Below are 57,671 nucleotides of genomic sequence, written 5' to 3' on the forward strand. Positions count from 1 at the left end.
CCACTACCAATAGCTTGTAGTGTACTTCCCTCAAGAGGAATAGTCGTTGAAGTTTCTCCTATTAGGAGCTTACCTGCTGATTGCCCATTTTAAAGTACTTAGGGTTTAACCTTATACCATCTAACCAATTTTTTCTACTTTCGTAACTTTCACACTTAGGTTTATTTCATCCTTATGTTTTAGTTTGGTTAGCTTTAGGGGTTTCCAGCAATTCAAGTAGTATTGGATAGGTTCTATCCTATCTCTACATATAAGTTTCCCTATATGCTGACTATTTTGGCTACTAACTCACGACTAAAGTCACAAGTGTGCGTAGCTATTTTTTAATCAATATCAAAACGAATTGTATAAGTAAAATATTTAAAAATACAGTTATAATTAGAATGGAGCCTGATTACTTTGATATTATAAATGCGGTTAATTCTGCAAAGATATATGGTGATAATATAGGCATTATAATGCATTCAGAAACAATAGAATTGATAACAGACAAAGTTGACATAATTAAAAATATCCTTAATCTACATAAACTTAAAATATATGCTTTTGAAACTATAGATGACATTCATAACCAAGTAATTTGTGGAAAATTCGATGGTATGGATGCAATGGTGGGCGGAGGAATAGCTGCATTAGAAAGTGGTACATCAAATAAAATGCCTGTAGTATTTGTTAAATCAAGTAAAACTTCTGTAATTGAAGTAAGAAAAAAAGAAAGAAAACAATTAGAAAGTCTAAAATTAATTGTAAACTATATATCAGAAGGTGTCATGGCAATTAATGGTGATAAAGTGGTACTGATTAACTCAACCTTAGAAGATATCTTAGGTATTAAAAATGTTCTGGTGTTTAATAAAAAAATTGTTGACATAAACAACACAATAGCTGATTTTTTAAATAAAGAAGGTAAGGACAAAGAAATAATCAAAATTGATAAGTCAAATTTTCTGATAGAAAAATCCAATCTTAATGAAAGTGGTTTTGCAGAAAAGATATTACGTTTCCATAACGTTGAAAAAATTCAAGAGCAAGAACAGAAAATTAGGTCAAAATTGAATGCTAAAGGATTTGTAGCAAAGTATAATTTTGATGATATAATAGGAAAAAGTAATGCTATTAAAAATGTTATTAGTTCTGCACGCATCTATGCTTCAACAGATGCAAGCATTCTAATATCTGGAAATAGTGGTACTGGAAAAGAATTATTAGCACAAAGTATACATAATGAAAGTAACAGAAAAAATGGACCTTTTGTACCTATAAATTGTGGAGCAATTCCTGAAAATCTTCTTGAAAGTGAATTTTTTGGTTATGAAGAAGGAGCATTCTCAGGTGCAAAAAAAAATGGAAAAAAAGGCTTATTTGAACTAGCTCATACAGGAACAATTTTTTTAGATGAAATTAATTCTCTACCAATTTCTCTCCAGAGTAAATTGTTAAGGGTAATATAAGAAAAAGAATTTAATGGAATAGGTTCAGATTCTATAATTTCAGTTGATGTTAGAATAATAGCAGCTACAAATCAAGATATGAATAAATTAACTCGCAATAATAAATTCAGAACTGACTTGTATTATCGTTTAAATCTATTAAATTTGAACTTACCTACTCTCTCTGACAGAAAGGGAGATATTGAGATTTTATCTATTCATTTTTTAAATTACTATTCAAAAAAATACAAAGTAAACATTCCATATTTAGAAAAACATGAATTGGATATATTAACAAATTATAATTGGCCAGGTAATGTTAGAGAATTAGAGAATACTATTCATAGATTTGTACTTCTTTATGGCAAAGAAAATAATAATAATAATAATTTGATTTATAATTGTTTAGAAAATACAACTGATGTTATGGAAAATAATGTTATAGAAGACAAAAAAGAAAGTAAGGAGATTATTAAGATACACAGAGATACCCTTGAAGTAATGGAAAGAGAAATTATTTTATCTTATTTAAATGAATGTAAATGGAATAAACAAATAGTGGCTGATAAGCTTGGGATATGCATAAGTACTTTATGGAGAAAATTAAAAGAATCTAAGTAAATCTTCTAATAATTATTAAACTTATTTGATAAGAAAAGGTTGTATGTAAATGTATTTTTATACAAATCTACTTACAACCTTTTCATAAATAAATATTATTTTTAATTTATTATTATAATTTATTTAACTAAAAAGATAAATGTTTATCTATAGTTAACCATTAATATCTTCTTTCTATAAAACCAACTTTTTTATAAACTTTTCTAAGAGTCTTTCTAGCTTGTTTTTCAGCTTTTTCTGCTCCCATACTATATATTTTTTCTAAATAATCTTTATTATTAAGAAGGTCCGCATATCTTTCTCTTATAGGTCTTAAACTTTCTGCTACTACTTCAGCCACATCTTCTTTAAATACTCCATAACCTTTACCTTCATACATGTTTACAATCTCTTCCACACTCTTTTTGCTTAAATTAGAGTATATATCAAGTAGATTTTTAATACCAGGTTGCTCATCAGTATATTTTACAACACCTAAAGAATCAGTAACACTTCTCTTTATCTTTCTCTTTATAGTATCTGAATCATCTGCTAATAATATAAAGGCATTTTCATTTGAATCAGATTTACTCATTTTCTTAGTTGGCTCTTGTAAACTCATTACTCTTGCTCCGCCTTTTGGATAGTATCCTTCTGGAACCACAAATGTAGGTGAGAATCTATTATTAAATCTATTTGCTAAATCACGAGATAACTCTAAATGTTGTTTTTGGTCATCTCCAACTGGAACCAAATCAGTTTGATATAATAATATGTCAGCAGCCATAAGGACTGGATAAGTAAACAAACCTGCATTTAGATTTGCTTCACTTTTTTGTGATTTATCCTTAAACTGAGTCATTCTGCTTAATTCTCCCATATAAGTCATTGTACTTAATACCCACATAAGTTCAACATGCTCTTTAACATGAGATTGAATAAATATAGTATTTTTTTCTGGGTCTAATCCACAAGCTATATATTGAGCAAGCAATTCTATAGCATTAGCTCTCAAAACTTTAGGGTCCTGAGGTACTGTTATTGCATGTAAATCAACTATACTATAATAGCAATCATAATTATCTTGAAGTTCAGTCCAGTTTTTTATAGCTCCTATATAATTTCCTAAAGTCATTTTCCCTGATGGTTGTGCACCACTAAATATAACTTTTTTTTCACTCATTTTACTTGTACCTCCTTATATTTATATTGATTTTAACATATTTAAAACTATATCCTTAGAATTGTTGGCAGCATCGTGTACAAATACATCATACGTAACATCAGCACTTCCATCTGCCTTATCAGACATTGCTCTTATTATTACGAATGGAGTATTATTTAGATAACATACATGAGCTATAGCTCCACCTTCCATTTCTCCACAATACCCACCAAAATCATTTACTAATTCATCTTTTAATTCTTTAGAATTTATAAATTTATCTCCTGTAACGACTCTTCCTTTCAGTACTTTGTGAGTCTTTACTTCCTCTACAGAAGATTTGTAAGCAGCATCTATAAGTCTTTCATCTGCTTTAAATACAGAAGTCTTCATTCTTGGTATAACTCCCTTAGGGTCTCCAAATGCTGTAGTATCTATATCATATTGTATAGCATCAGTCGATATCACTATGTCATTAACATCAAGATTTTCGTTCAAAGCACCTGCTACACCTGTATTAACAATAGCATCAACTTTAAATTCACTTATTAGTATCTGTGCACAAAGAGCAGAATTAACTTTACCTATACCACATTTTACTAATACTACATTTTTTCCTTCTAATGTTCCTTGATGAAACTCTAAACTAGCTTTTTTTACAGTTTCTTTAATATCCATTAGATTAACTAAAATACTTACTTCTTCATCCATTGCACCTATAATTCCTATTATGTTCATTTTTCCTCCTAAATTTTCTATATTAAAAAATCCGTCCTAAATCAATAGGACGGATATATTTTCCGTGGTACCACCTAAATTTATATATACTCAAAGTTGAATATATATATCTCAATATATGCTGTAACGTGCACACACGATATCAGATACTCTGTAGCCTTAAACTACATTTCACCTTACTCCTTAAAGACCCATTCAATAAACACTTTTTATTAAGTTCTCAGCACCCTTAACTCTCTGTACAAAAGTATATTTATTTACTATTTCTTATCACAGGATTAAATTTATTAATTTCTTTATTTTATAATATTCCTTACACTATAAATTGTCAACTATATATTATAATATCCAAAAGAAATTACTAAAATACATTTTTATTTAGCTATTTTCTTTTCATATCTATTCCACAACCATATACCAGATAGTATAACTAGAAGACCTCCACCAATCATCTCTATCTCATATATGATATTTTCAGCAAATGTAGGCATAACTGGTGCTGCAGATAATAGTATACCAACTACAGTTACTACTAGAACCATTTTCGCTAAACCTATACAAGTACTTGTTGATTTTGCCATAGTATAAGGTCTAATTTCATCTGGTCTCTCTTTTCTTAATTTAATATAAGAAGCATATAATAACACATATGGGAATAAAGCAGTTAATGCTGTCATAGTTACAAGAACATTATATATAGCATCAACAGAAGGCATTAATGTAGTCACTAATAATATTATAGTAACTATTATTGCTTGAAGTATAACAGCTTTAGAAGGTATTTTATGTTCATTTACTTCTACTAAGCTATCTGGGAATACTCCTTTTTTGACACTACCAAATAACATTTTTATTGGTGATGCTATGTAAAGAACTATTGCTCCTAGTATTGAGAAAGCTATACCAAAAGCTATTAATTGAACCAACCAAGAGCCTATTCCTAAAGATTGACAAACAGCTGCAAGTGCATCCAATACACCTTTAGAAGCAGTAATTTGGTCTGGTGGTATTATCATTGTTATTGCAATTGAACCTAATACATATAATGAAGCTACTATCCCAGCTGATATTAATATAGCTTTAGGGAAGTTCTTTTCAGGCTTATCTATCTCTGTTATAAAGTTAGCTGCAGTTTCTGCTCCTGCTAAACCAAACATTATAGCTGATATAGCGACAAATGCATCCATGTTAAGCTTTGGAGTCATTGAAGCTATTGTATATGTTGAAGCTATATCATGTTTTTTCAATACAAATACTGCTACAAATGAAAATATTATAAGTATAGCACTTGGTATTGTTGAACCTAATGCACCTGTATTAGTAAATATCTTTGTAAAACTTATTCCTTTAGTTGCTATAAGAGATAATGCCCAGAATATTACTAAAGATAATATAAGTACAAACATCTTATTATCTGCAAGTGCTGGATTTCCTATTGTATAAGAAACATTTACTGCTAAAAAAGTTAAGAATGAAGAATACCAAAATATTTTAGCTGTCCAATTTAGCCAAGAAACTAAAAATCCATATTTTTCTCCAAAGGCTTCCTTAACCCAATCATATAAACCTCCATCACCTTTTTGATATGTAGAAGCTAATTCAGCACAAATTAAAGCTCCTGGTACAAAATATATAAATGAGAATAATAACCACATAGGTATTGCACCTAATCCTAAACCAAAGCTTGATGCTGTAGATTTAGCTATCCATCTGATACCATATAAAGCTGATACATTCATAAATACCAAACTCCACAGGCCTATTTTTTTCTTTTCCATCCTAATTTAAATTCTCCTCTCTATTAATTAGTTAAAAGTTGATTTCAAAATTGATAAAACAGATTCACTGTCATTAAATCAATAGCATTCAGAGTTTTTAAATTATTAAGGTCTTTTATTAAAAAAATCTAAATACTTTGAAATCAAATTTTATTAAAAGTGGTAAATCTCAAAAGCTCTGCCACTTTAATTCTAATCATACTAAATTTTTAAAATTGTTTCAATATTATTTTAATATAAAATTTTATTTGTTATTTTTCATGATGATATAAAAAACTTAAAATCACAAATTTATATCTTTTATTTATTATTTTTATAAATTTTTCACAATAAAAAATAATTTACCTCTATATTTAATGTAAAAGTGACGATTAAATTTAATATAAAAAATATATAACAAAAATTTTTTATATTTCTAAAAGAAAAGTATACTCTTTTTTGTTTAATAATGCTAAAATTGATTTGTATTAAATTTTGATTAGGAGGAAATTATTATGAAGACTCAAAGATTGAATGCTGTACTTGAACAAATGAAAAAAGATGATATTTCTCAAATGTTGGTAAGTGACCCTACTTCGATATTTTATCTAACAGGAGCACTAATCCACCCAGGCGAAAGATTATTAGCATTATACCTAAATTTAAATGGAAATAATAAATTATTTATAAATGAATTATTCCCTGTTACAGAAGATTTAGGTGTTGAAATGGTTTGGTTTAATGATACTCAAAATCCAGTAGAAATAATAACTGAACATATAGACAAAAATGCTACTATGGGTGTTGATAAAAACTGGCCAGCTAGATTCTTATTAAGCTTAATGGAATTAGGTGGAGGAAGCAAATTTGTAAATTCATCTTATATAATAGATACTTTAAGAATGTGTAAAGATGAAGAAGAAAAAGAATTAATGAGAATAGCTTCAAGATTAAATGACAAGGGTATGGAGCAACTTAAAGCTACTGTTTCTGGTGAACTTACAGAGAAACAACTTGTTGGTAAATTATCTAAAATATATGAAGATTTAGGTGCTGATGGATTTTCATTTGACCCTATTATAGGATTTGGACCTAACGGAGCTAACCCACATGGTGAACCTGGAAACGCACTTGTAAAACCAGGAGATGCAATAATATTAGACATAGGTTGTATAAAAGACAATTATTGTGCTGATATGACAAGAACTGTATTCTATAAAGAAATACCTGAAAAAGGTAGAGAGATATTTGAAATAGTTCTTGAAGCTAATAAGAGAGCTGAAGCTATTGTAAAACCAGGAGTTAGATTCTGTGATATAGATGCTGCTGCTCGTGATTACATAACTGAAAAAGGATATGGACAATACTTCACTCATAGAACAGGTCACTCTATCGGACTTGAAGTTCATGATAAGGGAGATGTATCTTCTATAAATACAGATACTGTACAACCAGGAATGATATTCTCTATAGAACCAGGTATATATTTACCAGGTGAATTCGGAGTTAGAATAGAAGATTTAGTACTTGTTACTGAAGATGGTTGTGAGATATTAAATAAATATGATAAAGAAATATGTGTAGTTGGTTAATTATAAAATTAACTTACTAAAATTAAAACAAGCCATATAAGAATGCTTTAAGCATTTTTATATGGCTTCAATTTTTCACATCATGATTTATATAGCAGTAATTAAAATTGCACCTTTTGAAGTATATGTACCCATAACTGAGCCAACTTCACAGATTACAACATCTTTATATTTTACATCTTTCTCCATAACTTCCCTTACTTTTTGAGCCTTCTCAGGACAGTTTGCATGTCCTATAAATAAGACCTTTTCTTCTCTATCTTTAATCTTGGATTCTACTAAATTAATCAACTTTTTCAAGCTATTCCCTTCACCTCTTGCCTTATCTATTGGAGTTACAATACCATCTGCAACTTGTATTATAGCCTTAAAATTCAATGTATTTATAATTTTTCCTGCTATAGGGTTTATTCTTCCACCCTTGATAGCATTTTCTAATGTCTCTAAAGTCCCCAAAAATGGTGGATTATCTTTGTATTTATCTATTATTGAAACAACTTCTTCGATTTCTTTTCCTTCTTTGATTAATATTGCTGCTTTTAACACAAGTTGTCCTATTCCAATTGACCCACTAAGTGAGTCTATAACCTCAATTTTTTTATTGTTCCCTTCCTTTTCAAACATATCTTTTGCCAAAAGTGCACTATTATAAGTACCAGATAGTCTTGAACTTATATTAATCACCAATATACTTTCTTCCTGACAATGATATGCTTCTAAAAATTTATCAGGTGAAGGACATGATGTTTTTGGTAGTACTTTGCTTTCACTCATTTTTCTATAGAAAGTTTCATTATCTATTTCCTTTCCAGATATATAACTTTCTTCTCCAAAAGATACATTTAAACCAACAACTTCAATGTTGTATTTTTCTATTATATCATTAGGTAAGTCACATGCACTATCCACTATCAATTTTATTTTATCCATATTAACCTCACTATAAGATATTGTTTTTATTTATTCAGTCGGTCGTACGACCGATTTAATTACTATTTTATATTTTGAATGAAAAAAAGTCAATAGATATAGATTCTTGCTTTATTGACAATAAATATCCATAAGCTTATAATGTTATTAATTTGTTATAAATATACATAGAAAGGTAGGTTTTATGAAAACAAACAATATGAAACAGGCTATTTTATCATCTGCAACCAATTTAATAGCCAAAAATGGAGTTCAAAATACTAGTCTTGCTGATATTGCAAAAGATGTAAATATAAGTAAAGGTACTTTGTATTATCACTACGCATCTAAAAATGATATTATATATGATATTGCAGACACTCATTTAGAAGTTATAACCAGTGCTATATTAAACTGTGTAAAAAACGTCAAATCAAAAAATTCTCAAATAGAAATGGTTAATTTAATCTTAGAGAAAATATCTACTATAGAAAGTCGTGGTAGAGTACATATGTATCTTATTTGTGAAGCAATTACTTCAAATGATGATTTGAAAGAAAGAATGAGATTAAAATATATTGAATGGAGAACTACTCTTAAATCTGAAATTGTTGAGTCCTTAGAAAAATACAGTAGAAGTGAAAATGAACAAGATGCTGAATCATTTTCCTTCTTACTTATGTCTATAGTAGATGGTTTAGTTGTCCAAAGCTTATTAAGGACAGAAAAAATACCTTATGAAAATATAGCTTCTTTTTTAGTTAACCATTGGATTTAAATTTAATGCTTAATATGTAACAAAAGTGAACTATTAAATTCTTTGAATTTAACAGTTCACTTTCTTATTTATTATTAATAATTTTATTTAAAACATTTAATTTTTATTTAAACCTTCATGGAATCACAAAATAAAAATCTTTTATAAATTTTAAATATCTCTATTTATGTTCATGCGTATGTCCATCTGAGTGTTCATGCCCATGTGTATGTGCATGCTCATGACTATGCTCATGAGTCCCTGAGAAACCATCCTCATGATTATGGTCGTGACCTACACCATTTACGTGTTCATGTCCATGCCCATGACTATGAGAATGTTGATGTGAATGCTCATGATTATCTCCTCCACAACAGCCTTCTCCCCCAGTTCCACAACATCCACTTGTGTGTGGATTATGGTGATTTCTTACTACAAATCTCTCTCTTAACATATTCTTATACCTCCTAGTATATTATTGAGTACTTCATGTACCCCATTAATTATAGTATACATCTAACTAGGTGCAATCACAATACATATGGTATTTTTTAACATTGCCATTTTAAAGAAACTTATCTTTAAAACCTCCTCCTTTTACTTCTTCCACATTATTAACAGAAATAAAGGCTTCACTATCCATATCATAAATCAAATCTTTAAATTTACCTATCTCATTTGCAGATATTATACAATAAATCATTTTTTTCTTATTTTGTGTATATGCTCCTTCTGCCTCTAGAAAAGTTACTCCTCTTCCCATCTTATTCATTATTACTTTGGATATTTCATCATATTTATTAGATATTAGAAGTATAGATTTTTTTCTATCAAAACAATCCTTTGCTATGTCCATTGTAAAAGAAATTATATACATAGCAATTAAAGTATACATTACCAACTTAGCTCCAAATAAAAATGCACCTGCACATACTACAAAGAAATTTATAAATAAAAATGTATTTTTCATAGGTATATCGTACTTTCTTTTCATTATAGCTGCTATTATGTCAAGACCTCCAGCAGTAGCTCTTGCTTTAAAAGTCAACCCCATACCTATTCCAGTTAAGGCGCCACCATAAATACACTGTAGCATAGTGTCATCTATTGGAAAATATTTAGCAATATCCTGTGTTAATCCAAGAGCAACAGAAAATAACAGCATATTAACAAAGCTTATTAACAAAAATTTATTGTCAAAATACTTTTTAGCTATAATAAATATTGGTATATTCATCAAAAAACTGGATATTCCTTGATTTATACCAAATAACTTATATAATATAACACAAATCCCAGCTACTCCTCCACTTAATAACTTGGCTGGTGCTAGATATAAATTTATTCCTATGGTTGATAGAATCATACCCAATATAATAAGACCATATTGTAAAAATATGTTATTATCAATACTTAGCTTTTTACTTTCACCATACATCAAAACGCACCCCTTTGCATAATAAATAAACCACCCTGCATTATACACAATAAATTTATAAATAAATTTATCAGAAGTAGTTTACTCTAAAATATTATTCATCCTCACTTAAACGTTTATTCACTAATATTCTATCACATACTATAAATAATTTATATGATTTATATAGATTTATTTACTGTAAATTTTGGAATATTTCAACATTTTATCGAATAGATAATTATACTGTATTAAAAAATCCCTATAGAAATTTATAAACTAATTTCTATAGGGATTTTAATTAACTAACTATTATTTTTATTTTTTTGTAACTTTTATACCTGTCATATGGTCATTTAAGTTTTGTTCTTCTAAAGATTTATCATCCACTCTGTTTATTTCTAAAGCTAAAGTCTCAGACTTGATATATTCATCGAAATGGTCAACAGCCTTAGCAATTTCATCATCACCACAGTAATCTATCACTATATTATCTAATACTTCAAAGTTATTAGATTTTCTTAATTGCTGTACTTTAGATATAAATTCTCTAGCATAACCTTCATCAACCAATTCTTCAGTTAACTTAGTATCTAGTATAACGAAAAGATTGTTTTCAACAGATACATTAAATCCTTCTTTAGCAGTTATACCTATTAACACTAAATCCTTATTAAACTCAAAAGCTTCACCATCTAAATCAACTGTTAAACTTTCACCATTTTCAAGTTTATTAACAGCTTCATGTGCATTTAATTTATTTAATGCTCCTACAAATAAATTCATCTTAGCACCTAGTAATGGCCCTGCTGCCTTAAAGTTTGGTTTTAGACTAAAGTTCATGTACTCATCTAAGTCCTTAGCAAATACTACCTCTTTAACATTAAGTTCTTCTTTTATTAAATCAACTACATCACTTATTGTATCTTCAAACTTACCATCTACTAATACTTTTTGTAATGGTTGACGAACTTTTATTCTTTCAACCTCTCTTGAAGCTCTACCTAAAGTAACTAGATTTTTAGCTAAATCCATTTTTTCTTCTAATTTAGCATCCATTAATTCTTCATTAGGCTTAGGATATTCAGCTAAGTGAACAGATACTTCTCCTGTTAGATTTCTGTACATTTCTTCTGACATATATGGTGCAAATGGAGCTATAGCTCTGCAAAGACCATGTAATAATTCATAAGTTGTATTATATACTGCTTTTTTATCTTCTGTTAACTCAGTTGCCCAGAATCTTCTTCTTGAACGTCTGATATACCAGTTAGATAAATCATCGTTTATGAAATCTTGTATCATTCTTAAAGTCTTATTTAATTCAAATATAGCTAAATTTTCTTCTACATCTTTCATTAAGTTATTAAACTTAGATAGTATCCATCTATCAAGTTCTGGTCTATCTTTATATTCTACAAAGAATTCAGTTGGATTTATATCATCTGTATTTGCATATAAAGTGAAGAAGTTATATACATTCTTCATAGTTCCTATAAATTTACTTTGTATTTCTTTTAATCCATCCATATCAAATTTAGTTGGAGTCCATGGTGGAGAAACATATAGTAGATACCATCTTAATGCATCTGCTCCATATTGGTCAAATAACTCCATTGGATTTACTGTATTTCCTCTTGATTTACTCATTTTCTTTCCTTCTTTATCAAGTACAAGGTCTGGAACTAACACACTCTTATATGGTGCTTTACCTAATACAAATGTTGATACTGCAAGTAATGAGTAGAACCAACCTCTAGTCTGGTCTATACCTTCTGATATATAATCAGCTGGGAATAATTGGTCAAAGTTCTCTTTATTTTCAAATGGATAGTGGTGTTGAGCAAATGGCATAGCCCCACTATCAAACCAACAGTCTATAACTTCTGTTACTCTTGTCATTGGTTTTCCACATTTTTCACATTTTAAATGTATATCATCTACATATGGTCTATGAAGTTCAACTGTCTCTGGATTTACATCTTCTATAGCTTTTTCAGCTAATTCAGCTCTTGAACCTACTGAATCTGTATGACCACATTCACATCTCCATATAGGAAGCGGAGTTCCCCAATATCTAGTTCTTGATATTGCCCAGTCATTTAGATTTTCTAACCAGTTTCCAAATCTCTTTTCACCTACAAAGCTTGGGAACCATTTTACACCATTGTTATTTTCTATTAATTTATCTTTAAGTTTAGTCATCTCTATATACCAACTTGGTTTTGCATAGTATACTAGTGGAGTTTGACATCTCCAACAATGCGGATAGTTATGAACTACTTTTTCTTTACTATATAATTTATTTTCAGAAGCCAGCCATTTTATTATTTCAACATCTAGCCCATCTTCCATTACAAATTTACCTTCCCAAGGAGTAGCTGTAAATTTACCAGTTTCATCTACTGGTTGTACAACTGGTAAATCATATCTTTTACCTGTATTATAGTCATCTTCACCAAATGCTGGTGCTGTATGAACTATTCCAGTACCATCTTCAGTAGTTACATAATCTCCTACTGTAATGAAAAATGCTTTTTTGTCAACTTCTACAAAAGGCATTAATTGTTCATATTCTAATCCTTCTAGGTCTTTACCCTTCATTTCTTCTAAAACTTCATAATCTTCACCTAGTACTTTATTAGCTAAAGGTTTAGATACATAATATACCTCGTCACCTTTCTTAACTTTTAAGTAATCAACATCAGCATTTACTGTTAATGAAACATTTGATGGTAAAGTCCATGGAGTTGTTGTCCATGCTAGGAAATATTCATCAGCATCTTTTTTCTTAAATTTAGCTATAACTGTATTAGTTTTTACTTCTTTATATCCTTGTGCAACCTCATGACTAGCAAGACCAGTTCCACATCTTGGGCAATAAGGAAGTATTTTATGACCTTCATAGATATATCCTTCTTTGTTGAATTTATTAAGTATCCACCATACAGACTCTATATAGTTATTGTCTAAAGTTATATATGGATTATCTAAATCAACTTCATAAGCCATTCTCTCAGTCATTATTCTCCATTGTTTTTCAAATGAGAAAACTGATTCTCTACATTTTTGGTTGAACTCAGCTATTCCATACTCTTCTATTTGTTGCTTACTAGTAAGACCTAATTCTTTCTCTACTTGTATTTCAACTGGTAATCCGTGTGTATCCCAACCAGCTTTTCTCTTTACTTGATAACCAGACATTGTTTTATATCTACAAACTGAATCTTTAAGTGTTCTAGATAAAACATGGTGTACTCCAGGATTTCCATTGGCTGTAGGAGGCCCCTCATAGAATACAAAACTTGGGTCATTTTCCCCTTTTTCTAAAGTTTTTTCAAGTATATTTATATCTTTCCAATAATCAAAAACTTGTGCTTCTGCTTGTTTTACTGAACTGTCTACTAATGGCTTAAATTTCGCCATATAAATCACCCTTTCCTATAAATATTATAATTCCAAAATTTTTTATTCTTTCACATAAATTTAAATACTAAAAAACTCGCCCCCTTTAAACAAAGGGACGAGTTATAAATCGCGTTACCACCCTAATTCTATATGTGAATTTAATTCTATCCACATATAACACTCTAATAGTATAACGGTACTAACCGGCACAGCTTAATAGAATTTAATCGTTCAGCCTGCAGCTCAAGAGTGATTTTTACCTTTATAAATTCATTGGTTCTCAGCATACCCAATTCTCTGTAAAATTATCTAAAGATAATTGTCTCTATCAACGCTTTTAAAAATTTATCTGTGTTTATATGAAATTCTATAACAAATAATTTGAATAGTCAATATATTTTTGAAAAATATAATAATTTCTATTTTTCTTACATTTTTATCCTATTTTAAATTTTTGTTATAGATTTCTCAAACTTCTACAATAATTTCACCTAAAAATCCAATAAATCATAGCTTTATTCTAGAGTTGTAGCAGCTTCATCATTACTATAATTATACACTGTTGTTCCTTCAAATGCATTTACACATTTTTCATCTACATCATAAAAAATTTCATCAACACTTCTTATCTCATCTTCTAATAGTGATTTAAATTTATTTCTAAATATCTTAAATTCTTTAACTAAAGCATCATACTCTTTTCTTATCTCTATAACACGATTATTGGCTTGTTCTATAATTTGTCTAGCTTTTAAGTCTGCCTCTTCAACAATTATTTTAGCTTTTTTATTAGCCGCGCTACAAGTGTCTTCTGCTGCACTTTGAGCAGTTATTAGAGTAGCTTTTAATGTCTCTTCAATATTTTCATACTTGTTTACTTGGTCTTGATATAATCCTAATTTTTCTTTAAGAGCTGTATTTTCTCTACATAGAGATTCATAATCTTCTTTAATGATGTCTAAAAATTCATCAACCTCTTCATCTCTATACCCTCTTAAACCTTTTTTAAACTCTTTATTTTCTATCTCAATTGGAGTTAGCATTACATTTCCTCCCAGCTATAATTTAAATTAGTCCTTATACAATTAATCTTGCTTGAACTTTTATTTTACCTTTTTTAGTAATATCTCCTATTTGTGTTACATTAGCTCTTCCTTTGCCTCTAACAGAAATCAAATCATCATTTTTAACTATTTTAGAGGTTGAAGTTATCTTTTCATAATTGACATGGACTTTTTCTCCATTTATGTATTTTGCACTATCTTGTCTAGATATATTGTAAAGACCACTTATGACACAATCTAACCTATCTGAAGATACTGTAAATGATACTTCCTTATATTTTGAAGAACTATTAACAATGTTTTCTCTGGAAATTTCCTTTACAATTACATTATTTCTCGAAACTTTCTCCAAATTCACGATTATAAAATCGCAAATATCACTACTTACAATTACTTGACAAAAGCTATCATGTATAATTATATCTCCAATTTTTTCTCTTTTTATACCTAGACTCATAATTGCACCTAAATAATCTTTATGAGATATATTCTTAAATTTGAAATTCCCTTCTATCTGTAAAAATCTAAGAGTATCTTCTATATCCTCATATTCCATGTAAAATGGATAAATAAATACAGTGCTTCTTTCAGCTTGTTCATAACCTCCATCCACACTGTATTTTATTTCATTTGTAGAATTTAATATCGCTACAGCATTTTTCACTTCATATGGATTAAGAAACTCAGTAAACTTAACATCATAGTTTTTTATACAACTATTAGCCTTGTCTATTACTTTAAACATTTTATTTTTCAAGTCTATATCCTTTATGTGATTTGTTAATTTTAATTTATCCATTCTATCACCTTAGAATATAACCAATACTAATTGTCTTAGGAACATCAATAATACTATTGCAATTAAAGGAGAAAAATCTATAGGTCCGTTTGTGTATCTGTACATTATTGACCTTATTGATCCTTCTATTGGCTCTGTAAGATTTTCTAAAATCTCGAAAATTTTGCTTTGTCTTCCATTTGGAAACCAAGTCATCAAGCTTTTTATAACTATCATCCATGCTATTATATCCAAAAGATAATAAAGTGCAATTCTTATTGTTCCCATATATTAACCGCCTTTTTACTATTTATTTTGCCAAGGGAAGAATGCTTTACTTTCTAATTCTTTTTTCATATTTGCATCTATATCCACATTATTAGGAGCTAGTATAAATATTGATTTAGAAACCTTTTGTATACTTCCATCTAAAACATAAACTGCTCCATTCATAAAGTTAAATATAGATTTACGAACTTCAGAATTAGTCAACCCTTCCAAATTCACTATAACTGCCCTTCTTTGTTTTAGATGGTCTGCTATAGTTGCAGCTTCATCATAAACTTTAGGTTCAACTATTACAACTTTCATTTGACTTGTTGTATGTAAATTTACAATTTTATTTGCTTTTGCAGTACTAAATCCACTATTTATTTCTTCTTCTTGAACTATATCGTCCATACCACCTTCATATTCTTCTTCAATGTAATCTTCTTCTTCATCAACTATCCAGTTCTTAAATTTAGATATTATTCCATTTGACATTATTAACTTCCTCCTTAGAATTTATTCAGATTTGAGTAATTATTTTTTATTGTAGTTTCTTTCTCCAAAGATTGATGTTCCAACCCTAACAATGGTAGCCCCTTCCTCTATAGCAATCTCATAATCATGACTCATTCCCATTGACAAAGCATCCATTTCTACATTAGGTATATTTAGCTCTTTTATTTGTGTTGATAAATCTTTAAGACCTTTGAATACACCTCTTATTTCATTTTCATCTTCTATAAAAGGTGCCATTGTCATTAGACCTTTTATCTTTATATTTTTATATTTTTCTGACACTTCTTTGACAAAATCTATAACTTCATCTTTATCAAGTCCATGCTTAGATTCTTCTTTAGATATATTCACTTGTATTAAGCAATCTATCTCTCTATTTATTTGCTCTGCACGTTTCTGAATCTCTTCACATAATGCAATTCTATCTAAAGAATGTATCATACAAACTTTATCTATTATGTACTTAACTTTATTCGTTTGCAAAGTTCCTATCAAGTGCCAGTTTAATTTGTCACCTATAATATCATACTTTCTAGCCAATTCTTGAGGTTTATTTTCACCAACAGAAGTAATTCCTTCATTCATTGCCTCATTAACTAAATCCACATCCACAGTTTTTGTGACTGCTAAAAGGGTTATTTCTTCGCTATCTCGATTTACCTTTTTTGCAGCCTTTTCAATTTTACTTCTTATCTCAGATAAATTATCTTTAATAGAACCCATTACTATCACCTACTTTATCCTTATATTTGTGTTTATACAATTAGGTCTTAAAATTATTTTGTCATATAGATTAACACTTGTCACCCCATTTATGTCATTTTTATAATAATCCACAAATACAGAAGATTCATTTTCATAAGTTATTCCTTCTAATATGACAAATTTTACACTTTGTGATTGTTCATCAATTACATATACACCACGTCTATTGTCTTTTGTTTTTATAGAAGTTTTAGGTATTTTTAAACACTCCATCTGATTATATATTATATCAAATTCTTCGACACTTGTATCCTGATTTGAAACAATTTGGTTACTTATTTTTAATTTTAGCATTATTTTATTATTATTTTTATATATTTTGTAAACTTTTGCATCTATTTTTTTCTTACGATATTCAATTGCTACATTTTGATTTTTTTCAAAGTTCTTAGAATCTTCTTTACTTATGTATGCTGATAGATAATTACTTTGGTCATTAGCATCTTTTTCTATATTTCCTTCCACATGAATCTTTGCATCAAATTTTTCTACTTTTAATACCAATGTATCTACATTTTTGCTAATAATCATTACTAAAACATTAAATACTAAATATATAAGAATACCAAGTATCATCAATCTGGTATATTTAATCTTTTTCAAAAACTCTCCCCCTATAAAATTTCTATCATTATAAGTACTTCTTCTAAAAAATGTTTATTCCTTTTTTATAGGCTAATATTTTATGTATTAATAATTGTTTTTTTCATATTAAATTTATTTTTTATCAATCTTCCTATACAAGACTGTATTATTTATATATAATTATATTATAAAGTATAAGTTTAATTTACATTTTACATCTCAAACTTACTTTATATTCTTTTATAGTTATTTTTATTTTTAGATGCAATATAAAACCAATTAAAATTTAAAATGACTTTTGTTTTGTTGATATTAATTTATTTAGGCATTCATGCATTAGGATAACGTTATCACAACAAAGGTTTATGTCCTAAAAAAAATACAAGGAGGATTTTCTTATGTCAGAAATTTTATTAGGAACAGGTTTACTTTTATTGGTTCTATGTTGTTTCACAATTTTTAGTTACAAAGCTCCATATGGTATGAAAGCTATGGGAGCCTTAGCAAATGCTGCATGCGCTACTTTTTTAGTAGAGGCATTCAACCTTTCTTTACTTGGTGATGTTCTAGGTATGGAATTTTTTAGAAGTGTTGGTGCTGCTAATGGTAGCCTTGGTGGAGTTGCTGCTGCTATACTTGTACCTTTAGCTTTAGGAGTATCCCCAGTTTATGCAGTTTTAATAGGACTATCATGTTTAGATTTCTCTATATTATCTGGATTCGTTGCTGGATACTTTGTTTCTTTCTTAATTAAGTTTATAGAGAAAAAAGTACCACCTGGAGTAGATTTAGTAGTTGTAATACTTTTATGTGCTCCACTATCTCGTTTTATAGCATCAAATGTAGACCCATTAGTTAATAGTACACTATTACAAATTGGACAAGTTCTAATAGAGGCTACTAATATTAGCCCTATAATAATGGGAATTATATTAGGAGGTCTGATAACAGTGGTTGGAACATCCCCACTTAGTTCAATGGCTCTTACATCTATAATCGGTCTTACTGGTCTTCCTATGGCAATAGGAGCATTAGGAGCTTTTGGTTCAGCTTTTATGAACTCAACACTATTCGCAAGATTAAAGTTAGGTTCTAAAAAAGATATTATATCTGTTGCTATTGAACCCCTGACTCAATCAGACATAATTTCAGCTAATCCAATACCAATATATTCTACTAATTTCTTTGGAGGAGCTTTTTCTGGTATCATTGTAGCTTTGATGGGTCTTGTAAACATGACACCAGGTACAGCTACACCTGTGGCTGGATTTGCTATAATGTTTGCCTATAATCCAGTTAATCAGGTTCTTATAACAGCTGGGCTATGTGCTTTATTTAATGTAATTGCAGGATTTGTAGGCTCAAAAATATTCAGTACCTTTAAAGTTCTTACTGCTGACAAAATACGTGGTACTGATGTAGAAGAAGAAATTGCTTAAATTTATAAGATTTATAAATTTATATTTTAAGTCAATATTTTAAATAGTAGAGTTTTATATTGTAGCAATTTTATTTATTGCAAGCGTTTTATTTTTTATTTATATTTATAATTATTATGTGTGTTGAATATTTAGATAAATTTTTATTTTTTAACTTTTTTATTTTTTAATTTAGTTTTTTATTTAGTTGATATACCAAACATCAAAAATTAGTATAATTACTATTAGATAGCATAACTTTTAAAATACATAAAAAATTTTATATTAATTAGATAGTATTAAAATAAAGCGATATATGACCATTTTACTAGGTTATATATCGCTTTATTATCATAATTTTAATAAATAATTTTTAGAATTATTGTTTTAATTATAATTTTTTAATATATGAATATCTTTAATTCAGTTTTATAAATATTACTATATGTAAACATACTTAGTTTTTAAATGAATGTATAGGAGCTGGAATTCTTCCTCCTCTTTGAGTAAATAACTCAGACGAATTTGTATTTATAGGCATTACTGGTGCTCGCCCTAAAAGACCTCCAAATTCCACCATATCACCTACGTCACATCCTGGAGCTGGTATAATTCTAACTGCTGTAGTTTTATTATTAATCATACCTATTGCTGCCTCATCAGCTATCATAGCTCCCAGTGTACCTGCTGTAGTACTTCCTGGAACAGCTATCATATCAAGACCTACAGAACAAATAGCAGTCATTGCTTCAAGCTTATCTATACTCAAAGCACCTTTGATAACAGCATCAATCATACCCGCATCTTCTGATACTGGTATAAATGCACCACTTAGACCTCCAACATGTGAGCAAGCCATGACTCCACCTTTTTTAACAGCATCATTTAAAAGAGCCAACGCTGCTGTAGTACCATGAGTACCAACAACTTCAAGACCCATTTCTTCTAATATATTTGCCACTGAGTCTCCAATAGCTGGTGTAGGTGCTAATGATAGGTCTATTATTCCAAATGGTACATCCAGTCTACTAGAAGCTTCTTTTGCTACCAATTGTCCAACTCTTGTAATTTTAAAGGCAGTCTTCTTAACTGTCTCTGCTACAACATCAAATGGCTCTCCTTTTACCTTTTCTAAGGCTCTTTTAACAACCCCAGGACCACTTACACCGACATTTATTATCCTATCAGCTTCACCAACACCATGGAAAGCTCCTGCCATAAATGGATTATCTTCAACTGCGTTACAGAATACTACTAGTTTTGCACAACCAAATCCCTTTGCATCTTTCGTTAATTCTGCAGTTTCTTTTATAATTTCTCCCATTTCTTTTACTGCATCCATATTTATACCACATCTTGTAGAACCTACATTTACTGAAGCACATACCTTATTTGTACTTGCCAAGGCTTTTGGAATTGATTTAATTAATATCTTATCACCCTTTGTATACCCTTTTTGAACCAATGCTGAGAATCCACCTATAAAATCTATACCTAAATCCTCTGCAGCTTTATCTAATGTCTGTGCAAACTTTACATAGTCACTTTCATCTGTTGCACCTGCAATAATAGATATTGGAGTTACTGATACTCTCTTATTTACAATTGGAATACCATATTCACGCTCTATTTCTTTTCCAACTTTTACTAAGTCTTTAGCAGAATTCATAATCTTGTTATATATTTTCTCTCTAGCCTTATCTCCATCAGGGTCTATACAATCTAATAAAGAAATCCCCATAGTTATAGTTCTTATATCTAATTGTTCTTCATCTATCATTTTGATTGTCTCAAGTATATTTCCTACATTCACTATTATCACCTCCCTATTACTGTTTTTTACAGATTATGCATTGAGTTAAATATTTCTTCTCTTTGAATTTTTACATCTACTGATAATTCTTTTCCTCTTTTTATTAAGTCTTCAACCGTTTGCTCAAAAGAATTTAATGCTTTCTCTAAATCAACTATCATAATCATTGTAAAATACTCTTGTAATATCTTTTGTGAAATATCTACTATATTAATATTTTGCTTGAATAACTCATCACTGATTCCTGCTACTATACCTGGTTTGTCCTTTCCAATTACTGTTAAAATTGCTCTCATGATAATATCCTCCCTTATTTTTTTATAAATCTTACATTTTTACAAATTGAACTTTTTATTAGCATATATTTCATTTATTTGTTAGTAAATCACTTTTTATGTATATATTTAATATATTTTAATACCTATACCTTCATTTGTCAATTTTTTTTCAATATTCTATTATTTTTATACTATTTAGTCAAATTATATGTATTGTACATTTTATTGATAACAATATATAGTTTTCATAATAATGAAAGGTATCACTTAACAAACTCATAATTTGATAAGCAATACCTTTCTAAAAATTATTTTTTTATTTTTATGAATCTAATTATATTTTTTCTTGTGCCAGGATTTACAATCAATATAGAGCAAAACATAGTTAAACTTAACACTCCAATTAAAATGAAACTCTCTTTCCCAATGCTATATTTTTTAGGTGATAATTTAGTATTAGTTTCATCTTTATTTTCATTATTGTGATTTACTTGATTATTTATTTTTGATTGATTATTATTCATATCTAAATTGTCATTATAAAAATCTTCATTATAAAAATATGATTGATTATTAGTGCTAAATACAGTTTTTTGTTTTAGGCCTTTATTATCATTTTCTAAGATAAAACTTTTATTAGATTTATCCTCATTTTTTAAAATCTCATCTTTTTCTTTATCATTAGTTATATTATTATCATCGTTATCTTTTGGAGGATTCTTACTTGTAGTACTGCTAGAATCAGATTCTATATTGTTGTCATTTGGAGTATTAGGAGTTTTTTCATCATTACTACTATTATTATCTTTATTGTCATTATTTAGATTACCATTATTATCTTCTTCTCTATCTGGGTCATCTCTTCCTCCTCCTCCACGGTCACCACCAGCATCTTCATTTTCTTGTTCATCATCTGGTGTAATCTGATTATTCCCCCCTCCTAATACAAATCCAGGTTTTAAAAATATATTTGAATACCCATCTCTTAATCCACCTTCTACTTTTACTCTAAAACATCTCAACTTAAAATCTTTAAAATCAATTGTGACTTGATTTGTAATATACTCTAGTTCACTGCTTATCCAACTTATACCATCATCAGAATATTCCACAAATACCTTTTTTGCATTATATGGCATGTCATAATCTAAGACAGCTGTATAACCATATTCTCGGTTTCTAAAATACACAACTAAATTATTTATAGGCTCCTTATTTCTAATAGAGATATTTATAACTGGAAAAACATCTTGATTTAATACTATATTTTTTTCATTTAGAATATTTTCATCAAATTTACCTCTTATAATAAACTCTAGATTTTTATTTAAATCAGTATAGTAATTTGATAAATCCCACTCTACATTTATATTTGCAATTTTTCCACTTGAAGTTTTTAGACTTACTTCTTTTGGGAGCTCTACATCCTCAATTTTATCATCTTTTGTTAATATCAATTCCTCTTCAAATACACTAATGCCTCTAAGATTACATCTTATAATATTATAATCTTCATCTTGTGGTATGTCTGGCATTATTACATTCCCATCACCGATGATATAAACAATCTTAGTTTTTGATATAATTGATTCGCCTTTTGTATTATTTGCGATTGTGTTTTGTTGGTTATTCTTATTAACAATTACTGATGTACTCTCTATTTCCACTTCTCCATTACAGTAAATACCTACAGCATCTTTTCCATTAACCTCAATTATTCTAGATTCTACCTTAATATCATTTTCTGAATAAATTCCTATTGCGTTATCTCCACTTGCACGTATATTACCAGTTTTTCCATAATATGTAGCTAGAACTAATTTAGCTTCTTTCTCTACATATAAAGCAGTTCCATTCAGTGCAACTATATTATCTATTCCTATATTTAATTTGCCTCCCCGTTCTACGTGTATTACACCTTCATTCCCTCCTTCTCCAATTATATTTAACTTATTACCACTAATATTAAAATTACCTTTATCTTTTATAAGTATTTTATATTGGTTTGTATCTATTGTGATATTAGTCCCATAGGGAATACTAAATCCAAAATAATTATCTATTACCATATCACATGTAAGAGAATAAACTATGTCTCCCTCATTATCTTCATTTTTTACAATCCAATTTTTAAAATCATCCAAACAATTGTCTTCTTGCGAAAAGCTCTTCTTTGGTAAAATTATAAAAATACTTACTAATAAAGTTATAAGAAGAAATATCTTATTTTTTTTATTCATTTTTTTCTCCTATTTGATTATTCTATCAAGTAAAATTATGTCTCTTTAATGTATTTTATTTATTAATTCTTAATCTTATAATTTTATCTATATATTTTATAATATCCCTATTTATTACTACTACTGAAAATAACATGGTTAAAACTATGATTTCAACTCCAATTATAAGCTCACTTTTAGAACTCTGAGTCTTATCATATTGCTTTGAAATAGATTTTAGTTTATCATTAGAATTATTTACTTCAATACCATCTGTCTTACTTAAAATCACTTTATCTTTATATGTATTTTTAGAAGGTTCATTATTTTCCTTATAACCTTCTTTTAGGTCTTGTTCTAAATTATTTTCAATTTTATTTTTTTCAATCAAGTTATTATTTTTAACTTTATTATTGATATTCTCTTCACTCTTTTCTTTGTGTACTTCTTTATCTATTTCAGTATGTTTTTCATGTGACTTATTATTTTCTTCATCTTGTCGATTGTTATTTTTTTCTTCTCCATTATCTTCTATAACCTTACTTGAATCTAATGGTCTTTGCTCATCAGTATTATTGTTATTTTTATTATCTACACCTGAATTAACCTTATTGTCTTCTCTATCTGGGTCATCTCTACCTCCACCTCCACGGTCTCCACTATCATCATCGACTTCTTGTTCATCATCTGGTGTAATTTGATTACCTCCTCCTCCCATTACAAATCCAGGCTTTAAAAACACATTTGAATAACCTTCTTTCAATCCACCTTCTACCTTTATCCTAAAACATCGTAACTTGAAATCTTCAAAATCAAGCATAACCTGATTACTAATATTCTCTAATTCTTCACTTACCCAATTTACACCATCCTCTGAATATTCCACAAATACTTTTTTAGCACTATATGGCATACTATAATCTAATATAGCTAGATAACCATTTTTAAAATTTAAGAAAGATACTTCTAAATCATCTATAGGTTCTTTATTAACAATATAGACATGTAAAACAGGAATAACATCATTGTTTACAATTATGTTCTTCTCATTTAAATCTTCTTCTTTAAATTTACCTATTATAATAAACTCTGTATTATTATTTAAATCATTATAATAGTTTGATAAATCCCACTCAACATCTAAATCTATAGAGTTCATACTAGAAGTTCTTAAACGTACTTTATCTGGTAATATTATATCTTCTACTTTATCCTCTTTTGATATGTTCATTTCTTTTTCAAAAGCTCTAATCCCTCTATAGTTACAATTTACTATCTCGTAATTCTTATTCTGAGGTATATCTGGAGTAATTGTATTTTGTTCTCCAATAATATAAATCTTATTTGCTTCTGATACAATCGACTTAACTTTTTTATTTTCCAATAATACATTTTGCTTCTTATTACCACTATGTATAATTATTGAGGTATCTTCTATTTCGACTTCTCCTTTACAATAAATTCCTATTGCATTTTCTCCATCAGCTTCAATTGTTTTAGAATCTACTCTAATATCATTTTCCGAATAAATTCCTATTGCATTTTCTCCATTTGCTTTTATATTTCCAATCTCCTCATAATATTTATCTATACTCAAATTTGCATCTTTTTCAACATATAACGCAGTTCCATTTAATGCAACTATATTATCTATTCCTATATTTAATTTTCCTCCCTTTTCTACATGTATTACTCCTTCACTTCCACCCTCTCCAATTATATTTAGCTTGTTTCCATTAATATTAAAATGTCCTTTATCTTTTATAAGTATCTTATATTTATTTGTATCTATTTTAATATTAGTTCCATATGGAATACTAAATTCAAAATAATTATCTACTATCATATCGCAAGGAAGAGTATAAACTATTTCTTTCTTATTATCTTCATTTTTTACAACCCAATTTTTAAAATCTTCTAAACAATCATTTTCTTGTGAGAAACTCTTACTTGGTAAAATTATAAAAATTATAGTTAATAAATTTATAAGAAGAAAAATTTTATTTATTTTATTCATATTGTTCTCCTATTAATTTTTTAATAAGCTTAAAATGCTTTAAACGATTCTGTCTATTTTTTATGTTTTATAAATTTATCTACATATTTTATGATACCAGGATTTACTACTACTATTGAAAATGACATAACTGATACTATAATTCCACCCCAAATAACACTCCTACCTTGAAAATTCTGAGTTTTACTATGTGAATTAGAAGTAGAGTTTGAGCTATTATTAAATTTATCTAATTTAAAAGTCTCTTTTTCATTTGATATTTTTTTACTATCAGTTGTGTTTTTACTTTCCTGATTTTCTTCATAATCTCTTTTTAATATTTGAATTAAACTATTCTCATACTTGTCTATAATAGTTAATTCATCATTCTTAATATCATTATCTCTGTTATTGATATTAGTCTTATTAGTTTCTTTATCTTTCTCTATAATATCTTCATTAGACTTATCATTTTTTTCATCTTCTTGGTGAATATTATCTTTTTCTTCATTATTGAAATTTGTTATATTGTTAGAATCTTCAGGTATTTCTTCAGTGGAATTATCATTTTTCTTATTATCATCTAAATCAAATTCATCATTTTCTCTATCTGGGTCATCTCTACCACCACCGCCACGGTCACCATCAATATCATCATTTCCCTTTTCATCATCTGGTGTCTCTTGATTGTCACCACCACCCATTATAAATCCTGGTTTAAAAACCATATTTGAATAACCTTCTTTTAATCCGCCTTCCACTCTTACTCTAAAACAACGTAGCTTAAAATCTTCAAAAAAAAGTATAGCTTGGTCTCTAATATCTTCCTGTTCCTCAGATGTCCAATTGATTCCATCTGCTGAATATTCAACAAAAACTTTATTTGCATTGTATGGCATATCAAAATACAAAACAGCTACATATCCATCTCTTGTGTTTTGATAATCTAATTCCAAATTATCTATTGGTTTTTTCTCTGCAACAGATATGTCCAAAATAGGAACAACATCATCATTTATTACAATTTTTTCTCTATTTAATGTTTCTATTTTAAACTTTCCTGTTACACTAAAAGTTTCTTCTTTTTTTAACTTTTCATAATAACCAGTAAAATCCCATTCTACATCTATATCAAGTTGATTACCACTAGATGTTTCTAATACCATATCTTTCGGAAATTTTATATCTTCTATTTTATCATCTTTACTTACTTTTATTTCTTCACTAAATACATCAATTCCCCTATGGCAACATGTTATAATATTATAGCCAGAATCTTCAGATATAGCTGGCATAAGCTCATTAGAGTTATCAATTATATAAACTTTCTTGCTTTCTGATACAATTGATTGTACAGCCTTATTATTAGCTCTTAATAATCCATTTTCTTTGCTACTACTATAAGCTTTTATTGAAGATTCTTCTATCTCAACATCACCTTTAGAATAAACACCTATAGCACTCTCTCCATTCACTTCAATATCCTTATTTAATATTCTAATATCATTTTCAGTATAAATTCCTATTGCATCTTTTCCATTTGCCTTTATTTTTTCAACAGATTCATAGGATGATTTAATATATAAGTCTCCTCCTTCTTCAACGTATAAGGCTGTCCCATCAGTAGCAATTATGTTATTTATACCGATACTTATACTTCCACCAGTTTCTACATGTATTACTCCTTCTTTTCCTCCTTCACCTATTATATTTAGTTCATTATCATCAATAATAAATCTTCCATGATTTTTTATCAGTATTTTATATTTGTTGGTATCTATTGTAAAATTACTGTCATAAGGAATATAAAATCTAAACTCTTCATCTATTACCATATCACAAGGAAGAGTATAAACTATTTCTTCTTTGTTATTTTTATTTTCTTGAACCCACCTTTCAAAATCTTCAAAACAATTATCCTCTTGTCCAAATACCTTGTTTGGAGAAATTACAAAACAGAGTATTATTATGCTTACAAAAATAAATATTTCAGACTTCTTCATCTTTTACTCCTAATATTTTAATATAATAATGTTGAAAAATGTATCTTATATATATAATTTTTCCATAATTAGCACTTGTTGTCAATTTTTATAAATAAAAAGCTACTTAATAAAGTAAACAATCGTTTAACTTTAATAAGTAGCTTATATTCTTATAATAAAATAGTTATAATATTAGAGCTTCCTTCATTTACAATTTTTTGTAGAGTCTTTTGCATCTTAACTCTTATCTCTTCTGGCATAGTATACAATTTACTCTGTAATTGTTCTTTCACTAAATCATGAAGTGACTTACCAAACATATTTGATTCCCATAAATCTGCTGGTTGCTCTTCAAACACCTCCATAAGATATTTTATCATCTCTTCACCTTGATTCTGATTACCAACTATTGGAGAAACTTCTGTAGATATATCTGCCTTTATAATATGAAGTGATGGTGCATTAGCTCTTAGCTTGATACCATATTGTTTTCCTTGTTTCATTATTTCTGGTTCCTCTAAACTAAGTTCTTCTAGAGAAGGAGCTACTACTCCATATCCTTTTATCTTAGCATCTACTAAAGCACTTTCTATTTTATCATACTCATTCTTAACCTTAGATAATCTAGTTATTAGACTAAGCAATTGATAATCTCCCTCAATTTTAAATCCACTCTTTTCTTCAAGGACATTATAGAATAAATCTTGCTTTGTCTGTAAATCAATATTTATAACGCCTTCTCCTAACTCTACATTATCAACACCTGTATCCTCCAAAAACTCTAACTCAGAAAATCCTTGCATAATTCCTTCTATATCTCTTATTTTTCCTATATCTATGATACTTTGTTTTAATGTTGTTATTATGCTACTTTTTATCCAGTGATTTCTTTCTAGACCTTCAACCCATTTAGGTAAATTAATTCTTATTTCTGTAAGTGGGAAATCATACAATACAGCTTCCATAACTTCCTCTATATCATCTTCTTCCATTTCAACTACATTCATTGGAAGAACTGGAACTTCATACTTTTCTTCCAATTCATTTCTAAGCATACTTGTTTCCTCACTTTTTGGACTTAGTGTATTTAAAACAACAGCAAATGGTTTTTTAAGACTTTTTAATTCTTGTATAACTCTTTCTTCTGGCTCTACATAACTTTTTCTGTCAATACCAGTAACTGAACCATCTGTCAACACAACTACCCCTATTGTAGAATGGTCTTTTATAACTTTTTTAGTTCCTATTTCTGCTGCTTTTTCAAATGTCATAGCTTCTTGTGACCAAGGAGTTGATACCAATCTTTGTTTTCCACCTTCCTCATGCCCTAAAGCTCCTTCAACTATGTATCCAACACAATCTACCATTCTTACTTTCAGAGATACTGTGTCTTTTATTTTAATTTCTACGCCATCTGCTGGTACAAATTTTGGTTCTACTGTCATTATAGTTTTACCTGAGCCACTTTGAGGTATCTCATCTCTTGTTCTATCCTTCTTAAACTCATTGTCTATGTTTGGTATAACCAACTTTTCCATAAATTTTCTTATAAAAGTTGATTTTCCTGTTCTTACAGGACCCACTACTCCAATATATATATCCCCCTGAGTCCTTTTGGATATATCTTCGTATATGTTATTATTCATATTATTCCTCCTATACATCTAATCTTATTAAATTATATTTAGAGTTAGGGGTTAATATTCTTAAAATAGAAAAATAAAGACTAGCAATATTAATTTCCCCTACATACAGAAACTGGTAAACTTTAAGGTGGATTAAATTTATTAAAATCCATTATATTAAAAAGATATAATGACAATCATGATAACTATAAATTGCATATAAAATAATTTATTATACTGTATATACATAGACTATGCTATATAAAATTAAAATAGCCCTCTTTATATTAAAGAGGGCTAAAACAAATTTATTATTTTTTTATTTTGTATTACAATGACTTATATCTCATCACCTAAAACGACTTCTTCCATTTCATGCTTTTTACTTCTCATCATTAGTTCTATTCCAACTTCCTTAGGATCTGAACCTTTGTTTATTACAGAATATATAGCATTAGTTATTGGCATGTCTATATTCAATTTTTCAGCTACATCGTGTGCTACTTCAGTAGCAGTTATACCTTCTACAACCATCTTTACTTCTTTTAAAGTATTTTCTAGGCTCATACCTTGACCTATAAGTATACCAGCTCTTCTATTTCTACTATGCATACTTGTACAAGTAACAATTAAATCTCCTATACCTGAAAGACCTGCAAATGTAGACACATTAGCTCCCATAGCAATTCCAAGTCTACTCATTTCACTAATACCTCTTGTCATAAGAGCAGCTTTTGCATTATCACCATATCCTAATCCATCACATATTCCGGCTCCAAAGGCTATAATATTTTTTAATGCTCCTCCAAGTTCTACTCCAACTATATCTGGATTCGTATAAACTCTAAGCTTAGGGCTCATAAATAAGTCTTGTATCATCTGTGCTATTTTTAAATCTTCAGAAGCTACTACTACTGTAGTAGGGATTTCTCTTGCTACTTCTTCAGCATGAGATGGCCCAGATAGTATTACGTATGGATTTTGTGGTAATTCTTCTTCACAGACTTGAGATAATCTAAGCCCAGTACCTTTTTCAAGACCTTTTGCCACATTAACAATAACTTGTCCCTCTTTTATAAATGGTTTTATTTTTTGGCAAGTACTCCTTACAGCCTGTGATGGAACTGCTAAAATTATCACTTTACAATCTTTTATAGTTTTGTCTATGTCAGTACTTATAGTTATATTATTTGGAAATAATACTCCTGGTAAATAGTCTGTATTTTCTTTAGTCCTATTTATTTTTTTAGCTTGTTCCTCTTTTCGAGTCCACATACTCACATCGTTGCCTTTTTTTGCAAGACCTAAAGCTAATGCACTTCCCCAACTTCCAGTACCTAATACACATACTTTCTCCATGTTTAACACCACCTGAGTATAATATATTTACTATTCTTTCTTTTGACCAATTTTTCTCTCTGTCCCATTTAATAATCGCTTTATATTTGCTCTATGATTATATATTACTGATGCAGTTAAAAACAAAGCTACTATTAAACCAGCTTTATTTTTTACTATAATCATAAATATTGGTGAACATCCGATTCCTACGACAGAACCTAATGAAACATACTTTGTTATAACTACCACCAATATAAATACTGCTAGACACATTAGTGTTATTACTGGATTTACAGCAAGCATTGCCCCTAACGAAGTTGCAACACCTTTACCTCCTCTAAACCCTAAAACTGCTGGCCAATTATGACCTGCTACAACACATATAACTGCCAGATATCCAGCTAAAAGAGTATCTATACCAACTAATCTTGCTGCAAGCTCTGATATTAACACAGCCATTACACCTTTAAGAACATCTCCTAAAAATGTCATTGCTCCTGCTCTTTTTCCAAGTGTTCTAAGTACATTTGTTGAACCTGCATTACCTGAACCTTGAGTCCTTATATCAACTCCAGCAATTCGCTTTGCAACTATGTATGAAGTCGATATATTGCCTAAAAGATATGCAACAACAGCGATAATTATATAACTAAATATCTCCACTGAAATTCCCCCTTTTAGTTATATTTTAAATATTTATTTCTTATTTTTTTGTCTATACTCAAATTTTATGGAAGTTCCTTCAAATCCAAAGTTTTCTCTTATCTTATTTTCAAGATACCTTTGATATGAAAAATGAGTTAAGTCCTTATCATTTATAAACAATGTAATCTTAGGAGGTCTAATGTCTGTTTGAGTTCCATAGTAAATTTTTAACCTTCTACCTTTATCAGATGGTGGTTGATTTAACATTACTGCTTCTCCAATTACCTCATTTAATGCTGAAGTCGATATTCGCTTAGAATGTTCATTTGATACATACTCAACTGTATCCAATATCTTATTCATTCTCTGATTAGTCTTTGCAGAAACAAACACAATTGGAGCATACATCATAAATGGGAATTTTTCTTTTATATCTTTTGTGTAATTACTCATAGTCTTATTATCTTTCTCTATTAAATCCCATTTATTGATTACAAATATACATCCTTTACCTTCATCATGTGCTATACCAGCAACTTTTGTATCTTGTTCTGTTACACCTTCTAAGGCATCTATTACAATTAATACTACATCTGCTCTATCTACAGCACTCATGGCTCTTATTACACTGTATTTTTCTATTGTCTCATATATTTTACTTTTTCTTCTAAGCCCTGCTGTATCTATCAAAAGGAATTTCTGTCCATTCTTTTCAAAATAAGTATCAATTGCATCTCTAGTAGTACCTGCAATCGGACTTACAATCACTCTTTCTTCTCCAAGTATTTTGTTAAGTATAGAACTTTTACCTGCATTTGGTTTACCTGTTATAGCTACTCTTATTATATCTTCTTCATACTCTGTATCTAATCCTGCTGGAAAATTTTCAACTATCTCATCTAATAAATCTCCAAATCCCATACTATTAGCTCCTGAAACTGCAAAAGGAGTTCCAAATCCTAATTCATAAAAATCGTATATATTGTCAAATTGACTCTGACTATCAATCTTATTAACTACTAATATTACTGGTTTTTTTGTCTTTCTAAGTAACTGTGCAATTTCCTTATCAGCTGCTGTTATTCCAGCCTTCCCATCAACTATAAAAAGTATTACATGTGACATGTCCATTGCAAGCATAGCTTGACTTCTCATTTGAGATAATATTATGTCTTCGCTATCAGGTTCAATTCCTCCTGTATCTACTAATGTAAAATACTTATCTAACCACTCTACTTCAGCAAATATTCTATCCCTTGTAACTCCAGGTGTATTTTCAACTATCGATATCCTTTTTCCTGCAAATTTATTAAATATTGTAGACTTACCAACGTTTGGTCTCCCAACTACAGCTACAACTGGCCTACTTATACTCATGTTGTTTCTCCTTCCATCTTTTGTTTTCTATTTTAAAATTTTATCCACAAAGTCTTTTCCTTCATTCAAACATGGGATAATTTTTATTTTCATAAGTTCTTCTAATTGATTTAATTCAATATTATCTAAGAAAATTTCTTCATCTGCTTTTAGCATGCTTCTTGTTATATAAAGAGCTTCTCCTAATTCTTTATTTTCAAGTTGCTCTCTTAAATCTTTAGCTGTTAAAAGACCTGATACAGTTATTGTCTCTCCAAAAAATTTATTTTTTATCTCATACACATCTACCTGAAGATTTTTAAACTTGTCCATCATAGCATTTGCCATACTCTGTATGAATTCATATGCAGAATGACCAGTAGCTATTGAAACTCTTTTCTCTTTTTTAAGAATTTTTTCTGGTAATGTATTTAAATATTCTTCGATTTCTGATTTTAACTTACGTATCATTCCTACACCATCTTCAAACTGTAAAAAACCTTCATATTCTTCATATGTAGGTAACTCTCTATTAGATAATATATAAAATTCATCTGATAAAAAGGCAAATCGAGTCCCTATTTCATTAAGATATTTTTTTTGCATATTGTGTATCTGTTCTATCGTTCTACTTGCACCTTCACTATCAAATATGTCTAGGTTTGCTAAATTTTCTCTGTGTTTTGTAATTCCAACTGGTACTATAGCAACACTATTTACATATGGATAAAGTTGAGCTAATTCTCTTATTGTTCTCTCTAATTCTTTTCCATCATTTATACCTGGACATAAAACAATTTGACAGTTCATTTCTATATGAGCATCTGCCAATCTCTTCATTATACCATATAATTTTCCTGCAAATTTATTACTTATCATTTTTTGTCTTAATTCTGGGTTAGTCGTATGCACAGATATATTTATAGGACTTATTCTATATTTAATGATATTATTTATATCTTCTTCACTCATATTTGTAAGTGTAACAAAATTCCCTTGCAAAAAAGATAGTCTCGAATCATCATCTTTAAAATAAAGAGTTTCTCTCATTCCTTCTGGCAACTGGTCTATAAAACAAAACATACATTTATTTCTACAACTTTTAGCTTGGTCAATTATTGGATTTGTAAATTCAACACCCAAATCTTCGTCATAGTCTTTTTCTATCTCGTATATGTAGACTTCGCCATCTTTTTTTTGTATTTCTACTTCTAGATATTCATCACTTAGTAAGAATCTATACTCTATTATATCATGTATTGGCTGTTCATTCACAGATATAAGTAAATCTCCTATTTCTATACCCATTTCTTCTGCAATACTATCTTTGTAAACCTTACTTATAATGTTATTTATTTTTTTTACATTTACTTCCAATTTTTTCACCACTCTTTTGTATTCATCAAAGCTTATTATAATATATTTTCATATACGGTTTGTAAGTTTATTATATTTTATAATAGCATTTTTAAGCATTTCATGTCATAATAACACATTTTAATTCTAATAGTCAATATAAGTAACTAGCTATAAAAAAGATTAAAACAAATAATATTCAAATTTAAGTATTTTAAAAATTTGAATACTATTTGTTGTTAGAAATATTTTATAACCTTAATGTTTTACTATGATTAACGTTCCATTTGTCATATCATGAACCATTCCACCTACACACTTAGACATCAACATTGCCTTATTTTGTAAGTCTTTCTCATCGTTTGCATAAAATATTGGGCAACCTCCACCATTTTTCATATTCTTATCTAAAGTAACTATAGCTAGGGTATATTCGTTTAAACCTATATCCATTCCCATCTTATGCACTTCCTTTCTTTCCTATTTTATAATTTTTTAGGGATAAGTTTTTACCTTTAGAACTTGAAAGTATTGGACATGACTTTACAGCTTCCATTACTTTTTCTACATTCTTATCTATTGGTAAATAAGCAATCATTATACTTTCATCATCCTTATTTCTTCTAGGTAATGGTACAAATGAAGGTTCTCCATAATCTCCATATAAACCTAACCTTGAATATATATTGTATACTATTGCTTGTCTTTGACCTGAATCAAATAATATTCCAGCATTAGCATAATCTTTATTTTTAGGAATTATTTGTATTCCTACACCTCTATTAATATATACTTCTCTATCACTTTTTAGACCTATATTTGTTATCCCTTTTAAATCTCCTACCTTCAATATCGACTCATTCACAAAACTAATCTCAGCAGGCATTACATCAGCTATATCTCCAATACTTTTTCTAGTAAGGAGTTTTTTTAGTATAAAGGCTAATACTAATCCACAAACCGAACTTATTATCAAACTTACGCCTTCACTTATCTTTGTTTCTGCAAGTATTACATAATACAATCCTATTGTTAAAAAGGATGTAACTATACACATATAATTTCTTACTTCATAAGTTCTAGCTATCTCTTCTATAAATGCAGCGCCTCTCTTTACAAGTTGAACTTCCTCTAAGTTTTGTAATGTATTCCTTCTATTAGCTCTTACTTGTCTAAATTGTTCTGCTGCTAGAGATAAAAATGTTATAGATGTATAAGAACGATTTATAAGAGCTGGAACTAATAACGCTCCTAATGAAGAAGCGACAAATGCTAATATAAGCTGAGATAGCAAAACGTTTGGTTGTGTTGGGTACTGTTTTTGGTCTAAATTTAACATTATAATTCTGGATGTCATACCAATAATAACAGCAACAAAAAATACTCTATCCATTAAATCACTCCTAAAATATTTATTCTAAAATTTTACATGTAAATCTACAAAGTCTTCCTAGAAAAATCACTCTGTTTCCCTTTTGATGTTTCTATAATAGGTGTACTCTTTACTACATCTATCATGACATCTATATCTTTGAGTATTGGCATATATGGTATAACCACAGTACTTTTTTCTAGATTAGTCTTAGATATAGCCACAATATCAACCTCATCTACATCTTTATCTATACCCATATGAATAAATAGATTATGTATTATAGCTTGTCTTTGCCCTACATCATTTACTATTCCAAATGCACCTAAGTCTCTTGGTATAACCTCTATAGCTAGGCATTCATTTTTATATTTTTCTCTTGTACTTTCTAAACCTATATTAGTTATTATTACTCCATTTACTGTTAAAATAGGCCCTTCAAAGCTTATTTTTGCAGGAACTATATCTGCTATGTCTGCTATGCTATTTCTTCTTAAAAACCTTCTAAAAATTAAACCAACAAGAGCTCCTGATACAATAGCTAATACTGTACAATAAAAAAAGCTAAGGTCATACTTTCTTGCAAAAACAATATAAACTATAGAAGATACTAATGCAGAAAAGAGACTTATATAACTTCTAGATTCATAGGTAGAGGCTATTTCTTCAACATAAGCATCTCCTTTTGGAACTAATTCTTCATTATCAATATTCTTTAATGTTATTCTTTCTTGTTCTGCAAGTCCTTGAAATTGTTGTATTGCTACTGCAAAAAAAGTCAATGCTGAAAACTCTTTATCTATAAGTGCAGGCAATGCTATCGCACCTAATGAAGCTGAAAGCCCTGATATTATTATCTGTTCTAAATAATCTTGTGGTCTTGATGGGTACTGTTTGTCTGTAACTCTTAAAACTAATCCTCTACATAATACTCCTACAACTAATGCAACTATAAAAGAGTGTCTAAATAAATTTGCATTCAATAAACTTTCTTCCATTTTCTCAGCTCCTTCTCTTATATAGTTTGTGCAAAAAACAAAAAAAATTTCCTTCTATTTAAGGAAATTTTTTTGTAGTATTGTAACAATAAATTCACTACCAATACCAAGCTCACTTTTTACTTTTATACATCCATTTAGCGATTTAACTATATGCTTAGTTATAGCCAATCCTAAACCCGTTCCTCCTACGTCCCTACTTCTTGCTTTATCTACTCTATAGAATCGCTCAAAGATACGTTCTACATCTTCTTTTGGTATACCTACACCATTATCTATAACCTTAATTACTATTTTTTCTTCATCTTTTAAAACTACAACTTGTACAATCCCATTATCCTGAGTGTATTTTATAGCATTATCAACTAAGTTTAAAAATACTTGTTTTATATAATCTCTATTAGATAATATGCTTATTGATTTGTCATCACATTTATATAGGACTTCTATATTTTTTTCTCTAGCTGAATGTTGTGTTATTTCATATACTTCTTTAAACACATCATATACCACAACATTTTCCATAAGAAGGGTATCTTTATTTTCTACGAATGATAATAATAATATATCATCAATCAATCTCTTTAATCTATCTGATTCACTTTCTATTATTTCCAAGAATCTATTTCTAGTATTTACATCTATGTTTTCATTTGACTTTAGTGTTTCAACAAATCCACTTATAGATGTTAGAGGTGTTTTAAGTTCATGACTTACATTTGCGACAAAATCACTTCTCATATTTTCAAGCTTAACTTTTTTAGTAATATCTTCTATGTTTACTATAGAACCTATTATTACATTATTGGTGTTTTGAAGATACACTGGGTCTACTTTTATTTTATATACTATATCGTCTTTAGTCGTAATATTTGCAGTTTCATTATCTTTAGAACCAATAAATCTAAGTATTTGCTTTAATATTTCTTCTTCTTTTATTACAACATTAATATTGTGTCCTTCTACCAATTGATTTGGTTCACTTTTTATCATTTCTTTTGCTTCATCATTTATAAGAAGTATATTTCCATTTACATCTATAGCTAAAATTCCATGCGATATACTCTTTAATATAGACCTTAACTGTAGATGTTTATACTGTACTTCTTCTAATGTTTTATCCATATTTTTTATCATATGATTAAAATTTCTAGCTAATTCTCCAAGCTCTCCTTTAGCTGATATGTTAAGTCTAGCATGGTATTCATTATTACTTACTTTTTTTGAGACATATATAAATTCTTTTAAATATTTTCTTAATGTTATTGTATATCTTACAGATAATATCACAATAGCTATTGATAACATAACAATAAAAAAATATATGCTATTTAATTCTTCCACAAGATAACACTCCTAAAATATAACCTTTTTAATCTATTTTATATCCAACACCTCTTATAGTCTCTATATACTTTTCTGACTTATCTTCATCTTCTATTTTTTTTCTTAAATATCTTATATGGACATCTACTGTTCTAGTTTCTCCATAGTATTCATACCCCCATATTTTATCTAAAAGATAATTTCTTGAAAGTACTTTACCTTTATTTTGAATTAATAATTTTAACAATTCAAATTCTTTAAGTGTTAACTCTATCTTTTCAGAACCTTTAGTGACCTCATGCTTTGATAAATCTAATTTTAAATTACCTGTAGTAAGTATATTATTTTCTTCACCTAAGCTAGTCAAGTTATACCTTCTTAACACAGAACTAATTCTAGCTAACAACTCCTTTATACTAAATGGCTTAGTTATATAGTCATCAGCACCTATTTCAAGTCCTTCGACCTTGTCATTTTCCATATTTTTAGCAGTAAGCATTATAACAGGAATATTTTTTAAATCTTTATCACTTCTTATTTTTCTCAAAACTTCTATTCCACTTATATTTGGTAACATCCAATCTAAAAGTATTAAATCTGGTTTAATTTCCTTAGCTTTTATAAATCCATCAAACCCATCATATGAATAACTAACTTCGTAATTTGACACCTCCAAATTGAATTTTAATAGCTCAACTATATGCATTTCATCGTCTATAACAAGCACTTTAGTATTCATTAAAAAGCTCCTCTCTATTTTATCTGTAGTACCGTTCCTATTCGTTCTGATGCCTTATTATGTTTTCTATAAGAGTGGAATTCATCTGCTCTACAACTAGTGCATAAATTTAAATTTATTATATTCTCCTTTTTCACTCCACTACATCTCAGCATATATTCATTAATTTTCCATAAATCTAAATAGTAACTTCCTTCTTTTATTATATAGAACTTTTCATCATTATTTGTAAGAATTGTGTTAAATTTTTCTACCAAATCCTCAGATACTTCATAACAACAAGGTCCAATTGATGGACCAATTATACAAACTAAATCTTCAGGAACGGTTTTATAACATTCAGACATTAATTTAATTGTTTTATGACCTATATTACTAAAAGTACCTCTCCAACCTGCATGAGCCAGCCCTATGGCTTTATTTTTAGCATCTATGATTGATATAGGTACACAATCTGCTGTAAATAATAAAAGAGGTACTCTCTCTAAGTTTGTTATAAGTGCATCTCCATCTATTCTCTTTCCTATAGTATCTTTATTTACTATGTTAACTATATCTGAATGTATTTGAGAATTACTAGTTAGGTTTTCAAATTTTAAATCACATTCTTTACATACTTTTAACATATCTTCTTTACTTTTTGCATCTATATTCTTACATGTTATAACTAGATTTATAGAATTTAACTTTTCGTCAAGTTCTTTACAGTTACCATTTAAATCAACATACTCTTTAATATCTTGTACATTTTTTATATTTATATAATCTTTCATCATTTGTCTCCTTTTTCTATTAGTATACTTTTAAGCTCATTTACAAAAGTATTTATATCTTTAAATTGTCTATAAACAGAAGCAAATCTTACATAAGCTACTTCATCTAAGTCTTTCAATTTGTCCATTACCATCTCACCAATTCTTTTGGTTTCAATTTCTTCTATAAAACATTTATTTATTTCATTTTCAATATGTACAACTACACTCTCAATATCTTCTATCGATACAGGTCTTTTTTCACATGCTTTTAATAACCCGTACTTTATCTTTTCTCTATCAAAATACTCTCTACTATTATCCTTTTTAATAACCATTAAAGGAGTTGTTTCTATTTTCTCATAAGTAGTGAATCTCTTTTTACACGATTCACATTCACGTCTTCTTCTGATAGATTTTAAATCTGTATGTCTAGAATCTATTACCTTTGATTCTTTATAATTACAATAAGGACATTGCATATATATTCCTCCTTTGTTTTAACTACTATATCTCAAATTCATCTAAGCTTAACTCTGAACCTATATTTACTATTATTGTATCACAACCTATTTTAAGTATATCATTCCAAAATATAACTTCTTCATCCCCTCCTCTTGAAAAAAAATTTCTACTTCCATCTCCAAAGATGGTAAATGAGACTACCTTTCCCTCATGAATATCCATATCTATGTCTATTATAAATCCCATCCTTTTTCCATTTTTTACATTTATAATTTCTTTTTCCATTATATCAGAAACTCTAATCATATTATACTCACCCTTTCTTTAAAAATAAATATGTATTGGAGTAAAAAAAAATGACCTATATAGGTCATTTAAATTTAAAATAATGTTTACAGTCCAGGGATTACTTATACATACTTTCTCATATTTTTTAAAGCATTTTTTTCAATTCTTGATACTTGTGCTTGAGATATACCGATTTCATCAGCAACTTCTATCTGTGTTCTTCCTTTATAAAACCTTAAATCTAATACCAACTTCTCTCTACTATTTAATTTTTTAATAGCTTCTTTAAGTGATATTTCTTGCAACCAATTTTCATCAGTATCTTTTTTGTCTTGAACTTGGTCCATAACAAATATTGCATCTCCATTATCTTGATATACTGGGTCAAATAAAGATATAGGGTCTTGTATGGCATCTAGTGCCATTACAACTGACTCAACTTCTAATTCTAATTCTTTTGCTATTTCTGATACTGTAGGTTCTTTAGAATTTGTTCTAATTAATCTTTCTCTAACTTGTAGTGCCTTATATGCTATATCTTTTAATGACCTACTCACTCTAATTGGGTTATTGTCTCTTAGATATCTTCTAATTTCTCCTATAATCATAGGAACAGCATAAGTTGAAAACCTTACATTTTGACTTAAATCAAAGTTATCTATAGCTTTTATAAGACCGATACAACCTATTTGAAATAAATCGTCTATGTTTTCTCCTCTGTTGTTAAACTTTTTTATTACACTCAAGACTAATCTTAAATTCCCTCTTACAAATTGTTGTCTAGCTTCTTCGTCGCCACTTTTTATTTTTAATAAAAGTTCCTTCATTTGCTTATTTTTAAGAACTGGAAGTTCCGATGTATTAACACCACATATTTCAACCTTATTAATTTGCATACATTTTCAGTCCTCTCTCAAAAGTATTCATCTATTGAAATTATTTACATTTCCAATTTTTTTATACTTTTTAAGAAGAATTAATTTAGCATTATACAAATTTTTTCATTTCTTTCTGTAACCTTGAAATTATTTTCTTTTCAAGTCTAGATATGTAAGACTGAGATATTCCAAGCATTCCAGCAACTTCTTTTTGTGTTTTTTCGATACCTTTATCTATAAGACCAAATCTTAATTCCATAATTTGCTTTTCTCTGTCACTTAATCTGTCAAGTGCCATAACTAATAAATCTCTATCTATTTCTTCTTCGATTATTTTGTATATTTCATCATTTTCTGTACCCAAAACATCAGATAACAAGAGTTCATTTCCATCCAAATCTATATTTAAAGGTTCGTCAAATGATACCTCTGTTTTCTTTTTATTATTTTTTCTTAAGTACATTAATATTTCATTTTCTATACATCTTGAAGCATAAGTTGCCAATTTTATATTTTTGTTTAGTTTAAAAGTATTCACTGCTTTTATCAAACCTATAGTTCCTATAGAAATCAAGTCTTCCACATCTATACCTGTATTTTCAAATTTTCTCGATATGTAGACCACTAATCTTAGATTTCTTTCTATTAAAATTGATTTTACACTTTCATCTGTTTCTAGTTTTTGTAAAACTTCCATTTCTTCTTCTGGTTTTAATGGAGGAGGAAGTATATTCGCTCCTCCCATATAATATATTCCTTTTGGCTTTATTATTTTTAATTTAATACCTAACATAGTAATAAAGCTTATAATTCTTTCTTTCAATCGTAACATTCCTTGTCCCCCTTAAATTTTTACCTAAAATCCAGGCAATATATTTGGATTCATTATTGCTCCATATTCTCTATCATTAAAATTTGAGATACCAAGTATTATATTTCCTATCTTCTGCTCATCTACTTCTACATAATCAGCTTTTAAACCTATTATGATGCTTGTCTTATTACTTCCAGCATGTTTATAAGGTATTATCCTAACCCTGCCTGAAGTTTTATCATCTAGACTCCCTATAATCTCTTGTGCTTTCTTCATATCTATATCTTCATAGTCAATATTTAATAGATTTTCTGGAATAAACCCTTCTAACACACTTGACTTAACTATTATTACATCACTTTGACTTATTGGGTCTTTTAATAAATTCCCACTATCCACTAAGGCTTTACAACAAAAATTTTTTTCTAACAAGTTTATATTTATAGTCTTTGTAAGTTCCTTGATGTATTTAAGCATTTTCAAGTCTTTATAAATATACTTTAATAGTTCACAACTTACATAAGTACATGCAATTAAGAAAGATATTTTTAAATGACTTATTCCTGTAAAATAAATTATAAAATAAGTGCTTCCAGAAATAAAAATGTTTACTAGATAAAAAACTAATGCTACATGAATATAATCTTTTTTACTCTTACTTCTAAATGAAATTAAAGTTATTATACTCATAATTATTATTTTGAATGGTACTGTGAATAATATGTTCATTGATGGATACAAATAAGCAACAGAATAGGCACCTCCTAAACTAGCCCCCAATAACTTATTTTTTTTAGGATTGTATTTTTTAGTGAGAATAGAAGTACAACTTATAATAATATAATTTATTACTAGGTTTTCTATAACATAGTACTCAATATACACCATGTATCCCCCCTTAAAACCTTTAAACATATTATAAGATAGTATGTACAAAATTTTATGTCACTTTTGATGGTCGAATCCAAAACAAATTCTATTTAAAAGTAACAATGATATATGTCTTATACTTTATGTCGCCAAAAGATATTTTTTTAGTATCAAACAAATAAGCTTTTTTGTAGAATCTAATATATCTAGGTAGAAGTTATTAGTTCTTTTTGGGGTATATTTTTATAAAAAAAGACTATGTAATTTAATAATATATCAAGTAAATTTTTTACTTGTATAAAATCAAATTACATAGTCTATAAATTCAAATTTATATTATTGTGCTAATAATCCGTTTGCATATTTTGCAGAATCATCTAGTGCTTGTTCTGGAGTTATATCTCCAGCTATCATCATTTGAAGTTGTTTCCATAAGTATTCATATATCTCTACTCCATGAGGCCCAACAGTCAATGGTCTATACATATCTTTATCTTTTGTTACCATTTCTTCAAATCTTGGGTCTCCTTGATATTTTTCACCTTTTGCAACTGGAGCTCTTGGTATTTCTTTATGGAATGCTTCCATTGATTCTTTGCTTAACATATACTCAAGAAGTTTAAATCCAAGTTCTTTATTTTTACATGCTGACATTAATGTTAAATCATCCACTGAAGCAAAACTACCAACTGTCTTGTCTTCTAATGAAGTTACATATCCCCAGTTTAAATCTGGAAACGATTTATCAAAAGTACTTGTAGCAGCAGAAGATAACATTATAGTAAATGCAGCTTTTCCTGGTCCAAATACACTTTCAACCATTTCATTACTATCTTTTGATAAAGCATTGTCTGGTATATATTTTTTCATATCATTTATAAAGTTTGCAGCTTTTAAACCTTCTGCATTATTAAATTTAACTGATTTTAAATCATCATTATATATATCTCCACCAGCTTGCCATAAATAAGGATACCAGTTCCAGTTTAAGCTTCCAAATACTTTAGAACCCCAACCTTGTGCAAGACCCCACTGGTCGATTTTTCCATCTCCATCAGTATCTTTTGTTGCTTTTTCACATATTCTTTTAAAATCTTCCCATGTTTTTGGAGGTTTCTCTCCTAATTTTTCTAGTATATCTTTATTATAGTATAGTACTCCTGGATTAGCAGCTTCTATAGGTAATCCATAAATACCACCCATCATTTTTGCATTATCCAAGTATAGGTAATTATCTGAAGTTCCTGATTTTTCTAGATAAGGTGTCAAATCTTCAACTGCACCCATTTCTATAAATTGAGGAAACATCTCTGCATACATGTATCCTATGTCTGGTCCTTCACCTGCACTTATTGCAGTTGCATATTTTTCTGCATAGTTATCCCATGGAACTATTTGGAATTCAATTTCACAATTATTTTCCTTTTCAAATTTCTCTAATATTGGTTTCCATGCATCTGCATCATGGTCTGTCAATGGTGCAGACCACACAACTAATTTTTCTTTACCATCTTTACCCTTAGAATCTTCTTTTTTTGAACACCCAGCAAGAATTGATACTGATAGAACACTTACCATCACTAAAGAAAGAATTTTTTTTAGCTTAATCATGCTTAATCCCCTTTCAGACTTTAATTTTTCTTTTCCCTCAAATATTTACAATTTAATTCAGATTTAATATTAACAAATAAGACTACCCTTGTCTAATCATAAAAAACTATACTAACTCTTACAACTATCATTTTTTTCTATATGTGTTGTTTTTATTCATTTATTAAAAAACTTCTTTTACATTTCAAAATATTGAAATGTATTTTTATGCTTTAGGAGATTAAATTAGGCAAAATAAAAAGAAGTCTACTGACTTCTTTATAAATTTCCATATTATCTTCTTCTTCTTAGGAATGTAGGTATTTCCATGCTCTCATCATCGTCTTCTTCAATTATACTTGCTTTTTTAGGAGATTCTATTTTTTCTTCAACAATTACTTCTTCTTCAATTTCTTTTACAGCTTGTTTTACTGTTGTGTTCAATGAAGAACGTATGCTTGACTTAGGTTTAGTATCTAAGTCTAATACACCACTTTGTAATCCTTCAAATCCTGTTGCGATTACTGTAATCATTATTTCATCACCTAAATCTTCTTTTATAGAAGCACCAAATATAACATTCGCCTCTGGGTCACAGGATTCCATAACTAAAGTAGATGCTTCATTAACTTCAAATAATCCTAAGTTAGGTCCACCAGTAACATTAAGAAGAACTCCCTTAGCTCCTTGTATTGATGTTTCTAGAAGTGGAGATTGAATAGCTTGTCTAGCAGCATCTATTGCTCTAGTCTCACCACTAGCACTACCTATACCCATATGAGCAAGACCTTTATCTTTCATTATAGTAGTAACGTCTGCGAAGTCTAAGTTTATTAAACCTTCAACTGCTATAAGGTCAGAAATTGATTGTATACCTTGTTTTAATACATCATCTGCAACTGCAAAAGCATCTAGCATTGAAGTATTTTTTTGTACTATCTGTAAAAGTCTATCATTTGGTATTGTTATAAGAGTATCAACTTTTGACTTAAGTTCTGCTATTCCACCTTCAGCATTCTTCATTCTTATCTTACCTTCAAATGCAAAAGGTTTTGTAACTACACCTACTGTAAGTATACCCATTTCTTTTGCTAAGCCTGCAACTACTGGAGCAGCTCCTGTACCAGTACCACCGCCCATTCCAGCTGTAACAAAGACCATGTCGGCTCCTTGAAGCAATTTTACTATTTCGTCTTTACTCTCCTCAGCAGCCCTTTTTCCTACTTCTGGATTTGCTCCTGCACCAAGTCCTCTAGTTAATTTTTCTCCTATTTGAACTTTATATTCAGCTTTTGATGTATATAAAGCTTGTTTATCTGTATTTACTGATATAAATTCAACGCCTTTTAATTGCGCTTCTACCATTCTATTGACAGCATTGTTTCCACCGCCACCTACACCTATTACTTTAATTTGTGCACATTCTTCTAATTCTACGTCAAAGTTTAGCATCATAAACCCCCTTCTCTCATGATTCAAAGTTATCGTATGTATTAATTATATCATTTTCTTCTTTTATTTTGTTAACCTTTAAGTAACATATTCCACAAAAACGTAAATTTTCCTTTTTAATTTTCTTACTTATATTGTCAAATATTACTCTTGAGTATAAAATAATTTACATATATATCAAATGCTCTTTAATTTCTACGTTTTTTATTCATAATATCGCTAACAACATAACGTCTAATTATGGATAAATTATTAAATAATCTCATACCAAAAACCAATACAGCAACATAATAAAGAGAAACACCTAATTTTTCTCCTATATAAGTCAATAATATAGCTAATATAGCATTCCCTATGAAACCAGTAACAAAAATTACATTGTCATAGTTATCTTCAAAACTGGATTTTATCGCTCCAAAAATAGAATCCATTATTGCAAGAATAGCTACTGACATATATATGGAATAATCCATAGAATATGTAAATGGAATGTAGTAACCTACTACTACACCAAATGCTAATCCTCCTAAAACCCATATCATAAATCCTCACCTCTTTATTTTACTTTGAAACGCAAGTATATTACAATCCTTTTTATTAAATTTTCTTATTTTTTCTTTATTTTTTTATATTTTTCGCTTTATTTTGCGAATAAATCCACTTTATTACCATTATTTTCCAGTATTTTTATGTTGATTCCATATATCTCTTTAAGAGACTTAGCATATGATTCTGGAGAATTTATAGCAGCACTCAATAAATCTATATCGCCTATAGCTTTTATTATAAATGGTTGTCCATATGTAGTATCATTTACTGTAATAGTGGCTCCTGAACATTTTATCTTACTAGTTGATAGTACTCTTTCTCCATTTATAGAAATTGCTTTCGCACCAGCTTTTTTTAAATCATTTAAAACTCTTAAAATATCAATATCATGTATAATCAAGTCATTTGGATTCTGCCCATCTTTTAACTCTCTATCACTATCTTTCATAGTGACAGTTATACCTGGCCCTGTAACAGTTGAATAACCACTTAATTCTTTAACTTCCTCAAGCTCTTTTTTCATAAGTGTTTGGATAGATTCATTTCCATTCTCTTTTGCTTCCTTATATTCATTTAAAGTTTTTTTGTTACTTTTAAGTACTTCTTTTAAATGTTTTATTTCTTTCTTCGTATTTTCTATCTCACTTTCAATATTTTCAGTCTGACTCAATGTTATATACACTTTATTTGGGTCTAGTGACTTTATATAAGTTGATATGAAAATGCCTAATATGAACGCTCCTAATATAATCATTTTCTTTTTCATACTATTATTTCCTCTCCACTTTGTTTATATCACCATGGCCATCTATTTCTACATTTTCTTCCTTACTTACTTTTACCTTAGCATTATAATACGTTTCTATTTCCCAGACAATACCATATTTTATATTAAGTGCAGAAGCTAATGTATCAGAATCACCAATTGCCTTTATTATAATTGGTTCTTTTATGACAGTGTCATTCATGTAAAGCTTATCCTCTTTTAAATACATGTATGTATTAGAAACTATTCTCTGTCCGTTTATAGATATAGCACTTGCTTGTGCTGAATTTAATTTATTTATCATTGATAGTAATAAATCATAATTATATAATATACTATCGTTTTTATCAGAACTTCCCAAGTCTTTTGCAGAATTTATCTCAACTTTTATACCTTTTCCTTCAACATCTGTATATCCAGCCAAGGTCTCATATTTTTCTATTTCTGACTTAAGTATATCTTGCTCTCCTTCGTCATTTTTACCTCTATAAGTCTCTATATCTTTCTTCACACTATTAATTTCTGACTGTAAATCCTCTTTTTCTTTTTTTAGAGATTTGAGTTCTTCTGTAAGTTGTTCTCCTCTTTTAAAAGTTGTCATACCTCTATTTTCTATATTAATAATTTTAAGTTGTAAACTAACAAGAACACCCAATACAATACTTCCTATGACTATGCTTTTATTTATAAATCTTCTTTTCAATATATCACTTCCTTACAATTGTCTATCCTTCAGGACTATACACAGCTAATTTTCCATAATTGAGATTTATAGTCCCTCCTTTTGTATTTTTATTTTGCAGGTCAATCAGAATTTTACTTACCCTAGATATATTATAATCTAAGTTATCATCATTAGAAAGTAAGATTTTTATATTACTTCTTGTAAGCATATCTACATTGCTTTCTTTTCTTAAGTTTACATAATTTATTTTTCTATAAAGTCCTTCTTCTTTTAAAGAATTTAAAGTTTTAAATACGTTCTCTTTAGTTTTATAATTTTTAAATTTTATTGTTTTATCATCATCAACACTATAATCAACATCTACTATTAAATCTTTTTTACTTTCATTAGAACCCCTAAGTTCCTCTAACAAGTTACCTTTCTTATCTATATAACAATAATTGTCTACATTCTTTAATACTGCAAATATTTCTTTTTCTTTTAAACTTATAATTATTTTATTTGGAAATTTTCTTTTTATTTCTACATTTTCTATATATGGATTTTTCATAAGTTCATTTTTCATATCTTTAAAATTATATGCAAAGATGTTTTCATGTGTATTTATATTTAGTTCTTTCATTATATTTGATTTAGTCACTCTCTTATTTCCTATTACATCTATTTTCTTTACATCAAATAAATCACTTTTTACAATCATACATATCCCAAAAGATAGCATAAGTATAAAGACTAAAACTATCATGACATTATTCGTATTTAACTTCCTTTTCTTTTTCAAATATAATCAACCCCTTTGGTTAATAAATACACCTTTAGAGCTTATTTTTCCTACAAGAAAATTATAATATTTAAAGTCAAATTTTTTCATTTTATTACAAAACATCTAAATAAAATATAAATAAATATAAATAAATCAATACTTCATCAAAATAAATACAAAATACTATATACATTTCATACCTTTAAATTTGTGTACATACAAATAAACCCCTAATTTATAATAATTTAGAAAATCTAATATATTATAAATTAGGGGTAAATATTGATTTACCTTTTCTTTATTCCTATCACTTTAGCCTGACCTTCTATACTTGGAGTTGCTTCTTTTTTTATTTCTTTTACTTCTTCAGCAACTTTTTCTTTTTTTGTTTTTTTAGATGAGGACTTTTGTGTTGAATTATATACTTTTATTATCTCATCGTATATAAGGTCTATGGCTTCTGGTTTCCCTATAGTTTTGCTTGCATTTGCCATATCAACTAAAAGTTCTCTATCTCCTAAAAGTTTAAATACTGCTGTATTTAAGCTCTCTGGAGTTAGATTTTTTTCTAAAATTGCAATTCCTGCACCTTGCTTTTCTATACTTTTAGCATTATACTCTTGATGATTTTCAGCAGTATATGCTTTAGGTATTATTATAGATGGCTTTCCAAGAGCAGTTATTTCAGCTAATGAAATTGCTCCTGCACTACCTATAACTAAATCGCTTGCTGCAAGTGCATTTGCCATATCTTCTAAGTAAGGTACAACCTTTTGGTATGGCTTAAGATTTACATCACTGATACTTTCCATAAACTCATCATAATAGCTTTTCCCTGTTGCAAATATAAAAGCTATATCTTCATTCACCATGTTCTTTATCACAAGTCTCATTGCATCATTTATTTTTCTTGAGCCTCCACTACCACCATAGCAAAGAACCATTCTTTTTTCTTCACTTATTGCAAGATTCTTTCTTGCAATATTTTTTCTTGATAATAAAATTTCTTTTCTAACTGGATTTCCTGTAAAAACTAATTTATCTTCTGCTGTCTCTGGAAATCTTTTATGTGAATCTTCAAAACTTGTAAGTACCTTTGTAACTGTTTTAGATAGAATCTTATTAGTTACACCAGGAAAAGAATTTTGCTCATGTATTATGGCTGGTATTTTCCCCATAGATGCATTAAATAAAACAGGTCCACTAACATATCCACCAGTTCCTATAACTACATCTGGTTTAAATTTCTTAACAATCTTTCTTGATTGTTCTAAACCTTTAAAAAGCTTAAAAACTCTTTTTACATTATCGAAGTCTATTTTTCGCTTAAATCCTTGTACTGTTACAGTCTTTAATTCAAATCCATACTTAGGAACTATTTCTGATTCTATTCCTTTTTCCGTCCCAACAAAAATTATCTCAGCGTCTGGATGCTCATCTCTTATTTTGTTAGCAATAGCTATAGCTGGATACACATGCCCTCCAGTTCCACCGCCTGATAATAAAACTTTCATCAAATCATCATCTCCTGTTAATTAATTTTGACATGCTTTGAGATGTTTAACACTATACCTATAGCTCCCATAAAGATGGTGAGCGAGGTTCCCCCATAACTTATAAATGGTAGTGCTACACCTGTAGCTGGCATTGATGATGTTGCAACTGCTATATTTAAAGCTGCTTGTATTCCAATTTGTGCCCCTATACCTATGACAACCATACAAGCAAATACATTAGAAGTCTTCAAAGCTATTCTTACACATCTGTAGACTAAGGCTACAAATAGCATAATAACTATTATACAACCAATCAATCCTAACTCTTCTCCTATTATAGCAAATATAAAGTCATTTTGTGGCTCTGGTATATAAAAATACTTTTGTTTACTCTTTCCTAAGCCTAGACCAAACAATCCACCTGAACCAAGTGCATATAAACCTTGTATTACCTGATACCCTTTACCAAGAGGGTCTTGGAAAGGATCTAAAAACGATGTAACACGGCTAAGCCTATAAGGTTCAGCAATTACTAATGCAGCAAATAAAGCAGCCCCACTTCCAATCATAGCAAATACAATTTTCATATCCATCCCAGCAACAAATATCATTACAAATGTAACTAGAATTACAGTACCTGCTGTTGATAGATTTGGCTGAAGTATTATCAACGCAAAAAATATCCCTGGAACTACGAGAAGTGGTACAACACCTTTTGTCAAAGATTTTATCTTATCATAATTTTTCTCAATTAATTTTGCAGTTAATATTATTGTAGCAAACTTAGCTATTTCTGCAGGCTGAAATGTTAAAGCACCTATTCCTAGCCATCTTTTTGCTCCGTTTGCTTCTATCCCTAAAGGGGTTAGAACTAACAATAATAATACTACTGCTATAGCTCCAATTGCTGTAGCATTTTTCTTCCAAAAACTATAATCTATCCTTGATGTAATAATCATAACTATAAACCCAAGTATAGCATATATTACATTCTTTTTTAGAAAATAGTACGCATCATTGTGTTTAAATGAAGATTGTATAAAACTTGCACTAAACACCATAACTATTCCTACAAATACTAAAAGCATAGTAGTATAAAATACTACTCCATCAAATTCAGTCTTCATCCTTATGTCAATTTGTTTTTTCAAATTTTCTTTAGGCATCCAACTAATATACCTCCATTCTTCCATTTAAGTAAGTTTAGAGGTAAGAGATTATTTTAAATTGTTTACATTATCTTTGAAGTCTTTTCCTCTTACTTCAAAACTTTCATACATATCCCAACTTGCACAAGCTGGTGAAAGAAGCACTATATCTCCACTTTTTGAAATCTCATGAGAAGTCTTAACTGCTTCTTCCATATCTTTTACTATATGTATGTCATTAAATCCTTTATTTTTGGCACAATTTTCTATCTTTGATGCAGTTTCTCCTAACAAGACTACTGATTTAACATATGACTTTGCAATTTCAAAAAGTTCATCAAAATTACTGCCTTTATCCATTCCTCCTGCTATAAGTATTATAGGTCTATTGTAAGACTGAACAGCTTTTATAGTAGAGTCTGGATTAGTTCCTTTTGAATCATTTACATATATTACATTGTTTAAGTTTCTTACAAATTCCTGTCTGTGTTCAACTCCTTTAAATGTCATCAATACATCCTTTATGACTTCTAAGTCAACATTACAGACATACGCTATTGCTATAGCTGCCATACAGTTTTCTAAGTTATGACCTCCAGGTAAACTTACATCATCTTTATTTAGAAACTTGATTTTATCATCTATATCTATTATTATGTCATTATTTTCTAAATATACTCCTCCATTTACTTTTTGAGTTCTCGAAAAGTAAATTACTTTAGCATTACATTTGTCAGCCAGACCTTTTACTATCTCATCATCATAATTTAATATGCAAAAATCCTCAGCAGTTTGATTCATAAATATATTTGCTTTTGCTTCTATATATTTTTCCATAGTGTGATGTCTGTTTAAATGGTCTTCTGTAATATTTAATATAGCACTTACTTTAGGTCTAAATTCATCTATGCTCTCAAGTTGAAAACTGCTTAGTTCAGTTACAAGCACAGACTCTTCATTTGAAGTTTCTATAGTATCTATTACAGGATTTCCTATATTACCAACTACATATGTATCTCTTTTTGCTCTCGAAAAAATTTCTCCTACCAGGCTAGTTGTAGTTGTCTTACCATTTGTACCTGTAATCCCTATAAAAGTTGGATTATTTGATAATTTAAAAGCTAATTCTACTTCACCAATTATATACTTGCCTGAATTTTTTAATTTCAAGATAAATGGAAGGTCTAGTGGTACTCCTGGAGATACTACTACCATATCTATGTTATCTACATCCTCTGGATGATGTCCTAATATGTATTCTATGTCATTTATAGATTTCAATTCATCAAGTATGTTTTTCAATTTATTTTCATCTTTAATATCATTCACTATTATACTTGCACCTAATTTATCTAAATGTTTAATTGTAGATATGCCAGTTTTCGCAAGTCCTACTAATAAAACTTTTTTTCCTTTTAAGTTCATTTTTAATTCCCCCTAGACCTCTAAAATACTGCTATTATACTTATCCAAGCTAAAACAACTGTGATAATCCAAAAAACGAATACAACCCTTGTCTCTGGCCAACCACATTGTTCAAAATGATGGTGTATTGGAGCCATCTTAAAGAATCTCTTTCTTGTCGCTTTAAAATATCCAACTTGAATCAAAACTGATAGAGCTTCTGCAAAGTAAATTCCTCCAATTATAGGTATTATAAGCACTGAATTAGTTAGAACTGAAAATGCTACAACTGCACCACCTAATGCCATTGAACCCGTATCTCCCATAAATACCCTCGCTGGATATGAATTAAATCCTAAAAAGCCTAAACATGCTCCAACAGTTGCTGCTGCTAAAACTGCAACTTCTGTGTTTCCAGCAATAGAACTTGCAAATAGCATAAAAAATACAGAAACTATTAAAGTTACTCCTGATGCCAATCCATCTAATCCATCAGTTAAATTCACAGCATTTACTATTGCTACGATTATAAACATCATTATTGGTATATATAATATTCCAACATTTATTACAAAATCTGTAAATGGTATCATAAGTTGTGAAGCACTTGATGATGATGTATACTGATAAAAAGCAACATAAAAAGATAATGCAACTTGAAGGATTATTTTTTGATATGCTTTTAATCCAAGTGATCTTTTTAACTTTATTTTTATAAAGTCATCTAAAAAACCAATAAAACCAAAACCTGCAATACATATAAGACCTACTGCCATATCATGACTAACTTTTACTCTTGTAAGTCCAGTTATTAGAATTGCCACTATCATTATAATTCCACCCATAGTAGGTGTTCCATTTTTTGCTAGATGTGTTTGAGGTCCATCATCTCTAACCGTCTGACCAAATTTAAATTTTCTAAGCATTGGTATAAATATTGGTCCTATTATAATTACTATTAAAAACGCAATCAATGCGGTGTACGTAAGCTCTGTTATTCCTAACATCGTAAAACTCCTCTCCCTTGTCAATCAACTCATTAGTTTAAGCTTATTTATTTAGATATTCGACTATTTTTTCTAATCTCATGCCTCTTGAGCCTTTTACTAAAATAGTGTCTCCTGTTTTTACTAATTCATCTAACTTGTTAAGTACTTCTTCTCTATTCTCAAAGTGATATATATTGGCTGTATCAAATCCTAATTGTTTTGCCTCTTCTCCAATAAACACTGAATTTTCACCTATAGTTATTATAACATCAGTATTATTCATAGATGATTTTCCTACTAATCTATGACCATACTCTGAAATTTCACCCATTTCTAATATATCTCCAAGTATTGCTACCCTTCTACCTTTATATCTTCCAAGTATCTTTAAAGCAGCATCCATAGAATCTGGACTAGCATTATATGAATCATTAATTATTGTTAATTTTTCATTCTTTATTATGTCTAGTCTCATTTTTGTCCCTTTAAAATTTTTTAAACCTTTTTTTATATAATCTAAAGAAATATTTAGACACATTCCAACCAATATTGCAGACATAGCATTATATATATTATGTTCTCCTATTGTTGGTATAAATATTTCCTCTTTTTTTCCATCTATAACGCATATAAATGTAAGACTATCTTCTTCCATAGTATAACTTTCACAATAAATATCATTGTTTTTGTTGAATCCAAATGTTTTTAGTTTATACACATGTTCTTTTTCTCTTAATGTAGATAAAAACTTATCATCTCCATTTACAATTAAAGTATTTGTTTCATCAAAATTAGAAGTGATTTCCATCTTTGCTTTTAAAATACCTTCTTGTGAACCTAGTTTTTCTACATGTGATAATCCTATGTTTGATATTACTGCAATTTTGGGATTTACTATATCTACTAAATATTTTATTTCATTAAATCCAGACATTCCCATCTCTATTACAGCACACTCATGTTCTTTATTTAGATTAAATAAAGTCAATGGAACTCCAAAATGATTATTTAAGTTCTTTTCATTTTTTAATATGTTTAGTTTTGCGGATATAGCAGAATATATCATATCTCTAGTCGTAGTTTTTCCTACGCTACCTGTAACACCTATAAATGGAATATTAAATTTTTCTTTATAATATCTTGAGATATCTCCTAGAGCTAAAGATGTATCTTTTACCTCTATTAAATTTATATCCGAACTTTCTAATTTTATTCCATTACTTTCACTTTTTATAAAAGTTTTGCATCCACTATCATATGCAGACTTCATAAATGTATGCCCATCTAAATTTTCTCCAACTATGGCTACAAATGCATTTTGGGCATTTGCTTCCCTGCTATCTATAACTATATCACTTACACAGTCATTATAATCTCCATATATTAACTTCCCATTAGTTGCAAGTACTAACTCTTTTATTGTTAAGCACTCCATTATCAAACTCCTCCTTTAAAACCTTTAGTTATATTGTCTTAGCAACAAAAGGCAATGTATACCGTTATATATACATTGCCTACGATAACTCTTAACTTTATAATTATATACTATATTTCTGTTTTTTTGAAGATGTTTATGGGTATATGTTAATTATCTGTTACTTTTTACTTCTCAAAATATAGTGTTATACTTGAATCCTCATTAACTTTTACTCCAGGTTTTGGGAATATATCTTTTACCTTTGTATTCTCTGGAAGCTCTATATCTGTATCTAAATCTGGTTTTAACTTAGCATCTTCTAAAGCCTTCACAGCATCACCAATTTTTAGATTTCTTACATCTGGCACTTGAACCTGTTTCTTTTCATATTCAGCTTTCTCTTCTTCTTTATATACAGGTTTAACTCCTAAATATTTTAATGAATCGTTCATTATTTCTTTTACTATTGGCCCTGCTGTAGTACTACCAAATGCACTCACTCCTGTTGGCTCATCAACAATAGCAAGAACTACAATTTGTGGGTCATCACAAGGTGCTATTCCAACAAATGAACATATATATTTTCCCTGTGCATACTTACCATCTATAACTTTTTGAGCTGTACCAGTTTTTCCACCAAGTCTGTATCCTGGTATATACGCTATCTTTCCTCCACCTTCACTTACAACTGACTCTGCAATTTCTAACATTTTCTTAGATGTCTCTTTAGATATAACACTTCTTACTTTTTTTGGCTTTACTGTTTCAGTTATATTACCTTTATTATCAGTATAAGATTTTACAACTCTTGGTTGCATTAAATCTCCACCATTTGCTATTGATGATATAGCTGTTATAAGTTGTATTGGTGTCACTGATATAGATTGACCAAACGATATTGTAGCCAATTCAACTGGACCTACATTTTTCTCATTATACAGTATTCCTTTAGCTTCTCCTGGTAAATCGATACCAGTCTTATCCATAAGACCAAAAGATTCTATATAATCATACATTTTTCCAACACCCAATCTACTTCCTAACTCAACAAATACAGGGTTACAAGAGTTTTGTACTGCTTGTTTAAACTCCTGTGTTCCATGAGGTCTATAGTGTCTCCAACATTTAATCTTTCTTCCTCCAACAGTTACACTACCTGTACATGTGAATTTCTCACCATCTTTAATCACTCCTTCTTCAAGTGCACTAGAAGATGTGATAAGTTTAAATGTAGAACCTGGCTCATATGTATCACTTACTGCTGGATTTCTCCACATTTGATAATAACCTTTTATTTTCTCTTTATCATTATATTTTTCAAGTTCTTCTTGATAATATGGATATATTGGTGTTCTCGAATCATTAGGGTCGTAGTCTGGTTTTGACGCTAAAGCAAGTATGTCACCAGTTTTAGGATTCATAGCTATTGCAGTAACCTTTTTTGCATTATTTATCTCATAAGCTTTTTGTACTGCTTTTTCAGTATAGTGTTGAATTACCTCGTCTATAGATAAAACAAGTCCATTCCCTTGAACAGGTTCATAATACTTTTCCATTCCTTGTGGTATTTCTCTTCCTGAAGCATCAGTACTCACTATCAATTTCCCAGGCTTTCCTTTTAATTTTTTATCATATTGCATCTCTATACCAGATATACCTGTTGCATCTGAAGAAGTATGTCCTAGTACATATGGTGCAAAGTTTCCATATGGATAATATCTTTGATTATCTTCTGCTACCCATATTCCACCCAGTTTAGCATCTCTTATTTGGCTTGCCTTATCATCATCTATCCATCTTTTGACTTTTACAAGAGCCATATTTTTTTTGCTTATTAAAGCGTAAATGTCTTTATAATCTTCATCTAAAATGTCAGCTACCTTTTGTGCTGCTTCCTTTTTATCCTCTACTTCTACAGGTTTGCACCAGACAGTATACTTAGTTACACTTACTGCTAACTCTTTCATATTTCTATCATATATAGTTCCTCTTTTAGGTTCTATTGGTATATCTCTTGTTTGTTGTTCTAATGCTTTTGTACTTAACCAGTTACCTTTCATAAGTTGTAGGTATCCAGTCCTAATAACAAGGCAAAAAAACAATGCACATGCTAGAATAAGAACGAGTACCAGTCTTTTTTTACTTATCCTCTTTACTTTTCTCAAATCTATTCCCCCTAGTTATCCACATCTATATACTTTATTTGTCCATCTTTTGGATAGTCCATATTGAGCAATTCTTTTGCCTTTAGCTCAATTTCTTTTATCGATGTTTTTTCAGTTTCTTTTGCCTTTAGTTCTTCTAGTACTATCTCTTTTTTTCTTAAATCTTTTTGTAAATAATAAATGTCATACTTCATTTCTGAGATTTTTGAATAACCACATAGATTCAATATTATTACTGTAAAGGTTGCAATCAATAAAATACATTTAGCCCCTATTTTTTTATTATTTCTCTTTTTATAATTATTCTTTTTCTTATTTTTATATTCATTTAGATTATGTATTTTATAATTTTTTTTCAAATTATCACCCCGATAATATAGATTTTAAATTTTCCTCTATACTATATTTGTTATTAATCATATCTCTTCCTCTAAAATTCCATCGCTAAATTAATACACTAATACACAATCTAATTGTACTTTTTTCTATACACAACAAAATAACCTATAAATTCACTTATACTCTTATATTGAATCTATAGGTTATTTACTAATTTTTATTTATTTTTATTACTTATACTATATTCAGATAATCTTTTCCATAAGTACAATATGTAACTAGTTTATCTATTTTTTATTAATAATCTCTTCATTATATTATATATCTCCATATTTTTATATCTCAATCTTAATCACTTATATCAATAACAGAAATATGCCTTATAATATCAATTGTTTCACAATTACCTTCTAATACTACACAATTTATCATACTTTTTAATTGCTTATAATAGCTCTTCTTTACATAAACTTACTTTTTAATCCTAAATTGTATAAGTTATATTTTTTCTGCTACTCTTAACTTAGCACTTCTTGAACGTGGATTTACTTCTATTTCTTCATCACTAGGTAATATTGGTTTTCTAGTTATTATTTTTACCTCAGATTCTTTGTCACACTGAC

52 protein-coding genes, 1 pseudogene and 2 other annotated features (1 of these 55 running past the window's edge) are annotated in these 57,671 nt (G+C 28.9%); of the genes and pseudogenes, 5 read left to right on the top strand and 48 right to left on the bottom strand.

Annotation, left to right across the window (positions count from 1 at the left end):
• Nucleotides 1-308 precede the first annotated feature (308 nt).
• Nucleotides 309-1,586: pseudogene (locus Q3304_RS11850) on the top strand (sigma 54-interacting transcriptional regulator); the annotation flags it as partial.
• A gap of 345 nt (nt 1,587-1,931) precedes the next feature.
• Nucleotides 1,932-2,051, top strand: a complete 120-nt coding sequence (locus tag Q3304_RS11855; protein WP_236730102.1) for a helix-turn-helix domain-containing protein — start codon at nt 1,932-1,934, stop codon at nt 2,049-2,051.
• Nucleotides 2,052-2,211: 160 nt separating this feature from the next.
• Here Q3304_RS11855 and trpS read toward each other — a convergent pair whose 3' ends face one another.
• The 3 genes from trpS to Q3304_RS11870 form a co-directional block, all read right to left on the bottom strand.
• On the bottom strand, nt 2,212-3,213 hold the full coding sequence (trpS, locus tag Q3304_RS11860) for a tryptophan--tRNA ligase (protein WP_054277264.1): 1,002 nt from the start codon (nt 3,211-3,213) through the stop codon (nt 2,212-2,214).
• Between the two features lie 21 nt (nt 3,214-3,234).
• Nucleotides 3,235-3,933, bottom strand: a complete 699-nt coding sequence (locus tag Q3304_RS11865) for a 5'-methylthioadenosine/adenosylhomocysteine nucleosidase (protein WP_407813696.1) — start codon at nt 3,931-3,933, stop codon at nt 3,235-3,237.
• A 42-nt stretch (nt 3,934-3,975) separates the two neighbouring features.
• Nucleotides 3,976-4,216, bottom strand: a binding site (T-box leader).
• Between the two features lie 91 nt (nt 4,217-4,307).
• Complete coding sequence (locus Q3304_RS11870) at nt 4,308-5,711, bottom strand: APC family permease (RefSeq protein WP_407813695.1); 1,404 nt, start codon at nt 5,709-5,711, stop codon at nt 4,308-4,310.
• Nucleotides 5,712-6,205: 494 nt separating this feature from the next.
• Between Q3304_RS11870 and Q3304_RS11875 the strand changes: the two genes are divergently transcribed.
• The gene (locus tag Q3304_RS11875) at nt 6,206-7,282 is read left to right on the top strand and encodes a Xaa-Pro peptidase family protein (protein WP_054277266.1); all 1,077 of its coding nucleotides are present in this window, start codon (nt 6,206-6,208) and stop codon (nt 7,280-7,282) included.
• A gap of 87 nt (nt 7,283-7,369) precedes the next feature.
• Here the strand turns inward: Q3304_RS11875 and Q3304_RS11880 are convergent, their stop codons facing one another.
• Nucleotides 7,370-8,212, bottom strand: a complete 843-nt coding sequence (locus Q3304_RS11880; protein ID WP_074178492.1) for a DegV family protein — start codon at nt 8,210-8,212, stop codon at nt 7,370-7,372.
• A gap of 184 nt (nt 8,213-8,396) precedes the next feature.
• Between Q3304_RS11880 and Q3304_RS11885 the strand changes: the two genes are divergently transcribed.
• Nucleotides 8,397-8,969 carry a TetR/AcrR family transcriptional regulator gene (locus tag Q3304_RS11885; protein ID WP_054271191.1) on the top strand — a complete coding sequence of 191 codons (573 nt, stop codon included), beginning with the start codon at nt 8,397-8,399 and terminating at the stop codon, nt 8,967-8,969.
• Nucleotides 8,970-9,129: 160 nt separating this feature from the next.
• On the opposite strand, the gene Q3304_RS11890 is transcribed toward Q3304_RS11885, so the two are convergent.
• The 9 genes from Q3304_RS11890 to Q3304_RS11930 all read right to left on the bottom strand — a co-directional run bounded on the left by Q3304_RS11890 (nt 9,130) and on the right by Q3304_RS11930 (nt 17,769).
• The gene (locus tag Q3304_RS11890; RefSeq protein WP_054271192.1) at nt 9,130-9,402 is read right to left on the bottom strand and encodes a hypothetical protein; all 273 of its coding nucleotides are present in this window, start codon (nt 9,400-9,402) and stop codon (nt 9,130-9,132) included.
• A gap of 111 nt (nt 9,403-9,513) precedes the next feature.
• The gene (locus tag Q3304_RS11895) at nt 9,514-10,386 is read right to left on the bottom strand and encodes a YitT family protein (RefSeq protein WP_074178493.1); all 873 of its coding nucleotides are present in this window, start codon (nt 10,384-10,386) and stop codon (nt 9,514-9,516) included.
• Between the two features lie 297 nt (nt 10,387-10,683).
• A complete protein-coding gene (gene ileS, locus Q3304_RS11900; protein WP_219673189.1) occupies nt 10,684-13,791 on the bottom strand; it encodes an isoleucine--tRNA ligase in 3,108 nt (1,035 codons plus the stop codon).
• A gap of 90 nt (nt 13,792-13,881) precedes the next feature.
• Nucleotides 13,882-14,114, bottom strand: a binding site (T-box leader).
• 174 nt (nt 14,115-14,288) lie between these two features.
• Nucleotides 14,289-14,816: a DivIVA domain-containing protein gene (locus tag Q3304_RS11905; RefSeq protein ID WP_003426928.1), complete on the bottom strand. Its 528-nt coding sequence runs from the start codon at nt 14,814-14,816 to the stop codon at nt 14,289-14,291.
• 34 nt (nt 14,817-14,850) lie between these two features.
• Nucleotides 14,851-15,636 carry an RNA-binding protein gene (locus Q3304_RS11910; RefSeq protein ID WP_054271195.1) on the bottom strand — a complete coding sequence of 262 codons (786 nt, stop codon included), beginning with the start codon at nt 15,634-15,636 and terminating at the stop codon, nt 14,851-14,853.
• A gap of 9 nt (nt 15,637-15,645) precedes the next feature.
• A complete protein-coding gene (locus tag Q3304_RS11915; protein ID WP_407813694.1) occupies nt 15,646-15,903 on the bottom strand; it encodes a YggT family protein in 258 nt (85 codons plus the stop codon).
• Nucleotides 15,904-15,921: 18 nt separating this feature from the next.
• Nucleotides 15,922-16,380: a cell division protein SepF gene (locus tag Q3304_RS11920; RefSeq protein WP_021385412.1), complete on the bottom strand. Its 459-nt coding sequence runs from the start codon at nt 16,378-16,380 to the stop codon at nt 15,922-15,924.
• Nucleotides 16,381-16,419: 39 nt separating this feature from the next.
• On the bottom strand, nt 16,420-17,124 hold the full coding sequence (locus tag Q3304_RS11925; protein ID WP_054271196.1) for a YggS family pyridoxal phosphate-dependent enzyme: 705 nt from the start codon (nt 17,122-17,124) through the stop codon (nt 16,420-16,422).
• Nucleotides 17,125-17,133: 9 nt separating this feature from the next.
• The gene (locus tag Q3304_RS11930; protein WP_407813693.1) at nt 17,134-17,769 is read right to left on the bottom strand and encodes an HlyD family efflux transporter periplasmic adaptor subunit; all 636 of its coding nucleotides are present in this window, start codon (nt 17,767-17,769) and stop codon (nt 17,134-17,136) included.
• A gap of 380 nt (nt 17,770-18,149) precedes the next feature.
• On the opposite strand from Q3304_RS11930, the gene Q3304_RS11935 reads away from it, so the two are divergent.
• On the top strand, nt 18,150-19,190 hold the full coding sequence (locus tag Q3304_RS11935) for a PTS sugar transporter subunit IIC (RefSeq protein ID WP_054271198.1): 1,041 nt from the start codon (nt 18,150-18,152) through the stop codon (nt 19,188-19,190).
• A 436-nt stretch (nt 19,191-19,626) separates the two neighbouring features.
• Here the strand turns inward: Q3304_RS11935 and Q3304_RS11940 are convergent, their stop codons facing one another.
• The 35 genes from Q3304_RS11940 to rsmH form a co-directional block, all read right to left on the bottom strand.
• A complete protein-coding gene (locus Q3304_RS11940; RefSeq protein ID WP_021385371.1) occupies nt 19,627-20,982 on the bottom strand; it encodes a PFL family protein in 1,356 nt (451 codons plus the stop codon).
• A gap of 26 nt (nt 20,983-21,008) precedes the next feature.
• Nucleotides 21,009-21,278: an ACT domain-containing protein gene (locus Q3304_RS11945; protein WP_054271200.1), complete on the bottom strand. Its 270-nt coding sequence runs from the start codon at nt 21,276-21,278 to the stop codon at nt 21,009-21,011.
• A gap of 290 nt (nt 21,279-21,568) precedes the next feature.
• The gene (locus Q3304_RS11950) at nt 21,569-23,500 is read right to left on the bottom strand and encodes a hypothetical protein (protein WP_407813692.1); all 1,932 of its coding nucleotides are present in this window, start codon (nt 23,498-23,500) and stop codon (nt 21,569-21,571) included.
• A gap of 55 nt (nt 23,501-23,555) precedes the next feature.
• A complete protein-coding gene (locus tag Q3304_RS11955) occupies nt 23,556-25,496 on the bottom strand; it encodes a hypothetical protein (protein ID WP_407813690.1) in 1,941 nt (646 codons plus the stop codon).
• Nucleotides 25,497-25,549: 53 nt separating this feature from the next.
• Nucleotides 25,550-27,478: a hypothetical protein gene (locus Q3304_RS11960; RefSeq protein WP_407813688.1), complete on the bottom strand. Its 1,929-nt coding sequence runs from the start codon at nt 27,476-27,478 to the stop codon at nt 25,550-25,552.
• Between the two features lie 152 nt (nt 27,479-27,630).
• Complete coding sequence (gene spoIVA / locus Q3304_RS11965; protein WP_054271204.1) at nt 27,631-29,106, bottom strand: stage IV sporulation protein A; 1,476 nt, start codon at nt 29,104-29,106, stop codon at nt 27,631-27,633.
• Between the two features lie 318 nt (nt 29,107-29,424).
• A complete protein-coding gene (locus Q3304_RS11970) occupies nt 29,425-30,444 on the bottom strand; it encodes an NAD(P)H-dependent glycerol-3-phosphate dehydrogenase (RefSeq protein ID WP_054271205.1) in 1,020 nt (339 codons plus the stop codon).
• 30 nt (nt 30,445-30,474) lie between these two features.
• Nucleotides 30,475-31,089: a glycerol-3-phosphate 1-O-acyltransferase PlsY gene (gene plsY / locus Q3304_RS11975; protein ID WP_021385546.1), complete on the bottom strand. Its 615-nt coding sequence runs from the start codon at nt 31,087-31,089 to the stop codon at nt 30,475-30,477.
• 33 nt (nt 31,090-31,122) lie between these two features.
• The gene (gene der / locus Q3304_RS11980) at nt 31,123-32,448 is read right to left on the bottom strand and encodes a ribosome biogenesis GTPase Der (RefSeq protein ID WP_054271206.1); all 1,326 of its coding nucleotides are present in this window, start codon (nt 32,446-32,448) and stop codon (nt 31,123-31,125) included.
• Nucleotides 32,449-32,475: 27 nt separating this feature from the next.
• Entirely contained in the window at nt 32,476-33,804 is a 1,329-nt protein-coding gene (locus tag Q3304_RS11985) for a DUF512 domain-containing protein (protein ID WP_054271207.1), read from the bottom strand.
• A gap of 237 nt (nt 33,805-34,041) precedes the next feature.
• On the bottom strand, nt 34,042-34,242 hold the full coding sequence (locus Q3304_RS11990) for a capping complex subunit for YIEGIA (protein WP_021385530.1): 201 nt from the start codon (nt 34,240-34,242) through the stop codon (nt 34,042-34,044).
• A gap of 1 nt (nt 34,243) precedes the next feature.
• On the bottom strand, nt 34,244-35,176 hold the full coding sequence (locus Q3304_RS11995; RefSeq protein WP_054271208.1) for a YIEGIA family protein: 933 nt from the start codon (nt 35,174-35,176) through the stop codon (nt 34,244-34,246).
• A gap of 44 nt (nt 35,177-35,220) precedes the next feature.
• Entirely contained in the window at nt 35,221-36,153 is a 933-nt protein-coding gene (locus Q3304_RS12000; RefSeq protein ID WP_054271209.1) for a YIEGIA family protein, read from the bottom strand.
• A 54-nt stretch (nt 36,154-36,207) separates the two neighbouring features.
• Nucleotides 36,208-37,497: a HAMP domain-containing sensor histidine kinase gene (locus Q3304_RS12005; RefSeq protein ID WP_054271210.1), complete on the bottom strand. Its 1,290-nt coding sequence runs from the start codon at nt 37,495-37,497 to the stop codon at nt 36,208-36,210.
• A gap of 28 nt (nt 37,498-37,525) precedes the next feature.
• Nucleotides 37,526-38,218, bottom strand: a complete 693-nt coding sequence (locus Q3304_RS12010) for a winged helix-turn-helix domain-containing protein (RefSeq protein WP_003416112.1) — start codon at nt 38,216-38,218, stop codon at nt 37,526-37,528.
• Nucleotides 38,219-38,232: 14 nt separating this feature from the next.
• On the bottom strand, nt 38,233-38,994 hold the full coding sequence (pgeF, locus tag Q3304_RS12015) for a peptidoglycan editing factor PgeF (RefSeq protein ID WP_079739773.1): 762 nt from the start codon (nt 38,992-38,994) through the stop codon (nt 38,233-38,235).
• Nucleotides 38,991-39,452, bottom strand: coding sequence for a transcriptional regulator NrdR (gene nrdR / locus Q3304_RS12020; RefSeq protein ID WP_054271212.1), 462 nt, complete (start codon nt 39,450-39,452; stop codon nt 38,991-38,993). Before nrdR ends, pgeF begins: the two co-directional genes overlap by 4 nt.
• A gap of 25 nt (nt 39,453-39,477) precedes the next feature.
• Entirely contained in the window at nt 39,478-39,741 is a 264-nt protein-coding gene (locus Q3304_RS12025) for a YlmC/YmxH family sporulation protein (protein ID WP_054271213.1), read from the bottom strand.
• A gap of 104 nt (nt 39,742-39,845) precedes the next feature.
• Nucleotides 39,846-40,619: an RNA polymerase sporulation sigma factor SigG gene (gene sigG, locus Q3304_RS12030; protein WP_054271214.1), complete on the bottom strand. Its 774-nt coding sequence runs from the start codon at nt 40,617-40,619 to the stop codon at nt 39,846-39,848.
• Nucleotides 40,620-40,710: 91 nt separating this feature from the next.
• Complete coding sequence (sigE, locus tag Q3304_RS12035; RefSeq protein WP_054271215.1) at nt 40,711-41,433, bottom strand: RNA polymerase sporulation sigma factor SigE; 723 nt, start codon at nt 41,431-41,433, stop codon at nt 40,711-40,713.
• 24 nt (nt 41,434-41,457) lie between these two features.
• Entirely contained in the window at nt 41,458-42,303 is an 846-nt protein-coding gene (locus Q3304_RS12040) for a sigma-E processing peptidase SpoIIGA (RefSeq protein WP_074178503.1), read from the bottom strand.
• A gap of 318 nt (nt 42,304-42,621) precedes the next feature.
• On the bottom strand, nt 42,622-43,896 hold the full coding sequence (locus Q3304_RS12045; protein ID WP_054271216.1) for a sugar ABC transporter substrate-binding protein: 1,275 nt from the start codon (nt 43,894-43,896) through the stop codon (nt 42,622-42,624).
• A 273-nt stretch (nt 43,897-44,169) separates the two neighbouring features.
• The gene (ftsZ, locus tag Q3304_RS12050; RefSeq protein ID WP_407813685.1) at nt 44,170-45,327 is read right to left on the bottom strand and encodes a cell division protein FtsZ; all 1,158 of its coding nucleotides are present in this window, start codon (nt 45,325-45,327) and stop codon (nt 44,170-44,172) included.
• 188 nt (nt 45,328-45,515) lie between these two features.
• On the bottom strand, nt 45,516-45,869 hold the full coding sequence (locus tag Q3304_RS12055; protein WP_054271218.1) for a small basic family protein: 354 nt from the start codon (nt 45,867-45,869) through the stop codon (nt 45,516-45,518).
• Between the two features lie 98 nt (nt 45,870-45,967).
• A complete protein-coding gene (locus tag Q3304_RS12060; RefSeq protein ID WP_054271219.1) occupies nt 45,968-46,642 on the bottom strand; it encodes a DUF881 domain-containing protein in 675 nt (224 codons plus the stop codon).
• 4 nt (nt 46,643-46,646) lie between these two features.
• Nucleotides 46,647-47,345, bottom strand: a complete 699-nt coding sequence (locus Q3304_RS12065) for a DUF881 domain-containing protein (RefSeq protein ID WP_054271220.1) — start codon at nt 47,343-47,345, stop codon at nt 46,647-46,649.
• Between the two features lie 22 nt (nt 47,346-47,367).
• A complete protein-coding gene (locus Q3304_RS12070; RefSeq protein WP_054271221.1) occupies nt 47,368-48,108 on the bottom strand; it encodes a cell division protein FtsQ/DivIB in 741 nt (246 codons plus the stop codon).
• A 269-nt stretch (nt 48,109-48,377) separates the two neighbouring features.
• On the bottom strand, nt 48,378-49,604 hold the full coding sequence (gene murG, locus Q3304_RS12075) for an undecaprenyldiphospho-muramoylpentapeptide beta-N-acetylglucosaminyltransferase (protein WP_054271222.1): 1,227 nt from the start codon (nt 49,602-49,604) through the stop codon (nt 48,378-48,380).
• 17 nt (nt 49,605-49,621) lie between these two features.
• Complete coding sequence (gene spoVE, locus Q3304_RS12080) at nt 49,622-50,752, bottom strand: stage V sporulation protein E (RefSeq protein ID WP_021385452.1); 1,131 nt, start codon at nt 50,750-50,752, stop codon at nt 49,622-49,624.
• A 51-nt stretch (nt 50,753-50,803) separates the two neighbouring features.
• A complete protein-coding gene (gene murD, locus Q3304_RS12085) occupies nt 50,804-52,159 on the bottom strand; it encodes a UDP-N-acetylmuramoyl-L-alanine--D-glutamate ligase (protein ID WP_054271223.1) in 1,356 nt (451 codons plus the stop codon).
• 20 nt (nt 52,160-52,179) lie between these two features.
• Nucleotides 52,180-53,145: a phospho-N-acetylmuramoyl-pentapeptide-transferase gene (gene mraY, locus Q3304_RS12090; RefSeq protein WP_021385460.1), complete on the bottom strand. Its 966-nt coding sequence runs from the start codon at nt 53,143-53,145 to the stop codon at nt 52,180-52,182.
• Between the two features lie 43 nt (nt 53,146-53,188).
• Nucleotides 53,189-54,562, bottom strand: a complete 1,374-nt coding sequence (gene murF / locus Q3304_RS12095; RefSeq protein WP_054271224.1) for a UDP-N-acetylmuramoyl-tripeptide--D-alanyl-D-alanine ligase — start codon at nt 54,560-54,562, stop codon at nt 53,189-53,191.
• A 167-nt stretch (nt 54,563-54,729) separates the two neighbouring features.
• Nucleotides 54,730-56,709, bottom strand: a complete 1,980-nt coding sequence (locus Q3304_RS12100) for a stage V sporulation protein D (RefSeq protein WP_054277280.1) — start codon at nt 56,707-56,709, stop codon at nt 54,730-54,732.
• A gap of 11 nt (nt 56,710-56,720) precedes the next feature.
• On the bottom strand, nt 56,721-57,068 hold the full coding sequence (locus tag Q3304_RS12105) for a hypothetical protein (RefSeq protein WP_054271226.1): 348 nt from the start codon (nt 57,066-57,068) through the stop codon (nt 56,721-56,723).
• Nucleotides 57,069-57,546: 478 nt separating this feature from the next.
• Nucleotides 57,547-57,671, bottom strand: the final stretch of a protein-coding gene (rsmH, locus tag Q3304_RS12110) for a 16S rRNA (cytosine(1402)-N(4))-methyltransferase RsmH (protein WP_223152786.1). It continues 811 nt past the right edge of the window; 125 of the gene's 936 nt are visible here — the last part of the coding sequence; its start codon lies beyond the right edge, outside the window; it ends in the stop codon at nt 57,547-57,549.

Origin of the sequence: Clostridioides sp. GD02377 (assembly GCF_045899875.1) — a bacterium.
In the GTDB taxonomy this organism is placed as follows: Bacteria; Bacillota; Clostridia; order Peptostreptococcales; family Peptostreptococcaceae; genus Clostridioides; species Clostridioides difficile_A.

Excerpts from the sequence above, each read along its gene's own strand:
- ileS (WP_219673189.1), bottom strand. The coding sequence starts at position 13,791 with ATGGCGAAATTTAAGCCATTAGTAGACAGTTCAGTAAAACAAGCAGAA.
- Q3304_RS11865 (WP_407813696.1), bottom strand. The coding sequence starts at position 3,933 with ATGAACATAATAGGAATTATAGGTGCAATGGATGAAGAAGTAAGTATT.
- pgeF (WP_079739773.1), bottom strand. The coding sequence starts at position 38,994 with ATGATGAAAGATTATATAAATATAAAAAATGTACAAGATATTAAAGAG.
- Q3304_RS12000 (WP_054271209.1), bottom strand. The coding sequence starts at position 36,153 with ATGGAAGAAAGTTTATTGAATGCAAATTTATTTAGACACTCTTTTATA.
- der (WP_054271206.1), bottom strand. The coding sequence starts at position 32,448 with ATGAGTATAAGTAGGCCAGTTGTAGCTGTAGTTGGGAGACCAAACGTT.
- Q3304_RS11920 (WP_021385412.1), bottom strand. The coding sequence starts at position 16,380 with ATGTCAAATGGAATAATATCTAAATTTAAGAACTGGATAGTTGATGAA.
- ftsZ (WP_407813685.1), bottom strand. The coding sequence starts at position 45,327 with ATGCTAAACTTTGACGTAGAATTAGAAGAATGTGCACAAATTAAAGTA.
- Q3304_RS11955 (WP_407813690.1), bottom strand. The coding sequence starts at position 25,496 with ATGAATAAAATAAATAAAATTTTTCTTCTTATAAATTTATTAACTATA.
- murG (WP_054271222.1), bottom strand. The coding sequence starts at position 49,604 with ATGAAAGTTTTATTATCAGGCGGTGGAACTGGAGGGCATGTGTATCCA.
- Q3304_RS12010 (WP_003416112.1), bottom strand. The coding sequence starts at position 38,218 with ATGAATACTAAAGTGCTTGTTATAGACGATGAAATGCATATAGTTGAG.
- Q3304_RS11875 (WP_054277266.1), top strand. The coding sequence starts at position 6,206 with ATGAAGACTCAAAGATTGAATGCTGTACTTGAACAAATGAAAAAAGAT.
- Q3304_RS11970 (WP_054271205.1), bottom strand. The coding sequence starts at position 30,444 with ATGGAGAAAGTATGTGTATTAGGTACTGGAAGTTGGGGAAGTGCATTA.
- Q3304_RS11990 (WP_021385530.1), bottom strand. The coding sequence starts at position 34,242 with ATGGGAATGGATATAGGTTTAAACGAATATACCCTAGCTATAGTTACT.
- Q3304_RS12040 (WP_074178503.1), bottom strand. The coding sequence starts at position 42,303 with ATGGTGTATATTGAGTACTATGTTATAGAAAACCTAGTAATAAATTAT.
- spoVE (WP_021385452.1), bottom strand. The coding sequence starts at position 50,752 with ATGCCTAAAGAAAATTTGAAAAAACAAATTGACATAAGGATGAAGACT.
- nrdR (WP_054271212.1), bottom strand. The coding sequence starts at position 39,452 with ATGCAATGTCCTTATTGTAATTATAAAGAATCAAAGGTAATAGATTCT.
- Q3304_RS11995 (WP_054271208.1), bottom strand. The coding sequence starts at position 35,176 with ATGGATAGAGTATTTTTTGTTGCTGTTATTATTGGTATGACATCCAGA.
- Q3304_RS11870 (WP_407813695.1), bottom strand. The coding sequence starts at position 5,711 with ATGGAAAAGAAAAAAATAGGCCTGTGGAGTTTGGTATTTATGAATGTA.
- Q3304_RS11905 (WP_003426928.1), bottom strand. The coding sequence starts at position 14,816 with ATGCTAACTCCAATTGAGATAGAAAATAAAGAGTTTAAAAAAGGTTTA.
- Q3304_RS12045 (WP_054271216.1), bottom strand. The coding sequence starts at position 43,896 with ATGATTAAGCTAAAAAAAATTCTTTCTTTAGTGATGGTAAGTGTTCTA.
- trpS (WP_054277264.1), bottom strand. The coding sequence starts at position 3,213 with ATGAGTGAAAAAAAAGTTATATTTAGTGGTGCACAACCATCAGGGAAA.
- murD (WP_054271223.1), bottom strand. The coding sequence starts at position 52,159 with ATGAACTTAAAAGGAAAAAAAGTTTTATTAGTAGGACTTGCGAAAACT.
- Q3304_RS12025 (WP_054271213.1), bottom strand. The coding sequence starts at position 39,741 with ATGATTAGAGTTTCTGATATAATGGAAAAAGAAATTATAAATGTAAAA.
- Q3304_RS11960 (WP_407813688.1), bottom strand. The coding sequence starts at position 27,478 with ATGAAGAAGTCTGAAATATTTATTTTTGTAAGCATAATAATACTCTGT.
- Q3304_RS11880 (WP_074178492.1), bottom strand. The coding sequence starts at position 8,212 with ATGGATAAAATAAAATTGATAGTGGATAGTGCATGTGACTTACCTAAT.
- Q3304_RS11885 (WP_054271191.1), top strand. The coding sequence starts at position 8,397 with ATGAAAACAAACAATATGAAACAGGCTATTTTATCATCTGCAACCAAT.
- sigG (WP_054271214.1), bottom strand. The coding sequence starts at position 40,619 with ATGCAAATTAATAAGGTTGAAATATGTGGTGTTAATACATCGGAACTT.
- Q3304_RS11895 (WP_074178493.1), bottom strand. The coding sequence starts at position 10,386 with ATGTATGGTGAAAGTAAAAAGCTAAGTATTGATAATAACATATTTTTA.
- Q3304_RS11945 (WP_054271200.1), bottom strand. The coding sequence starts at position 21,278 with ATGAGAGCAATTTTAACAGTAATTGGAAAGGACAAACCAGGTATAGTA.
- Q3304_RS11915 (WP_407813694.1), bottom strand. The coding sequence starts at position 15,903 with ATGGGAACAATAAGAATTGCACTTTATTATCTTTTGGATATAATAGCA.
- spoIVA (WP_054271204.1), bottom strand. The coding sequence starts at position 29,106 with ATGAATAATAACATATACGAAGATATATCCAAAAGGACTCAGGGGGAT.
- Q3304_RS11910 (WP_054271195.1), bottom strand. The coding sequence starts at position 15,636 with ATGGATAAATTAAAATTAACAAATCACATAAAGGATATAGACTTGAAA.
- sigE (WP_054271215.1), bottom strand. The coding sequence starts at position 41,433 with ATGTTACGATTGAAAGAAAGAATTATAAGCTTTATTACTATGTTAGGT.
- Q3304_RS11950 (WP_407813692.1), bottom strand. The coding sequence starts at position 23,500 with ATGAATAAAAAAAATAAGATATTTCTTCTTATAACTTTATTAGTAAGT.
- Q3304_RS11855 (WP_236730102.1), top strand. The coding sequence starts at position 1,932 with ATGGAAAGAGAAATTATTTTATCTTATTTAAATGAATGTAAATGGAAT.
- Q3304_RS12055 (WP_054271218.1), bottom strand. The coding sequence starts at position 45,869 with ATGATATGGGTTTTAGGAGGATTAGCATTTGGTGTAGTAGTAGGTTAC.
- Q3304_RS12060 (WP_054271219.1), bottom strand. The coding sequence starts at position 46,642 with ATGAAAAAGAAAATGATTATATTAGGAGCGTTCATATTAGGCATTTTC.
- murF (WP_054271224.1), bottom strand. The coding sequence starts at position 54,562 with ATGGAGTGCTTAACAATAAAAGAGTTAGTACTTGCAACTAATGGGAAG.
- Q3304_RS11935 (WP_054271198.1), top strand. The coding sequence starts at position 18,150 with ATGTCAGAAATTTTATTAGGAACAGGTTTACTTTTATTGGTTCTATGT.
- Q3304_RS11925 (WP_054271196.1), bottom strand. The coding sequence starts at position 17,124 with ATGGGTTCTATTAAAGATAATTTATCTGAGATAAGAAGTAAAATTGAA.
- Q3304_RS11890 (WP_054271192.1), bottom strand. The coding sequence starts at position 9,402 with ATGTTAAGAGAGAGATTTGTAGTAAGAAATCACCATAATCCACACACA.
- mraY (WP_021385460.1), bottom strand. The coding sequence starts at position 53,145 with ATGTTAGGAATAACAGAGCTTACGTACACCGCATTGATTGCGTTTTTA.